Annotated in this window: 46 protein-coding genes and 1 pseudogene (2 of these 47 only partly in view); 33 read left to right on the top strand and 14 right to left on the bottom strand. The window is 67.8% G+C overall.

Going from position 1 to position 57671, the window contains the following annotated elements:
- Together J8F10_RS06010 and J8F10_RS06005 are read right to left on the bottom strand one after the other, a co-directional pair.
- Positions 1-1330, bottom strand: partial view of a DUF1553 domain-containing protein gene (locus J8F10_RS06010; RefSeq protein ID WP_210652947.1) — the 5' portion only. It extends 179 nt beyond the left edge of the window; only the first 1330 of its 1509 coding nucleotides appear in the window; the start codon lies at positions 1328-1330; the stop codon falls past the left edge of the window.
- A gap of 196 nt (positions 1331-1526) precedes the next feature.
- A complete protein-coding gene (locus tag J8F10_RS06005) occupies positions 1527-5051 on the bottom strand; it encodes a sigma-70 family RNA polymerase sigma factor (RefSeq protein ID WP_210652946.1) in 3525 nt (1174 codons plus the stop codon).
- Positions 5052-5446: 395 nt separating this feature from the next.
- Between J8F10_RS06005 and J8F10_RS06000 the strand changes: the two genes are divergently transcribed.
- The 6 genes from J8F10_RS06000 to J8F10_RS05975 are packed head-to-tail and all read left to right on the top strand — an operon-like array spanning position 5447 to position 8212.
- A complete protein-coding gene (locus tag J8F10_RS06000; RefSeq protein ID WP_210652945.1) occupies positions 5447-6631 on the top strand; it encodes a DNA modification methylase in 1185 nt (394 codons plus the stop codon).
- Positions 6632-6671: 40 nt separating this feature from the next.
- Positions 6672-6947: a hypothetical protein gene (locus J8F10_RS05995; RefSeq protein WP_210652944.1), complete on the top strand. Its 276-nt coding sequence runs from the start codon at positions 6672-6674 to the stop codon at positions 6945-6947.
- Positions 6948-6958: 11 nt separating this feature from the next.
- Positions 6959-7348: a hypothetical protein gene (locus tag J8F10_RS05990; RefSeq protein WP_210652943.1), complete on the top strand. Its 390-nt coding sequence runs from the start codon at positions 6959-6961 to the stop codon at positions 7346-7348.
- Positions 7345-7671, top strand: coding sequence for a hypothetical protein (locus J8F10_RS05985; protein ID WP_210652942.1), 327 nt, complete (start codon positions 7345-7347; stop codon positions 7669-7671). Before J8F10_RS05990 ends, J8F10_RS05985 begins: the two co-directional genes overlap by 4 nt.
- 14 nt (positions 7672-7685) lie before the next feature.
- Positions 7686-7889: a hypothetical protein gene (locus tag J8F10_RS05980; protein WP_210652941.1), complete on the top strand. Its 204-nt coding sequence runs from the start codon at positions 7686-7688 to the stop codon at positions 7887-7889.
- An 11-nt stretch (positions 7890-7900) separates the two neighbouring features.
- Entirely contained in the window at positions 7901-8212 is a 312-nt protein-coding gene (locus J8F10_RS05975) for a hypothetical protein (RefSeq protein ID WP_210652940.1), read from the top strand.
- A 42-nt stretch (positions 8213-8254) separates the two neighbouring features.
- Here J8F10_RS05975 and J8F10_RS05970 read toward each other — a convergent pair whose 3' ends face one another.
- Complete coding sequence (locus tag J8F10_RS05970) at positions 8255-8512, bottom strand: hypothetical protein (RefSeq protein ID WP_210652939.1); 258 nt, start codon at positions 8510-8512, stop codon at positions 8255-8257.
- Positions 8513-8717: 205 nt separating this feature from the next.
- The gene (locus J8F10_RS05965; protein ID WP_210652938.1) at positions 8718-9326 is read right to left on the bottom strand and encodes a hypothetical protein; all 609 of its coding nucleotides are present in this window, start codon (positions 9324-9326) and stop codon (positions 8718-8720) included.
- A gap of 186 nt (positions 9327-9512) precedes the next feature.
- Here J8F10_RS05965 and J8F10_RS05960 point away from each other — a divergent pair, with 186 nt between their 5' ends.
- Positions 9513-9797, top strand: coding sequence for a hypothetical protein (locus tag J8F10_RS05960; RefSeq protein WP_210652937.1), 285 nt, complete (start codon positions 9513-9515; stop codon positions 9795-9797).
- 47 nt (positions 9798-9844) lie between these two features.
- Here J8F10_RS05960 and J8F10_RS05955 read toward each other — a convergent pair whose 3' ends face one another.
- The 4 genes from J8F10_RS05955 to J8F10_RS05940 form a co-directional block, all read right to left on the bottom strand.
- Complete coding sequence (locus J8F10_RS05955; RefSeq protein ID WP_210652936.1) at positions 9845-11602, bottom strand: CRTAC1 family protein; 1758 nt, start codon at positions 11600-11602, stop codon at positions 9845-9847.
- Between the two features lie 65 nt (positions 11603-11667).
- Positions 11668-13017 carry a tetratricopeptide repeat protein gene (locus J8F10_RS05950; protein WP_210652935.1) on the bottom strand — a complete coding sequence of 450 codons (1350 nt, stop codon included), beginning with the start codon at positions 13015-13017 and terminating at the stop codon, positions 11668-11670.
- A 152-nt stretch (positions 13018-13169) separates the two neighbouring features.
- Positions 13170-13547: a hypothetical protein gene (locus tag J8F10_RS05945; RefSeq protein ID WP_210652934.1), complete on the bottom strand. Its 378-nt coding sequence runs from the start codon at positions 13545-13547 to the stop codon at positions 13170-13172.
- A gap of 204 nt (positions 13548-13751) precedes the next feature.
- Complete coding sequence (locus J8F10_RS05940) at positions 13752-14840, bottom strand: DUF1559 family PulG-like putative transporter (protein WP_210652933.1); 1089 nt, start codon at positions 14838-14840, stop codon at positions 13752-13754.
- 645 nt (positions 14841-15485) lie between these two features.
- On the opposite strand from J8F10_RS05940, the gene J8F10_RS05935 reads away from it, so the two are divergent.
- From J8F10_RS05935 to J8F10_RS05910, 6 genes are all read left to right on the top strand, one after another.
- Positions 15486-18119: a hypothetical protein gene (locus J8F10_RS05935; protein WP_210652932.1), complete on the top strand. Its 2634-nt coding sequence runs from the start codon at positions 15486-15488 to the stop codon at positions 18117-18119.
- Positions 18120-18171: 52 nt separating this feature from the next.
- A complete protein-coding gene (locus J8F10_RS05930) occupies positions 18172-18462 on the top strand; it encodes a hypothetical protein (protein WP_210662336.1) in 291 nt (96 codons plus the stop codon).
- Positions 18401-18679 carry a transposase gene (locus tag J8F10_RS40645; RefSeq protein ID WP_210652931.1) on the top strand — a complete coding sequence of 93 codons (279 nt, stop codon included), beginning with the start codon at positions 18401-18403 and terminating at the stop codon, positions 18677-18679. The genes J8F10_RS05930 and J8F10_RS40645 overlap by 62 nt, the downstream gene beginning before the upstream one ends.
- Positions 18680-19088: 409 nt before the next feature.
- Entirely contained in the window at positions 19089-21971 is a 2883-nt protein-coding gene (locus tag J8F10_RS05920) for a sigma-70 family RNA polymerase sigma factor (RefSeq protein WP_210652930.1), read from the top strand.
- A 145-nt stretch (positions 21972-22116) separates the two neighbouring features.
- Positions 22117-23028 carry a DUF1559 domain-containing protein gene (locus J8F10_RS05915; RefSeq protein WP_210652929.1) on the top strand — a complete coding sequence of 304 codons (912 nt, stop codon included), beginning with the start codon at positions 22117-22119 and terminating at the stop codon, positions 23026-23028.
- Between the two features lie 69 nt (positions 23029-23097).
- On the top strand, positions 23098-23553 hold the full coding sequence (locus tag J8F10_RS05910) for a hypothetical protein (protein WP_210652928.1): 456 nt from the start codon (positions 23098-23100) through the stop codon (positions 23551-23553).
- 666 nt (positions 23554-24219) lie between these two features.
- Here J8F10_RS05910 and J8F10_RS05905 read toward each other — a convergent pair.
- The 4 genes from J8F10_RS05905 to J8F10_RS05890 all read right to left on the bottom strand — a co-directional run bounded on the left by J8F10_RS05905 (position 24220) and on the right by J8F10_RS05890 (position 35448).
- Positions 24220-28671, bottom strand: coding sequence for a beta strand repeat-containing protein (locus J8F10_RS05905; RefSeq protein WP_210652927.1), 4452 nt, complete (start codon positions 28669-28671; stop codon positions 24220-24222).
- Positions 28672-29408: 737 nt separating this feature from the next.
- Positions 29409-31187 carry an outer membrane protein assembly factor BamB family protein gene (locus J8F10_RS05900; RefSeq protein WP_210652926.1) on the bottom strand — a complete coding sequence of 593 codons (1779 nt, stop codon included), beginning with the start codon at positions 31185-31187 and terminating at the stop codon, positions 29409-29411.
- 801 nt (positions 31188-31988) lie between these two features.
- The gene (locus tag J8F10_RS05895; protein WP_210652925.1) at positions 31989-35051 is read right to left on the bottom strand and encodes a hybrid sensor histidine kinase/response regulator; all 3063 of its coding nucleotides are present in this window, start codon (positions 35049-35051) and stop codon (positions 31989-31991) included.
- A gap of 190 nt (positions 35052-35241) precedes the next feature.
- On the bottom strand, positions 35242-35448 hold the full coding sequence (locus J8F10_RS05890) for a hypothetical protein (RefSeq protein WP_210652924.1): 207 nt from the start codon (positions 35446-35448) through the stop codon (positions 35242-35244).
- A gap of 288 nt (positions 35449-35736) precedes the next feature.
- Between J8F10_RS05890 and J8F10_RS40640 the strand changes: the two genes are divergently transcribed.
- From J8F10_RS40640 to J8F10_RS05790, 20 genes and pseudogenes are all read left to right on the top strand, one after another.
- Positions 35737-36021, top strand: a complete 285-nt coding sequence (locus tag J8F10_RS40640) for a UBP-type zinc finger domain-containing protein (RefSeq protein ID WP_210652923.1) — start codon at positions 35737-35739, stop codon at positions 36019-36021.
- A 51-nt stretch (positions 36022-36072) separates the two neighbouring features.
- Positions 36073-36485: pseudogene (locus J8F10_RS40635) on the top strand (thioredoxin family protein).
- Between the two features lie 27 nt (positions 36486-36512).
- Positions 36513-38162: an FAD-dependent oxidoreductase gene (locus J8F10_RS05875; RefSeq protein WP_210652921.1), complete on the top strand. Its 1650-nt coding sequence runs from the start codon at positions 36513-36515 to the stop codon at positions 38160-38162.
- Between the two features lie 884 nt (positions 38163-39046).
- Entirely contained in the window at positions 39047-39538 is a 492-nt protein-coding gene (locus J8F10_RS05870) for a DUF2924 domain-containing protein (protein ID WP_210652920.1), read from the top strand.
- The gene (locus tag J8F10_RS05865; RefSeq protein ID WP_210652919.1) at positions 39535-41157 is read left to right on the top strand and encodes a recombinase family protein; all 1623 of its coding nucleotides are present in this window, start codon (positions 39535-39537) and stop codon (positions 41155-41157) included. The genes J8F10_RS05870 and J8F10_RS05865 overlap by 4 nt, the downstream gene beginning before the upstream one ends.
- Entirely contained in the window at positions 41154-41588 is a 435-nt protein-coding gene (locus J8F10_RS05860) for a hypothetical protein (protein ID WP_210652918.1), read from the top strand. The genes J8F10_RS05865 and J8F10_RS05860 overlap by 4 nt, the downstream gene beginning before the upstream one ends.
- Positions 41589-41685: 97 nt before the next feature.
- Positions 41686-42465 carry a hypothetical protein gene (locus J8F10_RS05855; RefSeq protein ID WP_210652917.1) on the top strand — a complete coding sequence of 260 codons (780 nt, stop codon included), beginning with the start codon at positions 41686-41688 and terminating at the stop codon, positions 42463-42465.
- Complete coding sequence (locus J8F10_RS05850; protein ID WP_210652916.1) at positions 42458-44248, top strand: winged helix-turn-helix domain-containing protein; 1791 nt, start codon at positions 42458-42460, stop codon at positions 44246-44248. The genes J8F10_RS05855 and J8F10_RS05850 overlap by 8 nt, the downstream gene beginning before the upstream one ends.
- A gap of 112 nt (positions 44249-44360) precedes the next feature.
- On the top strand, positions 44361-44705 hold the full coding sequence (locus J8F10_RS05845) for a hypothetical protein (RefSeq protein WP_210652915.1): 345 nt from the start codon (positions 44361-44363) through the stop codon (positions 44703-44705).
- A 173-nt stretch (positions 44706-44878) separates the two neighbouring features.
- Positions 44879-45400 (top strand): sigma-70 family RNA polymerase sigma factor, encoded by a 522-nt coding sequence (locus tag J8F10_RS05840; RefSeq protein ID WP_210652914.1) that lies wholly within the window; start codon positions 44879-44881, stop codon positions 45398-45400.
- Between the two features lie 82 nt (positions 45401-45482).
- Positions 45483-45794 carry a hypothetical protein gene (locus tag J8F10_RS05835; protein ID WP_210652913.1) on the top strand — a complete coding sequence of 104 codons (312 nt, stop codon included), beginning with the start codon at positions 45483-45485 and terminating at the stop codon, positions 45792-45794.
- Positions 45795-45874: 80 nt separating this feature from the next.
- A complete protein-coding gene (locus J8F10_RS05830) occupies positions 45875-46045 on the top strand; it encodes a hypothetical protein (RefSeq protein ID WP_210652912.1) in 171 nt (56 codons plus the stop codon).
- On the top strand, positions 46042-50400 hold the full coding sequence (locus tag J8F10_RS05825) for a DNA polymerase (protein WP_210652911.1): 4359 nt from the start codon (positions 46042-46044) through the stop codon (positions 50398-50400). The genes J8F10_RS05830 and J8F10_RS05825 overlap by 4 nt, the downstream gene beginning before the upstream one ends.
- Before the next feature lie 227 nt (positions 50401-50627).
- A complete protein-coding gene (locus J8F10_RS05820; RefSeq protein WP_246522952.1) occupies positions 50628-51815 on the top strand; it encodes a DNA modification methylase in 1188 nt (395 codons plus the stop codon).
- A 47-nt stretch (positions 51816-51862) separates the two neighbouring features.
- The gene (locus tag J8F10_RS05815; RefSeq protein ID WP_210652910.1) at positions 51863-52129 is read left to right on the top strand and encodes a hypothetical protein; all 267 of its coding nucleotides are present in this window, start codon (positions 51863-51865) and stop codon (positions 52127-52129) included.
- Positions 52130-52131: 2 nt separating this feature from the next.
- Positions 52132-52521: a hypothetical protein gene (locus J8F10_RS05810; protein ID WP_210652909.1), complete on the top strand. Its 390-nt coding sequence runs from the start codon at positions 52132-52134 to the stop codon at positions 52519-52521.
- Positions 52518-52844, top strand: a complete 327-nt coding sequence (locus J8F10_RS05805) for a hypothetical protein (RefSeq protein ID WP_210652908.1) — start codon at positions 52518-52520, stop codon at positions 52842-52844. The genes J8F10_RS05810 and J8F10_RS05805 overlap by 4 nt, the downstream gene beginning before the upstream one ends.
- Positions 52845-52855: 11 nt before the next feature.
- Positions 52856-53059 carry a hypothetical protein gene (locus J8F10_RS05800; protein ID WP_210652907.1) on the top strand — a complete coding sequence of 68 codons (204 nt, stop codon included), beginning with the start codon at positions 52856-52858 and terminating at the stop codon, positions 53057-53059.
- Positions 53056-53370: a hypothetical protein gene (locus J8F10_RS05795; protein ID WP_210652906.1), complete on the top strand. Its 315-nt coding sequence runs from the start codon at positions 53056-53058 to the stop codon at positions 53368-53370. The genes J8F10_RS05800 and J8F10_RS05795 overlap by 4 nt, the downstream gene beginning before the upstream one ends.
- Positions 53371-53444: 74 nt before the next feature.
- Positions 53445-53777, top strand: a complete 333-nt coding sequence (locus tag J8F10_RS05790; protein ID WP_210652905.1) for a hypothetical protein — start codon at positions 53445-53447, stop codon at positions 53775-53777.
- 310 nt (positions 53778-54087) lie between these two features.
- Here the strand turns inward: J8F10_RS05790 and J8F10_RS05785 are convergent, their stop codons facing one another.
- A complete protein-coding gene (locus J8F10_RS05785) occupies positions 54088-54774 on the bottom strand; it encodes a hypothetical protein (protein ID WP_210652904.1) in 687 nt (228 codons plus the stop codon).
- Between the two features lie 98 nt (positions 54775-54872).
- Positions 54873-57671, bottom strand: the end of a protein-coding gene (locus J8F10_RS40265; RefSeq protein WP_210652903.1) for an Ig-like domain-containing protein. Its footprint extends 4623 nt past the window's final position; 2799 of the gene's 7422 nt are visible here — the last part of the coding sequence; the start codon falls outside the window, past its right edge; it ends in the stop codon at positions 54873-54875.

The raw sequence follows: 57671 nt of genomic DNA, 5'->3' as shown, positions 1-57671 counted from the left end.
CCGACCCGGGACCGGTGGCGATCACGCGGAGGGTCGGGCTTTTCTCCAGGCTCGTGGCCGTGGTGGTGTACTTGCCGTTCATGAGGTAGAGCGCCTGTTGAATGGACGTGGCCGCGTCGATGGGCTGGTCGGGCTGTGTCTGAAACTTCGCGAGGAACTTGGCCCGGGGCGTTGCCGCAATGAGCAGGGCGTCACTCGTGTTCTCGGTCGGCGGCGCGTACCCGGTGGCCTCGGTCAAGCTGTCGTAGAGCTGCTCGCCGCTCAGCCCGCGCACCGGCATCCGGGCGAACAACCGCGGGTCGGCCTGCGCCGCGTGCGTCTGCCGGCTCGTGCGCTGGTACGCCTTCGTTCCGGTGATGGCGCGGGCGAGGAACTTCAGATCGAATTTGTGTTCGGCAAACGCACGGCTCAGCTCGTCCAGTAGTTCGGGGTGGCTCGGGAGGTTGTCGGCCACGCCCAATCCGTCGACAGGGTCGACGAGCCCGGTACCGAAGAAGTAACCCCACATGCGGTTGACCGCGGCCCGCGCGAACCACTTATTGTCCACCCGCGTGGTCCACTCCGCGAGCACCGTGCGCGGGTCCGCGCCCTCCTTCCAGTTCAGTGCGCGGCCGTCGAGGAACTCGGCGGTGATGTACTCCTCTTTCTCAGGCAGCTTGATTTGCGGTGGGCCTTTGGGCGCGGGCTGGTCGGCGCGCGCACCGGGCAGGCGCGAGAAGAACGCCGCGAACTGCCAGAACTGTTCGCGGCTCCAGGTTCCGCCGCTGCGGTCGGCGTGGCACTGGGCGCACTCCAGCCGCACCCCCAGGAACACGCGCGAGGTGCTCCCGGCGACGTTCTCGGGCTTGTTCTCGTAGGCCGAGAAGTAGTCGGATGCGTCCGCGCTCGTGAGCAGGTCGCGAACGAGCTTGTCGTAAGGGGCGTTCGCCCGGAACTGCTTGCGGAGGTAGTCTTCGAGCCGCCCGGGGCGTGCGACCTGTGCGTTCGCTTGCGCGAGCAACACGGCGCGCCAGTAGTTCGCGAAGTGCGCCGCGTAGCGGTCGCCGAAATCGCCCTCAATCAGTTCCTGCGCCCAGAGCTGGCGCTTGTCGGGGCGGTCGTCGTCGAGGAAGTCGCGCACGAGCGACAGCGGCGGGATGCGCCCGTTGAGATCGAGACACAGCCGGCGGAAGAACTCCGCGTCGCCCGCGGCCGGCGCCGGCTCGACTTTCGCCTTCGCCAGCTTCTCGTCGATCCGGGCGTCGATGCGTTCGGAGGTGCGTGCCGCGTCGTCGGCCCCGAGGGCACAGTAGCCGAACGGGAGCAGCAGTAGGGTCAGTACGTATCGCATAGGAATGATCTCGTCGCGTCGCGCCCCAAGGTTGGGGCGCGACCGGTGAACCGATTGGATGTGGGTTACTGTGTTGAAAGCTTGTGTCTTGTGTTCGTGGCACGGGCCTCTGGCCTGTGTGAGTGCCTCCACAGGCCAGAGGCCCGTGCCACCAAACAAAAGGCCAAATGCACCAATCCAACACCACATTGCTGTGTTACTTCGTGGCGGTCAGGCGCGCGAGAGCCGCGGACGCTTCGAGCGTGAGCCGGGCACCTTTGGCCCCTTTAGCGAGCCCCTCCAGGACGCGCTTCGCTTCGGGCGTCGCGGCCAGTTCGAGTAGCTCGACCGTGCGCAGGTCCCGGAGTTGGTCGTCGCTGAGCTTGCTCACGGTGGCCTTTTGCAGAAGGGCCTCGACCCGCTGTTTCAGGTCCAGGGGCGGGGTTCCTTCGAGCGCTTTGCGCAGGTGCGGGGCCGCGACCGCGCCGAGGCGCTCCAGTTCGGCGGTCGCCTTGCGCCGGGCGTTGAAGTTGCCGCCGAGGTCGGCCACCAGTTCCGCGATCCGGGCGCCTTCGACCGCCGGCACCGGGCGGAGCCGCTCGCTCAGGTAGGTCACCGCCTGTTTGCGGTCGGTCAGGAACTTGCGCGCCGCGGTGAGCGCGACCGCCGGGTCGGGTTTCGCGAGATCGGCCCAGAGTTGGTCCAGATCGGCCGCCGGGAGTGAGGTGTCGCGGGTGAGTTCGACACGAGTTAACCTCGACAGGTCCCACGTCAGCGCCGTCGTGTCCACGCTCCCGGTGACGAGCACGTTCCCGCCCGTAACGCACAGGTGCGACACGCTCCCCCTGTGGCCCTTCAGGTGCCCGATTTCCTGGCCGGTGAGCGTATCCCAGGCGCGGAGCGCGGAGGTGCCCGCGGCGGAGAGCAGGAACCGCCCGTCCGCGGTGAACCCGATCGCGCCGGCGTTCGCGAACCCGCGCCCCAGCGCGCTGATCGCCGCCGCACCCCCGGCGATGTCGCGCGAGTGGTTTGCCGCGGGGCCGTCGACCGCGCCCCGCGTCTCGAACCGCTTCTCGCCGGTAGCGATCTCGTACCCGGTCACCGTCCCGTCTTGCGTCAGGAGCGCGAGCACGTGGCCGTTCGCGGAGAACTCGAACGCGACGCCCAGCGACTTGGGGGCCGCGACGTCGCACACCGCCGTTCCGGTGGCCGCGTCCCACACGCGGAGCTGCTTCTTGTCGCCCGCGGACGCAATCAGGCGCCCGTCGTGTGAGAACCGTATTACGGGTGTCTGCATACCGGAGATGTCGAGGGTGACGCGCCCGCCACTGAACACCGGCTCGCCGTCCTGACCGATGGTGCGGACGTGTGTGCCGGCGGTCGCGTCCCAGAGGTTCACCGCGGAATTCAGTTCGGCCTTCGTCGCGAGTAGCTTGCCGTCGGGCGAGAACCCGATCCCCGCGACGTCCGCGCGCTTCGTGTCGATCTCGCGGACCTGCTCGCCCCGCGCGGCGTCCCACATCCGAACGACCCCGTTCCCGGACGCGGTCGCGACGAACTTCGCATCGGGCGAGACGGCGACCGAAACCGCGGGCGGCGTCAGCGCCCAGTGCCGGACCGCACCGCCGGCCAGATCCCACACGCGAACCGATTCACGGCTCACGGTGACGACGGTGCGCCCGTCCGAACCGACCGCCATGATTCCCGAGAGGTGACCGGGGGTCGCTGCGATTTCTTTCCCCGTTTCGACATCGAACTGTCGCACGGCCGCGCTGCCGAGGCTGACCGCGACCGTTTTCCCGTCCGAGGTGAGTGCGAGGTCCGTGTGGGTCATTCGGCTCACCCCGCCGCGCACGATGCGCACGGCCACGCGGCCCGACTGCTCGACCTTGTAGCCACCGATGGTTTGCTTCAGCTTGCCCTCGGCGATGTCCCACAGTTCGATCGCGTCGTTCGAGAGGGTGACAGCGACCGTCTTGTTGTCGGCCGCGATGCGCAGCGATTTCCCGAAGAACCGCGGCTTCATGGCCGTCCCGCTGCCGAAGCGCTTCACCTCCTTGTGTGCCCCGACGTCCCAGACCGTGATGCCGTCGGTGAACGACGCCCAGGCGAGGTACTTACCGTCCGGCGAGAACGTGATGTTCTGGGCGCCGCCCACCGAGAGCTTGATGTCCGGGAGCACGGTCCCCGTTGCGAGTTCGGTGACGCGGAGCAAGCCGCTCGTGGTCTCGGGCTCGATGAGTTGCTGAACGACGTGCGTCCCCGCGGGCGAGACGGCGGTTCCGGTCTTCGTCGTCCCTTTCATTTCGGCCTTCGGCTCGAACGTCTTCCGGGCCTTTCCTTCGACCGAATCCCAGAGCACGACGGTGTCATTCGCGTCGGCGGAAACGAGCGACTGGCCGTCCGGCGTGAATTCCAGTTCCGTTACATCGGCCGACGCGGTCAAGGCGTGGAGCTTCTTTCCGGTCGCGGCTTCCCAAACGGTAATGGTCCGGTTCTTCCCGGCGGCGAGCGTCTTCCCGTCGGGCGCCAGTGCCACCGGGAAGTCGTCCGGTGTCGTGGCTTGCATCATTTTGCCCGGCATCGCGGGCATTGCGGGTTTCTGCGCGAGTGGTTCCTTCTTCCCCTCCGCGCGCTCGAACTGGCGCACGACCTGCCCCGTGGTACGGTCCCACAGCCGGACGGTGTTGTCGCGCCCCGCGGTCACGATTCCTTTGCCGTCGGCCGTGTACGCGATGAAGAACACCACGTCGCCGTGCCGGAACTGCGCCGTGCCCATTCGGGCGGTCGCGCCTTCGGGCAGCTCGTTGGACTTTACGGGCTTTGGGGCAAGGACGGGTTGGTCCGCGGCCGCTCGCGGCGATTCGCTCACCGCCATCGAGCGCGCCATCCACGCGGTTCCGCCACACAGCCCGATCGCCAGCAGCACCGCGGCCGCGGCCCATTTACTCGTTGTCATGGTTCCCATTGTTCCCCGTGCGAGTTCGAGCACCTGCGCCGAAGGCGCGGCGTGTACGGTTCCGTCGGCCGAGCGCCACGCGAACCACAGCCCGGCTCGCACCGTGGTATCGAAGAGTGACACCGGCGCGGCTGTTCCGCCCCCGGCGGACGCGATCAGAGTTGCGATCCCGGCGGCCGGGCACACGATACCGCGGTTCGTGAGGCGCGCCCGGAGCGCGTCCCGGGCGCGGGTGAGGCGCCAACCGACCGACCCGACCGGGCACCCGATCGCTCGTGCCACCTGCTCGTAGGTGCGCCCCTCCAGGTACGACAACACGAGCGGGACGCGGTACTGTTCCGGCAGTCGGTTCAGTTCTTCGTGCAGAACCGCGTGCCCGTCTTCGGGCGCGCCGGGCTCGGCACTCACGGGCCGGCACTGCGCCCCGGCCGCTTCGAGCCGCTGGCGCCGGGCGGCGTTCGCCCGCGCCCGGCACGCGAGCCGGAACGCGACCGTGTAGAGCCAGTCCGAAACCGGGCGGTTCCGGTCGATCGACGCCGCCCGGTGAACGAGGACGAGAAACGTGGCCTGAAACACGTCGTCGGCCGCGTTCGGATCGACCAGGACGCGCCGGCAGACGCCGAACACGAGCCGGCTGTACCGGCGCACGAGGCACTCGAACGCGAGCTCGTCGCGCTGGTCCACGAACCGCGCGACGAGCTCGCCGTCCGGGACGTCCTCGCGGGCGTCGCCGATCAGGTTCCGGACCTCGCGCAGGAGTCGGCCGGTTTCGGGTGTTGGCATAGCGTGGATCTCATCCGGGATCGCTCGAACACAGAGTAATTGCCCCGCCGGAACCCGGCGCATAGGAAATTTTCGCGCGACTTTTCACGGGTCACCGGATCAACGCATGTGGGTGGGCGCGGAGCTGTACGTAACCGCCTGTTCCGAAAGCGATTCGGACTCGTGCGAGAGCGCCTCGCGGCTCGATTTGAGGCGATTTATCTCCCGGTCCCGTTGCGTTAGTAGCGGCTCCCCTTAAGTTCCGAGCGATCGGATTCGTCTGTCCGTTTTTCCCACGACGAACAGTACCGCATCACTGGATTGCAGAAAAATCTGCGCTCGGGTCCGGACACTTCTCGCGCGGGCGGGGTAGTTCCCTTCATAGAGGGGCACCGTGACACGTGCGGAGGGGCAGAATGGACGTCGAAATGCGGCCGGTCGGGTCGATCCGGCCCTACGAGAACAACCCACGCGCCAACGACCGCGCGGTTGACGCGGTTGCGGCTTCGATCCGCGAGTTCGGCATGAGGCAGCCATTGGTTGTGGACGAGTGCGACGTGATTATTGTGGGCCACACCCGGTACAAGGCCGCGCTCCAGCTCGGGCTCACCGAGGTACCGGTGCACGTGGCCCGCGGGCTCACCCCCGAGCAGGCCCGCGCGTACCGCCTCGCCGACAACCAGACCGCCACGCTCGCGACCTGGGACGACGACCGGCTCGCCCAAGAGCTCGTGGCGTTACAGAACGCCGATTACGACGTGTCGCTCACCGGGTTCCCCGAGGACGAGCTGCTCCGGCTCCTCACCGCGCCGCCCGCCGAACCCGCCGGTGATCCCGACGACGTGCCCGAGCCGCCCGCCGAGCCCGTCACCCGGCCCGGGGACCTGTGGCTCCTCGGGCGCCACCGCCTGCTGTGCGGCGACGCCACCAAACCCGAGGATCTGGCCCGGCTCTTGCCCGACGGTCCCGCCGACACGCTGCTCACGGACCCGCCGTACAACGTCGCGTACTCGGGCAAGACGGCCGACGCGCTCATCATCGCCAACGACGACATGACTCCCGAGCAGTACCGCACGTTCCTGGCGTCCGCGCTGGGTAGTGCGCTCCGGCACCTGAGCCCGGGCGGTGCGTTCTACGTGTGGCACGCGGACCTGGCCGGGCTCGACGTGCGCCTCGCGTGCGCGTCCGCCGGGCTCACCGTGCGCCAGTGCCTCGTGTGGGTCAAGTCCGCGCTCGTGCTCGGGCGCCAGGACTACCACTGGAAGCACGAGCCGTGCATCTATGGTTGGAACGACGGGGCACCACACACGTGGCTCGCCGACCGCGCCCAAACGACTGTGTTGGAGTTCGACAAGCCCGCGAAGAACGCGGACCACCCGACCCCCAAGCCCGTGGCCCTGTTCGAGTACCTGCTCAACAACTCGTGCCCTACCGGGGGCGTGGTGCTGGACCCGTTCGCGGGCAGCGGGACCACGCTCGTCGCGGCCGAGCAGACCGGGCGCACCGCGGCGCTCATGGAATTGGACCCGCGGTACTGTGACGTCGTGGTAGCCCGGTTCGAGTCGCTGACCGGGACGGCGGCCGAGCGCGTGGCGGCGTAAACCCTGACGGAACGCGGAATAATGGTGACGGGGGCGCGGGATGAGCCTGACGAACCGACTCGGCAAGGTGGCGAAAGCGCTGGCCCACCGCCTGCCCCCGGACCAGTTCCACGTGATCGAGGCGATCCCGGTTGATCGAGCCGAGGGCCGGGCACCGGGCTTGTACAAGGACGGACCCGAGGGTTCGCTCGCGGGGCTCCTCGTGTACGACCCGGCGAAGGGCGAACCCGTGGTGCCCGACGGGAAGCTCGCGCCGTTCGGGCTCCTGATCGTGTGCGGACCCGAGTACATCGAGCCGCCGGTGGACGTGCTGTAAGGAGGTGGGGCATGGCCGCGGGCCGGGTGAAGAAGAACGAGGACCAGTTGCTCCTGGCGCTGGCGTGCGGGGCCACCGTGGACGCGGCCGCGAAGCAGTGCGGGCTCACGGACCGCACGATCTACCGGTGCCTCGCCGAGCCCGCGTTCCGGGGACGGTTGCAAGCGCTCCGGGCCGACATGGTGCGCCGGGCCGCGGGATTGCTCACGGCGGCCGCGGGCGAGGCCGTGCGAACCCTACTGTCGCTCCAGAAGGACTCGGCACCACCGGCCGTGCGGTTGGGCGCGGCCCGGGCCATACTCGAGTTGGGGATCAAGGTGCGCAAGTTGTCGGACCTGGAGACCCGGATCGCGGAGTTGGAGCACCGGGCCGGACTCCCCGAAGGAGGTAACCGCATATGAACCTCGGAAACCGCGTGGGCAAACTCGAGTTCGAGATCCCGGTACGGCGGGCGAGTACGGCTGTGCCGAACGAGCCGGTGGCGTTCGCACGCGGGCTCCTGGCCGGGGCGTTCGGGGTGGACGATCTCGACCGCACGAATCCGAACCACACGGTATGGCTCGCGCAGATGAGTGCGTTCCTCCAAACACTCAAGCCCGAGCACCAGGCATGGCTCCGACTCGTCCACGAGCGGCACCCGGGCGCGTACCCAGATCAACTCCTGCTCCCGGCGTCCGACGAGCAGATCTTGGAAGCGCTCGACGCGGTGATGCGCCGGGGTTGACCGGCGGGGACCGTATGCGATTGTCAGCGCGGGTGCAGAAGTTGGAGGGTGTCGAGCTCGGGTGCGACGCGCGCGTGCTGCGCCTCGCACCCGAGGGTCACGTGCCGTGCGGGGTGGACCGGTGCCCGCGGTGCGGCGGGTACCACGTGCTCGTCATCGTCGAAGAGATCGTCGAGGCCGGGGAACCGCGGGAGTACGGGCCGGAGGTGCGGTCCTGAGCCAGAGCCGGGTGGCCGAGCTCGAGCGACACGCCCGCAAATGCCCGTACCCAGGGTGCGGGCATGTCGAGCGTCCGGACCCGGCCGGCGCGGAGGAGTTCGACCTGGCGCGACTCAGCGCCCAGGAGCAGGGCGAACTGGCACGGCTCGTCGAGCTCGTTGCGCTCCCGCCGTGCGAGCGGTGCGGGCGCGGCGGCTACGACCTGACCCAGCTGACCGATGGCCAGGTAGATCGCGCCCTACACCTGCTGAGGGCGCTGTTCGGGCACCAAGAGCTCAAGCGCCCGGGCGCGTCGGATGAGATCCAAGGGCGGCCGGTGTGAGGGCACCGCGGAACACGTTGTGCGCGGCCGGGGAGGCGACGACTACGACCCCACCGGAACGGTCACGTGGCGTGCCAGGGCGGTCGAGAAGGTGGTCACGAGGTTCGGGGCCGCCCCCAAATCCGCGCCCGGAACGGTGACGAACGCGTCGATCTTCGGGGCCACCGCCTCGAGTAACGCGATCAGGGCCCGCGGGGGCAACTGGAACCGGGTCTGGGCCACCGCGAGGAACCGGTCGAACTCGCCCGGCTCGTTCGCGATCGGGTCCAGCCGGGTCAGGCACTCAACGAAGTTCCGCAAGGGCCAACGGTTTTCCATTCTCCGCAGTCTGCACCGCCAACAAGAACTCGTCGGAATAAAGGCCTGAGTGATTCTGGAGCGCTGGGACGGGTTGGGGGCGGTCATCGGACGCAGGCTCCTTCCGTGGAGGCGATTGCTCGACACAACTCCTCTACCGAACGGAGTCTGCGTTCTCCAGTTCAATTGGAAAGTACTGGGAGTAATATTACTTGTCGAGTTCCTGAAAGAGGAGGCCGTCGAATGTCCCCGCGAGCGGCTCCCCAGTCGCCCACACCCGGTTCCCGTTCCGCCCGAACACCGCCTGGTGCGGGGCCTTGCCGGTGAACCCGTACCGGTCGGCGGTCGGGCCGTCCTTCCAGGCGAGGTTCGTGACGTGCCGAGCGTCGCGGTCCTTGAGAAACTTGAGCACCTCGCCTCTCTTTTCCGGGCCGTCCACGTTCACCAAGATCACCCGTAGGAAGTGCCCGCCGTACTTCGCCCCCAGGTACTCGGCCTTTCGCACCCCGTGCCAGGCGACCTTGTCCTTTCCCACCGGCGCCGCCCGGGCCTGGTTGTCGCCGGCTCGAGAGTTGGCGGCGAGCGCGAAGTCGGGCGGCGGCTCGGACGCCATGGTCCAGAACTCGACCAGGAAAACCGCGTCCTTAGTGTCCTTAGCCGCCCGGTCGATGTCGGCGACGCCCCCGTCGGTCAGGGTCGCCTCCGTCGGCGGCGTGGGGCCGGCCGGGGCTGTCGGGGCCATCGGCGCCGACCGGCCGCACCCGGCCGCGAACACCAGGGACGTGGCGAACACGACCGTGAACAACAACCCGCGCATCGGACGACCTCCCGGAGAGGATGGAGATGACTACCCGGCCACCAGCCCCGCACCACCGCCCGGACCTTCGCCGCCAGGTCGGTGTCCTTGGTCGCATGCGACTCACGGCCCAGACCCGCCGGCCCCCATCGAAGACCGCGGGCATAGGGATTGCCGCGGACCGGCGACGCAACCGAGTTGTTGAGTGTGACCGACGACCGCCACGTGATCTGCAGCCCGGGTGACGAGGCGACGGCAGAGTTCGACGTAGCCTCGGTGCCGCCGCTGCACGAGGGCTGGCAGCGGTCCTTCGTGCTGTGGATGTGGGGTTACGTCAACGGCACCGCGCCGATGACGCTCACTGGCGGATATCTCGGGCCGCACCCGCATCGCGCGATGCCAAACTTCCCCTACGACCCGGCGAAGAACCCGCCGGCCCGCGTGAGCGAGTACGACCGCGTTTGGACCACGCGCCTGGTAGGAAGGCGGTGACGTGAGGTCGGTTCTGGCGAGCAATTCCCTCGCTCGTCGCAACGCCGCTAGCGGCATTGCCATATGCCCAACTCCTTCTTTCCTTGTGTCACGACGTGGTATCGATCGGTCGGCACGTCGGCCCACTCTTGACGCGAGCCGTCCGGCCAGTTGACCGCGAGTTTCGCAATCTTCGTCTCGGTGCCCAGGCCGACGACGTGCCGGCGGTCCGGCGCGGATGCGTAGCTCCCGCCGCCCTTGGCGAAGCGGGTCTGGGTGCGGCCACCGGCCTCAACCGTGATCCGCGCGCCGACCACGTCCCGGTTGCCGGCGCCGACCAGTTCCACTCCGACCCAGTGCCGGCCGGGTAGCACGTTACGGAGGATCGTCGCCGGCGCGTTCGTGTGGCTCACCGCCAAGTCGAGCCGCCCGTCGTTGTCTAGGTCCGCGAGCACCGCGCCGCGGCTGAGGTGCGGTTGCTTGAAGTACGTGCCGCCACGCGTGGTGATGTCCTTGAACTTCCCAGCGCCCTTGTTCAGGAAGAGGACCGGCTTCTGACTGCGGGTGGTCCCGGTCGGAAAGCGGACCGCGTGACCGTTGGCGATGAAGATGTCCTCCCAGCCGTCGAGGTCGAAGTCGCCGAACCCCGTCCCCCAGCCGACGAATTTCTGGCCGATCACGCCGACGCCGGACGACTGGGTGGCGAAGACGAACGCGACCCTGTCGCCGGCCGAGTGGTTCCGGTACAGAGCGTGGAACTCATTCTCGTAATTGGTCACCCACAGAGCCGGCTTGCCCATCCCCTCGGGGTCGCCCGCGTCCACGCCCATGCTTCCGTTCGGATTTCCGCCGCCGTCCAGCGCGACCCCGGCCGCCAGGCCCTTCTCCTCGAACCGAATCTTCCCCGGGGCCGACTTGTTCACGTAGAGGAAGTTCGCCACCGTGTCGTTGGCGACGTACACGTCCGGCTTGCCGTCCAGGTTCACGTCAACGGCCACAACGCCGAGCGCCTTGCTCGCGTGCTCGCCCCCTTTGAGAATCCCGGCCTCCTCGCTGACGTCGGGGAACTTGCCGGCGCCCGTGTTCCGGTACACTTTGCTCCCCAGACCCTTGAACCTCTTCGGCGGGCAGACGTCGGACGTCTTGCCGTCGTAGTTGCACGCCGGGTGGTTGGCGAACGACCAATCGACGTACTGGCAGACGAACAGGTCGGGCCAGCCGTCGCCGTCGAAGTCAGCCCAGGCGGCGCTCGTCGCCCAGGTGATGTCTTTATCCAGCCCGGCGGCGGCGCTCACGTCGGTGAAGCGGCGGCCGCCCTTCCCGTCCGATTCGTTGTGGAACAGTGCGATCCGCCCCCAGCCGGTGACGAGCAAGTCGGGCCAGCCGTCGCGGTCGTAATCGCCGACAGTGGCGGCGTGTGTGTAGAACCACGGGGCGCCGCCGGCCAGTTTGTCTAGACCCGCGGGCGCGGTCGCGTCCTTGAATTTCCAGTTCCCCTCGTTGTGGTAGAGCCGGCAGGGGTGGCCGAGGATCTGCTTATTATCCGCTCCGCCGTAGTGCCCGCCACCGGGAAGGAACAGGTCGGGCAGTCCGTCGCGGTCGAAGTCGATGACGACCACGCCGCCGCCAAGCGATTCTAGGATCGCCAGGTGCGGGGCTTCCTCGCCATTGCGGTAGGCGAAGTCGATGCCCGCCGATGCGGTCATGTCGTCGAAGAAGTCTGGGCCTGTGAGGTCTGGGTCGGGTGCCTCGGGCGTTGGTGCCTCGGGCGCCTGGTCCTTGCTTCCGCACCCCAGCGATGCCAGCCCGACAGCGAGGCACGTCATCACGACCGCTGCGCCTGCTCTGCACCTGCTCGTGGGTGGTTCCCGGCGCCTCAGCGTTGAATCGGTCATGGTCCCTTGCCCTCGGGGTTAGAGCCGCTCGGGGGTAATACAGGAACGGCGGTGCGGAGATGTCGGCGGTGGGGGGCTGCGGCGCTCGCATCCCCCTTCCGCTCGTAATGCACGGCCAAGGCGTGGTGGACCACCTGATTCGTCGCGTCTCGCTCCAGGGCCCGCTCCAGCCAGTACGTGCCGAATTTCTCACGACCGATTTGAAGGAACAACTGGCCGATCTCCGCGTAGTCCCCCGCCGTGGCCGTCGGGCTGTCCGCTTTGTCCTTGAGGAGCTCGTTGATCCGATCGACCAACACGCGTTTCTTTTTGTAATCGTCCAGCACGACGGCGGCCTCCGCACTTCGGCCCTGCAGGTGGAGCGCCGAGGCGAGGACGAAGAGCGTTTCGGTGTCGGACGGGTCCACCTTCAGTACGGCACGCAGTCGGTGCTCTGCATCCGCCGGTTTGTTCTCCTGGAGGTCGAGGTTGGCCAGAGAGACGAGCAGGGCCGGATCGAACGGGAGGTGGGGGACGGCCGCCTCCATCAGTCGGCGGGCCTCGTCGTTGCGGCCCTGCAGGAACCAACACATCCCCATCCGCGCCTGCACGAAAGCGTTGTTCGGCGCCTGCCGGCACAGCAATTCCAGGTGCGGCAGTGCCTCCGGCGCCTGTTTGTCCTCAAGGAACATTTCGGCGACGCGGAGCCGAACGGGCATTAGGTCTGGGTTGAGTTCCAGAGCGCGGTGGTAGTCCGCCTTCGCCCCCTTCTCGTTACTCAACCGCTCCAGCGCCCACCCCCGCCACTGGTAAGGCTTGGCACCGTCGGGGTACTTCTCGATCCAGAGGCTCAGGCAGGCGAACGCCGGCTTGTACCGAAGGCGGAGAATGTAAGCGTGAGCGACGGTTTCCAGGATGATTGGGGATTCAGGGTGTCCCTTCTGGACGAGGTCAAACAGCACTGGGGCCAGTTCATCTACCTCTCCTGCCTGGACTCGCAAGAGGAGGAACTCTAACTGTACACCCTCGGTTGCGCCACCCTGGAGTTCGATACAACGGTTCAGACGGGCTTCCGCGGCGTTGAGATCGCCCGTCAGCCGCGCTGCTCTGGCGGCGAAGAGGTGGACCTCGAGGCTCTGCGGCCACACTCGCAGGCAGAAAGCGAGGTATTCTTGGGCCTCCTGGGGTCGGTCGTTCTTGAGCGCGGCCTGCGCCGCCCGCCACTCGCCAAGGGCGTATCGCCACAGCCCGAACCCCGCACCGGTAACGAGCACGACTGCGAACAAAACGGTCAGCCGCGGACGCCTGCGGATCACCTTCCAGGCGCGCCCGGGGAGACGGAGCACTCGACCGGCAAGGCGAAACATCGGCGAATCCCACGGGCGGCGAAGGGGAGGAGGACGACCGAATGAGCGGGTGATGATGGTTCTTCCCCTGGCGGAGGAGAGATCCCTCCGCGGCCGCTCTCCCGAGACCCCACTAGGGCTCGGGGTGCGGATCCCACCCGATCTTCCGCCGATCAATCCAGGTCGAAGTTGTGGACCTGCCGGCCGCTCTGCAGGGTGATCGTCAGCGGCGAGGTTTTCGGGTTGGAGTATTTCTCGGGGATCTTGATGTAGGGTTCGTCGGGCACGACGGCGCTCCCCTGTGGCTGCTGCCTGGACTGCATCATCTTCATCCGCTTCTCTGTGTCCCTGCCGGTTGCGGCCGGCGGTTTCCTGGCGGGGTTGAGGTGCTCGGTGTTGACCGTAACAACCAGTTCTCCCTCGGGCAGATCCGCGGCACTGTACGTCCCGTCCGTGCTAATCTGGGCGGCGTAAGTGGTCCCTTCGGGGGTGTGGAAGGCCATCGTCCCCGCTTTAATCGGCTGGCCCTTGTACGTTAGACTTCCGGACACTTTCGCCGGCGCCAACGAGTTCTTCGAGCAGCCCAACAGTCCGCCGGCTAATAGAAGGAATAGGAGTAGAAGAAGGCCAGGCCGATTCATGAGTGTGCCCTGATGACGTTTGGTGGCCACCCGAAGGGAGTGGGGAAGATGAAATTGACGGGAGGGTTACCGGGCAGTCCCTCCCACCGGTCGAACCGCGATCGTCGCGATGATTTACCAGTTGCTGCCGAGAACGAACCCGTCGTTCGGTAGGAGAGCCCGAACCCACGTTGTGGCGTCGGTGTTGACTCCCACGGAGCGGACGCTCCCGTCCATCAGAAGAACCTGAATCCCACTAGCACCAAACGACTGGAGCCGCATCGGGTCACAGTTCCTGACGGGCGGCGCGGCCTGCGGAATTTGGAAGTAGGCCGAAACCCCGGTCACGCGGTCGATGGGGTAGTTCGCGGGGATGCTGGCGAAATTTTGGAAGCCGCCGCGACCGTTCCCGCCGCCGGTGGTGTTACCGGGAATCCAGTAGGTCGGCGAGCACCAAGCGCTCCCCGGGTTATGGTACTGGGTGATCGGACCCGGCAGTGCACCGTCTTCCTGCCAGCTACGCTCGGCATAAAGCCAGGACTGGTTCCAGGGCGACGAGGGCTTGCCAAGATTGCCGTCCCCGCAGATCGCGTACCGTTCCATGAACCCGATGGTCTGTGACGTGCCGTCGGGGAACGAGCTCGGGATGCGGGCCTTGCCGCCGACCTGCCAGTCCTCGTCCCACCCGCCGCCGAACGCGTGCCAATTCGAGTGGTAGCTCGCCGCCCCGGCGCGTTCGCCCCCATTGTTGTTCCACGCCTCGGCCGCCGCAGTCACGCCCGGGTCGTTCGGGGCGTGGAAGGTCTTGACAACGCCATTCAATCCGTTCCCCTTCGTCCGCCAAGACTGTGTCCCGCTCCCACCGTTCCCGTCGTTGGGGGAGATCTGCGGTGCCTTGTGCAGGTTGTCCTGTTCCAAGTAGGGGAGCAGGTGGTAGTGCATCGTGCCGAACCGCGACGGGACGCTGTCGAGTTCCCACACGGTGCCCTCCCCAGTACCGGGGAAGGCACCGGTGGTGGTGGGCAGTTTGCCGTGCGCGTCGTGGCAGGAGTGGAGGGCTATGCCGATCTGCTTGAGATTGTTGCCGCTCTTCATGCGCGCGGCAGCCTCGCGCACCTTCTGAACCGCCGGCAACAACAATCCGATCAAGATCGCGATGATCGCGATGACGACGAGCAGCTCGATCAGCGTGAACGCTGACCGGCGACGAGGGAGAGGTGTCATAGAAATCACCCGCGCGAGTGGAGAAAAGCGGGGCCACTAAACAATAACAGTCTTCTTATAATCCACCGTTTCAAATAGTGTCAACACCAAACTCACCACTTCCTCACGATTTTTCTCGACTTTCTATCTCGGCACATCCCTCTGGCGACTGTTCGGGCGAGATTGACGTCAACGAATCCTCAACTTAGAGTGATTAGGCCGCAATCATCTCAATCCACTCCCGGCTCACTTATGGCACCCGACAGAGCCTCGGAATCCCCCCCTGTCCCCCTTCCCAGCGGACAGGCCAAAGGGGCGCCCGTCGCGGCCCCGCTCCCCACAGGCGAGCCGGCGCGGGGTCCGGCTGTTTCACTCCTGTTCGTTGGGCTCTTGGGCGTTCTCCTCGCCTCGTTTCCGGCCCGGAACGTCGATGTCTGGAAGCACCTCGCTCACGGCCGCGCCCTCGTCCACTTTTCAGGCGAGGTCAGCCCCACTTGGCTTTACGATCTGCTGACCTATACGACTTTCTCGCTCGGAGGCGGGATGGTATTGGCAGCAGTGAAATCGCTCCTATGTGGCGCGGTTGCCGTGCTAATGTTCCACCTCAGCGCGCGGAAAGGCGGTTGGCGGACTCCGCTCGTTGCTGCCGGTCTCGCGGTTCTCGCGATGGGTAGCCGGTTGTTGCTCCAGCCGCCGACAGTCTCCATCCTGTTTCTGGCGATCGTTCTGTACTTCATCGTTCGGGAGGAGACACGAATCCCCGGCGCGAACGGCCCCTGGCCCGACTGGCGGTTGGTCGTGTTGTTCGCAATTTGGGCCAATGTCGATGGGCGGTTCGTTCTGGGTCTGGGAGCCGTCGCGCTATTTTGGCTTGGCCGCGTGTGCGACGCCCCTCAAGACGGGGTCCGGGCGGGCCTCCGCCGGTGGGCCGTCACGGTCGGCGTTCTGGTCGTCGCATCGTGTTTCAGCCCGTCGCACGTCAACGGCCTGCGCTGGCCGCCCGAACTCCGAACGGCGGCGGTCGAACTGTGGAAGAGAACAGGCGAGGCGCGAGCGGTGAACTCGGCCTTCGATCGGGCTTACCTGGACGCCTTTCGGGACAGCCCCGCGGCTCTCTCCTACTACCCGTTGCTGGCGCTGGGGCTGCTGTCGTTCCTGCTGAATCGGCGTGGGTGGCGGTGGGCTCGGTTCTTGCCGTGGGTCGCCTTTGCGGTCGCGAGCGGGATCCAGGTTCGGTTGGTGCCCTTCTTCGCGATCGTCGCCGGCCCCGTGGCCGCGTGGAACCTCCAGGAGTTCTTCGCGCGCCGGGCATCGGCACCGGTGCGGCGAGGGGTCCGATACGTGGGCTTCGGTTCCGCATCCGTTCTGGCGCTGGCGTTCTTGGTGTGCGCGTGGCCGGGGTGGCTCCAGGGGCCGCCGTTCGAGCCGCGGCAGTGGGTGGTGGAGCCGCCGCCATCGCTGTCGCAGGGGGCGGACTTCCTCCGGCGGGCGCACGCGGGCGGCCTGTGGCCCGCGGAGACGGGAACGCTTCACGTCTCGCCGGACACAGCCGCGGCGTTCGCGTGGTACTGCCCCGAGGATCGCGTCGTCCGCGACGAGGCGGCCGTTGGGCACCTGTTGAACTTCGAGGACATTGACAACGCACGCCAGCGGCTCCGGGCGCTCGGCGTGACCCGGGTCGTCGTTCACGCCGCCGACCCGAGCGCGCCCTCGGACCAGATGCTCGACCGACTGCTCGTCGACCCGGGCGAGTGGCCCGTGCTGCACCTGACCGGCGGCCTGGTCGTCTTCGGGTGGCGCGATCCGGGCCGGCGTGGCGCCACGGACCCGTACGCGGACTGGGAGGTGGATTTCGCGCGTCTGGCGTTCCGGCCGACCGCGTCAGAGGTCGCGCCACCAAGTCGCCCGCTGAAAGGCCAGCGATGGTGGGACGCGTTCTGGAAGCCAGCTCCGCCCCCGCGCCCGCCCGGCCGGGACGAGGCGGCCGTCCTCCTGCGGAAGGCCGCGGCGGAGGTTCGCCTGGCCCCGCGGCGACACGTCGCGGCGTGGGAAGCGTCACAGGCAGTCGGCCTTGTCGGTGCCGCGAGCGGTTGGAGCGACCCGGTCGATGCCGCCTTGCGGCTGACGTTATTCCAGCCGCCGATCCCCCAGAACGCTCCACTGCCGGCGATCACGCGACTCACGTTCGTGTTCCAACAGCAGTTCGCGCTCGATCGCGGCCACGCCCCGGTGGGGATCCTTTACGCGGCCATTCGCGCGGCGCGGCGGGCGGTCGCCGAGAACGCGGCGGACGCGAATGCCCACCTCGCCCTCGGCCGCGCCTACCTCGCGCTGCTGGACAGCACGGCCGAACAGAGCTGGGCGAACCGGGTCCCGCAATTGCTCAAGATTCGCCAGCTCCAGGCCAGCGCCGCGCTGAACCGAGCGGTCGCCCTGAACCCCCGACTGGCGCAGGCCCACCTGGAACTCGGGCGGCTCTACCTGACACTCAGTTGCGCGGACCTCGCGGCCGCTCACCTCCGGACTTTCCGCAACACTCCGGTCCTCTGGGGCGGTCCCAAGCCGGGAGACCGCGCGACAGAATCGCTCGACGCCGAAATCGCCCGGCTGACCAAAGCGCTGGAACATGAGCGGGGCGAATTCTCCAAAGAGTCGGCCAAGTCGTCGGTCAGCGACCGGGCGGAGATGGCCGCTCGCCGAGGGCTAGGAGGGGCGGCCCGCGACCTGCTCTTGAAGTCGGACGTCGCGGCGTTCGGCGCTGTCGGGATGGAACTGGAACTCGACCTGCTCCTGCGAACCGGGCGCCCGGACGATGTACTGGAATGGGTGACATCCGAAGCCCGCGGTTCGCTCAGCGACTTCACTTACCACTCGCTCCGCGCGCAAGCCTTCATCGCGGCCGGAGAGTACGCCAACGCCGACGCGGAACTGACCGCGATGATCGGTCCGGGCGGGCAGCTCCCATCCACCTCGCAGGTCGGAAAGGAGGTCGCGGGCTTGGTCGGCAAGACGCTGCTCGACGAGCAACCCGCCGGGTTCATTCTGCCGCAGCTCCCCTGGCGCACTCTGGGACGTCCAGAGTTCGAGAACCGGATCGCGGAGAGGTCGCGGAAGCTGGCCCGGTCGGCCGACATCCTGATGCTCCGGGGGCTTGTCGCGCTGGAGGCCGGGAACATTGACCGGGCACGGGAGTCGCTCCACGCGGCCCTTGCGTTCTCCCCCAATCGCTGGGGAGGAGGGCAACTCGCATTCAACGGCCAGACGGTCGCGCGGGATTGTCTGGGGTTGATCGATCCGTGATGCTTATGCTTTACACGTTCAGGAGTGACACATTGTCCCAGGTCTGAAAGTTGTGAGCAACTTCGCCTGGACGGCCCTGGCTCCGCTCCGGCTCGGGGCCAACGCCCGGAACCCGAAGGGCGGCGGGCCAGAGACGGTGGCGCGTTACGGCGTGTTGCGGGCGGGCACCGGCGGGATGATGTTGCGGTTCTGCGACGGGCGCCCGGTGAGTGCCACCACCGAGGCGTTCCTGGGGTGGGTGTGCGAGGCGCTCGCCCGAGGGGAAGCGGGTATTCGCCCTGGTGTGGGACAACACCGCGTGGCACGTGAGCGGGCGCGTGCGGCGGTGGATCGCGGCCCATAACCGCCGTGTCCGACGGGCCGGGGTCGGGTGCCGGATCCGGGTGTGCGGGTTGCCGGTCAAGGCCCCGTGGCTCAACCCGATCGAGCCCAAGTGGGTACACGGCAAGCGGGCCATCGTCGAGCCCGACCGAAAACTCACCGCCGACGGGGTACGGAAACGGGCGTGCGACTACTACGGATGCGCGCTACACCCCACGTTGCCAAAACCTCAGCCGTGATCCTGCACTAGGATCCGGAGCTCTGGTGAGTCTGAGCCCGGTAAGGGCATGTTGCCCTTCGCTTTGTACAGTGACCAAGGCGCTTTTGATACAGCGTCTGAACCCAGCGCTCGACCAAGGCGTTCATGTTCTGGGCATGCGAGCCAACACGTTTACCTCTCCTCACCCTCAAGTACCGCGTCAGAGCTCGATCCATACTTCGTGTCGTGGTCGATGAGCGTATGGGGGCGCCCAGCCCGGGCGACTATTTCCATCAGGACGTTCCAATCAGGCTGTGCGCCCGCCCCGTGTCTGGGACACGGGCACCGCGAAATTCCTACACGGAAACAGAACGGCCCGGCGACCTTTGATGTAAATTTTTGAGAAGTGGAGAAATTTCATTGAAAATTTCTCCGCGAGCCGGGGATGTATGGGCGAGCAGGCTGCTGATCCGGGGTGGGTCGAAAAAATGCACGGGACCAGGCAGGACTTGATCGTCCGCTACACCCACGAGTTGGCGGGCGGCGTGCCCGGTGGCGAGTGCGGCCCCGGCGCGCTCCTGGACCGCTTCGTGGCCACACGTGACGACGCGGCCTTTCGCGCCCTCGTCGCACGGTACGCCCCCCTAGTTTGGGGCGTGTGTCGGCGCGCCCTTTCTTGCCACCAGGACGCGGAAGATGCGTTCCAGGCGACCTTCATCGTCCTGGCTCGCAAGGCCGACCGGATCAGCCCTCGGGAGATGTTGCCCGGTTGGCTCCACGGGGTCGCGCGGCGGGCCGCCCAAAAAGTGTTCGAGGTCTCCGGGCGGCGACGGGAGATTCTGGTGGACGCGATTCCCGAGCCGGTGTCCGACGCCCCCGGTTCCTGTCCGGATCTGTCGGGCGTGCTGGACGAGGAGCTGGACCTGCTTCCGTTGAAACTGAAGCAGGCGGTCGTGCTGTGCCACCTTCAAGGGCGGACTTACGCCGAGGCCGGGCGCGAACTGGGCTGTTCGATCGGCGCGGTCGCCGCCCGGTTGGAGAAGGCGATGGCCGCGCTCCGGTCCCGTCTCGGGCGCCGGGGCTACGCTCCGGCCGGGGTACTGGCCATGATCCTGATGGCCGGGCCTGCGAAGGCGCTGCCGCTGGGCTTGTCGGCCCGGGCCATCGAACTGGCTCTCGGGGGCGGATCATCCTCCGTGGGTGCGGTTGTCGCGGCCGACTGTGTGGCCCGGGCGCTCGGTAGTTCAAAGTTTAAGTTGATTGGCGTCGTGCTCGCGGTCGCCTGTGTCGGTGTCGCGGCCGCGGCCGTCGAGCGCCGCTCGGACCCACCGGGCGATCCGCGGCCCGCGTTCCCGGTCCGCTCAGAAATTGTTAGTGCGGCTCCCCGGGTGGATCGATTCGGCGACCCGCTCCCGGACGGGGCGGTCGCTCGGGTCGGGACCGTGCGGTTCCGGCCCGGCCAGTTCCCAAGCAACGGCGACGTCGCGTTCCTACCCGACGGGCGCACGCTCGTGTCCGTTCACGCCACCGGGGTCGTCCGGTTCTGGGATCTGGCGTCTGGAAAGGAAACGTGCCACGTGGACGGCCCACGCCACTGTTCCCGCGTGGCGGTTTCACAGGACGGGGCGCGGGTGATCGCGATGGGCTCAGAAGTGTGGGCCTTGGACCTCACGCCCGCCGGACCGCGGCTCCGGTGGAAAAGTGCTCCGGGCCGGGGCCTGCTGAGTTCGATCGCCCTGGCACCGGACGGTCGGACGCTCGCGTGCGGCACGGCCCTCGGACCGGCGGCGTACCTGCTCGACGCAAGCACCGGCCGAACGGTCCGGGTTTTGGAAGGGCAAAGCGGGAGCCGCGTTGCCTTTTCCCCGGACGGGACGACTCTCGCCACCGGGATGCCGACCGCCGCGGTCGGCCTGTGGGACGTCGGGACCGGCACCCTCGTCCGCCGGTTCGGTGGGGGGAACGCCGCTCCGGTGACACGTTTCGCGTTCTCCCCGGACGGAACGGCGCTCGCCACGACCGGGTTGGACCGGACGGTCCGCGTCTGGGACACGGCGACCGGTAACCTGCGGGCCTCGGCTCCCGGGGTCGAAGCCCCGGACCCGTTCGTGGCGTACTCGCCGGACGGTCGGACGTTACTCGAAGTCGGGGCCGAGCAGATCCGGTACCGGAACCCGGCCAGCGCACGCGACCTCCGACCCGCGGCGGTCGCCCCGCACTTGAACCCGCTCTGGTCGTTCTCGCTCGGGGGCGGGAAATCGCTGTCCGCGGACGGAACCCTGCTCGCGGCCGAGGACGGTGGGGTGCTCGGGGTGTGGCGGGTGGCAACGGGGGAAGAGATCGGCCCGACGGGCGCCCTGCACGGACAAGTGCTCGCACTGGCGTTCTCGCCGGACGGCCGGTCGCTCGCGACCACCGCGCGGTTCTCGCACGTCCAGCTCTGGGAAACCGACACCGGCGCCCCGATCCGGCGCCTGCCGTTCCGCGAGCCGGGGCTGACCGCGTACACCCTGAGCTACCCGTCCGCGGAGCGGGTCGAAACTCTGGAGTGGTGCCCCGAACCGGCGCCGCACTGGGTTCTGACCGGGTGGAACCCGAGAACTGGGGAGGCCACCGAACGACCCGGGATTCCCGCTGGCCTCGCGCGGCCGGCCCCGGACCTGTTCCCGGCGTATGCGGCCTCTGCGGACGGCCGCCAACTCGCCTGGGGGCCGGGGGACGGCATCGTCCTGATCGACCGAACGACAGGCGCGGAAGACCACATCGCCCGCGGCGAACCGGTGAGCTTCGCCGAGTTCTCTGGGGACAGCCGCCGCCTGGTGTGTTACGGAAAGCGCGAAAAAGTTTTGAGCGTATGGGACACCCGGACGAGAGAGTTGCTGGCCCGGTTCCCGGCCAACTTCGATGCGCAGGCCGAGCGACCGCTGGTGGCGCTTTCGCGAGACGGGAGCCGGATCGCGTTCACGCGGAAGGCCCCCGACGGGGGTGACGAAATCCGGGTCGAGGAACTGAGAGGAGAAACGGGCCTGCGGGTTGTGGCCCCACGCCAGACTACACTGGTGCTGGCATTCAGCCCGGACGCCCGGTTCCTCGCGGCGGGCGGGGAGGACGGCGTCGTCCGAGTGTGGGATCTCCACACCGGGAAGGAGTGCCACCGACTCGAAGGGCACACGTCCCGTGTCCAGGTTCTCGCGTTCAGTCCGGACGGCCGGCGCCTCGCCTCCGGTAGCGCCGACAGCACCGCTCTGGTCTGGGACACCGCTCTGTTCGGCCAAAAGGCACTCACCGCACCGAGCCTGTCGGCCTCGCAAACGACGGGCCGACGCAAGTAACGTCTCGACTCACCCGGGACACCCGACCTCTCCCGGAGCGGACCGCTTGGGGACCGCTCGACGTCCGACCCGACTCTCCCTTTATTGCCCCGCTCCGCCGGACGGTCCGGTGGGGTACGCCATTGTCATTTTCGGAACCATCATCATGTGGTCAGGACGGATAACGCCGCGCGGGTTCACATTGATCGAGTTGCTCGTAGTGATCGCGATCATCGCGATCCTGATCGGGCTGTTGTTGCCCGCGGTGCAAAAGGTGCGCGAGGCGGCCGCGCGCGTGAAGTGCAGTAACCACCTCAAACAGGTCGGGCTCGCGGCCCACACGTACCACGATTCGCGGCAGCGGTTCCAGGGCACGAGGCCCAGTGACAACTGGGTCGTTGCAACGTCACCGTACCTGGAGCAGCAGGCCTTTTACAACGCCTGGACCGCGGCCGCGGACCCGAGCACGGGCGGGGCGTCGGCGCCGTCGGCGACGGTCTTCCCGACCCTGCTCTGCCCGTCCGACCCGGCCGTCGCTCAAACGGTCCTCGTCGACTGGGCGAGCCGGCACCGCTCGGTCATTAGTTACTCTCCGAGCGCCTGTGTCGACGTCACCCTGTGGACCGTGCCGGCCAAGGACGAAGGAGTGTTCCCGCCGAACACGCCCGGGGTCACGCTCACCTCGATTACCGACGGGACCAGCTCCACGCTGCTGTTCGGGGAGTTCGACATGAGCGACCCCAATTACACCCCGATGGCCCAGGCGATGTTGGGGGCTCCGTACTTCCCGTTCGACAGCGAACGACTGGCCGGGCTGTGGTCGCTGGAGGGGAGCGCGCGGGGGACTGTGCCGGGGCTTAATTACCGGCTTCCCGGCGCCCCGTACCCGTCCAACCAACTCGTGCTGAACGACCTGCTGTCGAAGCGGAACACGGTGTTCTCCAGCCGGCACCCCGGTGGGGTGGGCTTCGTGTTTGCGGACGGTTCGGTCCGGTTCCTCCGCGACTCCATCGCCCCAACCACCCTGAACGCCCTGTGCACTCGCGCCGGCGGCGAAGTCATCACCGAAGATTACTGACCCCCATCAACGGTTCCCAACTGACCCGTGCCGGGGCATAGCGCCGGCACTTTGCGAGTACAAAATACAATGGTATCCCGATTCGTTTCGCTCCGCGCGGCTGCTCTCATCGCGATCGTTGGCGTCACCGGGTGCGAGCGTGGGACACCATTGGCCGAGGTCGAGGGGGTGATCACCTGCAGCGGGCGGCCGCTTGCCAACGTCGAGGTGGTCTTCCTGCCGGACCCGGAACAGGGCACTTCCGGGCCGCGCTCCAGTGGGTACACCGACGACACCGGCCGCTACCGATTGACCACCCCGGGGGGCGACGGCGCCGCCGCCGGAACGCACCGGGTTACGGTTCGCGACCTGACGACGGTTCGCGGACCGTTCGCGACGGTGGGCAATCCGGCCACCAGCCCGGCCGCTCCAAAGGCCCGATTCGCAGAAACCTACCTGAGCCCGTCCGCGACCCCTCTTAAGAGGGTGAAGGTCCAACCCGGGAGGAACGTGCTGAACTTCGACCTGACCGGTCCGGGCAAATAGGGCGGGCCTCTCAAGAACACCAATACGTTGGGGCCACGAACAAGGCAGGCCTCGGGCAAACAATATTGACAAGCCCACAGTCTCGCGCCTGTTAACCGGAACTGGTGTCAGTTTTTCAGACGCGGCAACCGAGCCGGCTGGTTAACAGTGGCGCGAGCGCGAGAGGTTCGAGGAGTGTCCATCTTGGACATCGAACGAGATCCGAACTCGCGATCGCCTAACAGCGCGCGTTCGCGCTCACTTCGCACGAAATCCTACAATTTCCAGTGCGTCATCAGTGTGGGGCGAAAAATCTCGCGCGTGCAGAGGCGCGGAAGTTCGAGGAGTGTTGGGCTCGGGGAGCTGAGTCAGCAGGTGCGGAATAATCGCACACAGGGGTTAACGCGCACAGCCGGGAGTGAGTGCTCCCGGCTGCCTTCGTTTTCTCCACGTTTTCAAGCATTTTGGTCCACATTCCAGGCGTGGCAAAAGTCTCGGGTTCGAGCGAGACATCTCGGGGTCCGAGCCGAAACGCTAGGGTTCGTCTCGGACCCCGAATTTCTCTTCGGAAAAGTCTCGGAGTCTCGCCGAGAGACCAACACACGGGTTAACACCGGGTTCGCCTCGGACCCCGAACTTTTTTCTCGAACAGGAACCGGTAATTGAACGTTACCGGCACCGTTTCGATCAGACCGGTGAGACGGCGTCTTGCGTTGTGACACCGAGCAGAACGTCGCGTTGGCTCACCGTTCCCGTGGTGCGGGCCAAGTACCAGTCGCTCCCGCCCCCGCCGGTGAGGTAATCGGTCGCGCCGTCGTCGTCCACACGCGGGGCGAGGTACCCACTCAACGCGCTCACGCGGTCCGCGAACGGGGCGGTAGACCCCCAGGTCGTCGCGACGTTCAGGAGCGCGGCCCTCCGGGCCTCTTGGCTCGGCTCGGCGTCCAGGAACAGGCCGCCGACGAGAATGTCGTCGCCGTTCAGACCGAGCAACTGGTCCGACCCGCCCCCACCGATCAGGACGTCGCGCCCGGCCCCACCGAGCAGCGTATCGTTACCGGCGTCACCGACGAGGACACTGTTCCCGCCGCCGACCTTGATCCAGTCGTTCCCGTCCCCACCGAACACGATCGCCGGGAGACTCACCCCGCCGGCCACGGTCACCGTGTCGTCACCGGCCTGGGCGTAAATCTCCAACCGCGACACCGGTTCGGGGGACGTAATCGTGAATAGGCCGATGTGCGCGCCCCCGATGGTCAGGTCGACGTCGTACCCGTTCGTGCGCGGGTTCACGGTCGCGATCGTCAATTCGGAACCGCCCGGACGGGGCGACAACATGGTCACAATGTAACTCCCGGCGCCCGCCCCCGGCGAAACGATGATGGTATCGGCGTCGGTCGTTCCGCCGATCACGAGTGCCCCGTCCCGCACCGCAAGCGCGGACACGGTGACGGTGCGCGTGACCGCGGCACTCGCCCCGCCGTCCTTATCGGTCGCGGTTACCGCGACCGTGTAAGTACCGGCTCGGGTGTAGACGTGCTCCGCGGTTGTCCCACTCGGGCCGGTGACCTGCTGGGTGGTCCCGTCGCCCCAGTTGATCGCGAACGTGAACCCCGCGGCCGCATCGATCGACGAGGCATCGGTCGCCGACAGCACGAACGTCCGGGCCTGCCCGCGAACGCCGGTCGCCGGTCCGCTCACCCCCGCGACCGGGGCCGCGTTCGCCACCACGACGTTGAAAGCCGCGGTCCCGTACTCGTCGCCGTCGAAGACCCGAACGGTGACCGTGAAGGTGCCGTTGTCGAGGTAGCGGTGATCGAGGGCGAAGGACTTGTCCGCGTTCAGTGCCAGTGGCCGAGCGCCGGTCCCGTCGCCGTAATTCACCGTTGCCGTCCACGCATCGGCCCCGGGATCCGTGAACGAGCCGGACGCATCGAACTCGTCGCCCTCGTTCGGTGCCGGTTGCCCCCCAATGAACGCGACCTGTGGCGCCACGTTCAGTGCCGTGACCGTGAACGTTTTCACGTCCACCGGGTTGCCCGGGGCGCTCGGATCGGAGATGGCGACTCGGAACACGTACTCGTTCGGGCCGTTGGGCGCGAAGAACCGGAACGCGCCGGTGCTCGGGTCGATCGTCGCGCCGACCGGAACGTCGCCGACCAGCGAGAACGTGAGCGGCCCGGGCGCTTCTGCGCCGGTCGCGGTGACCGTGAACGCGACCGTTTGCCCCTCGTTCACCGTGACATCGGCGATCGGGTCAATGACGGGCAACGCGCCGACCTCGGTCACGAGGTTTAGCGCCTGTCCGGTCCCGTCGTACTCCGGCACGAGCACGCGGTAACCGCCCGGGTGGTAACCGCCCACCGGGTAGGTGAAATCGCCCGAGCGCGTACCGGCCGTGCGGAACACCTGGAACACGTCCCCGAAGCCCGGGAGGAACCCGCCGTCGGTGAACACGTCGAGCGCGCCCGCCAGTTGCGACGCCCCGTTGACTTGCAGCTTGCCGAACTGCCCGGTGGCCGAGGCGCCGCCCAAACCGATCACCAGCCGACCGTCGGCGATCTGCGTGTAGTTCCCGGTCACGGTAAGTGCGCCGGACGCGAGGCCGGGTCGGACCGTTCCCCGGTTGATGACGTTCCCGTTGACGGTGAGCGTTCCGCCGAGCGTCGCGCCGGGGGCGATCGTCAGGTCCGTCGCGCCGCCGACCTGTCCGGTCCCGGTGAGCGTTCCGGCCGCGAGCGTGTAGGCGGGGGGATTGGGGAACGGCGCGGTGCCCGGCAGAATAATGGCCGCCGCGGACGATGACGCGGTGCCCACCTGAATCGTGCCGGTGTTGGTCAAGAACGGGACGCCGGCCGGTAGCCCGAATACGGGGGCCGAAACCGCGAAATTGCCAGCCCGGACGTCAAATGTGCCGGAGTTCGTGAGCGGGACGTTCCACGTCGTCCGCGGGCCGAACAGTACCGGACCGCTCCCAGCGGACTTCCGCAGCGTGCCCGCGTTGTTGAACGCCGGTACGAGTCCGCCGAACGGGGAGGGCGCGATCGATCCGTCCCCGGTGATGTCGAAGAGCGCGCCGGCAAGGTTATTGAACACCGCCCCGTTGGTGAACTGGAGCGCCCCGTTCCCGGTCCAGGTCAGAGTGCCGGTGTTGTCGACCGTCCGGCCGTCCAGGACGAGTGCGAAACTGCCGCCAATGGTCGAGGTACCGTTCAGCGTGGTGGTCCCGGTGCCGGACATCGTTCCGCCGGTCCAGGTGAACAGCCCGCCAACGGTTACGTGCCCCGCGCCGGTGAGCGTGCCGGACGCGAGCGTCAGGTTCCCGACGTCGAGGGTCGTGTCGACCGTTGCCCCCTGGATGACCAAGTTCGCAGCGCTCAGCGGCCCCGGGCCGGTCACGGTCCCGCTCTCGAGACTCAAGTTGGCGAGCGCCACCGGGCCGGTCACGGTCAGCGCCCCGCCGAACGGCCCGCCCGCGAACTGGACCTGGCCCGTGCCGGTCGCCGTTGCCCCGGCGCTAAGGGCGAAACTACCGCTCAATCGCAGTGCGGTTGCGGGCGCGAGATCGAGCACCCCGGCGCTCGACCCGCCGCCGGTCAGGTTCAACGTGCCCCCGGCCACACGCACGGTGCCCCCGGACTGGTTCACCACTGGTAGCGCGATGGTCGCCGCGCCGGGGCCCGTTTTGAGAATCGTGCCCTGGTTCGTGAATTGAGCCGTCGGGCCGGTAAAGAACGTACCGAGCGACGCGCCGGTGCGCACCTCGAACACGCTGCCGGGCAAGTTGGTCCACGTTCCGCCGTTGGTAAACGTGAACGACGCGCCCGCGTCGAGGAGTGCGGCGCCCGAGTTCTCGATCGACCGGGTATCAACGGTCGTGAAGAACCCGCCGCTGATGCTGCTCGTCCCCCGTGTGACGAGGCGCCCGCCCCCGTTCACGGACCCGTTCGTGAACGTCCAAGTGTCGGTCACGACGGCCGTTCCCGGCCCGGTCACGGTCCCGTTCTGGGTCAGTGTTCCGATCGTCAGCGTGCTGCCCGCGAGCGTGTTCAACGTTCCGCCGGAGATCTGGACCGCGTCCACCGTCACGGTTCCGTTCGCGGCCAGTTGCTCGAACGTATTGAGGACGATCGGTCCGCCCGTAACCGTGGCCCCGTCTTGCAGTGTAAACGGCGGGGTGAACGCGGTGCCGGAGACGACCATGCTGGCGCCACCGGCCAGTTGAATGGCCCCGCTACTGGTGCCCGATCCGGTGGTGAGTGCGCCGCCCGAGACGGCCAGTGTGCCGGAATTGGCGAAGGCCGAACCGGTGTTCAGGTTCCCGCCCGTGACACCGAGCGCCCCCAAGTTCGCAAGACCGGTCAGGTTCAGGTTCGCGCCATTCACGGTGATCGTGCCCGAGTTCTCGGTCGCGACTCCGATGCCCGTGGTTCCCGGGCCGTTGACGACCACCGCCCCTTCATTTACTAACTTGCTCGTGCTGCTGGCGAAAAAGGTGCCGATACCGGCCCCGCTCTCGATCTCGAGCGTGCCGCCCGCCAGGTTGCGGAACAGCGCGTTATCGCGGAACGTGAACGAATTGGCCGCGAGCAGCGTCGCGTGACCCGCGTTCTCGATCACCCGGTTCTCGCGGACCGACCCGAACGTAGTGCCCTCGAGTGTCGACGTGCCGGTCAGTTCCGTGGTCCCGGACCCGGCCATCACCCCGTTGGCCCCCCACGTCACGGCCCCGGAAAGCGTCAAGGTGCCGGTGCCGGTCACGACCCCGCCAAATGTCACCCCGCCGAGCGCGAACGCCCCGCTCACGAGCGCGTCGCCGTCCAGTTGGAGCGTGCCGCTGACGACGCGCAGGTCACTCGAACTCGTCAGCGTTTTGGCGGACGCGGTTCCGAACGTGTCGTTGATCTCGACCCCGCCGGACGCGCCACTAATGGTGACGTCATCGGAGAGCGTGGGGAGCGCGTCGCCGCTCCAGTTGAGCGCGTCGAACCAATTAGAAGTGCCGCCCCCACCGTCCCAAAACACGGCGGCCGGGGTCGCGCGGTCCTCAAGGTGTTCGAGTGCCAGCCTCGGCTTCGGGGACCGTCGCTGTTTCCGAGCAGAATGACCGAGCCAGCTTTGTAACGCCTTCACGACCATAGGAGCGTGTTCCTTCGGTGATGTGTCCGTCGGGATCGGGGCGGACAAAACCCCACGAAACAATAAGTGAACCTTTGAACCCTATCAAGCACCGTTGCGGCAACTTGAACTGACGTGGCCCGGAAGACAGAGTAAACAACAGCGGGCCAGGTTCGGTGCGCGATTGAAATGAGAATGTCGTGATTTTTCGTCCGGGTGGTTCACGAAATGAAGGAGCGCCAAACAGGGGACGGTAGAACAATTGCGCGATCGACTTTCGCGCCACGAACGTCGGAGCGCCGCTGTAACGCAAGAAATGTTCTCGGGTTGTGTGCGAGTCGACTCGGTCGAAGTTGGGAAGTCGCGTGATTGTTGCCGACACTTCGGTCGCGTTCGGTGTAGTTAGCAGATAGCGATTTCTTCTGTTTACCCGCCAGCCCGCTGGTCGCGACGCGAAGGGCGCTGGGGCTCACCCCAAGGTGCCCCGATGCCGTCCACACGCGATCCATCCGCACTCACACCCGCCGAGCCGTGTGCTCGGCGCGACAATCGCTTCGCATTCTCACGCGGGAATAACTCTGTTGCATTCCCCCACAGGCGCATTCTGGCGAGTTCCCGTGCGGACCGGTTCGGCCCGCGGTCAGTGTACCGACTTGGCTGGGTTTCGTTCGCCGTTTTGAAGCTTGAGGTCGAGGTGGCCGAAGCGTGGAAGCAACAGGCTTGTCCGAGACTATCGGTCGTCTTGGGCCGTATCTGTCTCAGGCAAACCTGATCGGGTTCAGCATCAGAAAAAAACAGCCGATCAATATCACGGAAAACAGAAATGCAGCAAGCCATCGTCGCGCGTAACAGAGTCGAATCGTGCCGCTCACGGCAACACTAATTGTCAGAGCAAATATAATCTTGAGGGCAATTGTCCATGAATGGCTAACTCGCCCGTATTCCAGAAGGCCGTATGCGGGGGAGACGGACAACACCAGAAACCAGGCCGCCAAGCCCACCGACGGGGGCGTTTCGTCGTGGGGAACACTAGGCAGAGTTTGTTTCGGGCGCTTCCGCCGCGCGAGCCGTGCCAAGACGAGGACCAATACGCCAGCGACTGGCAGCGCGGCGCAAATGGCCAGCCAGGTAACATACCGTCCTAATTTGTGGAACGGGTCATCGGGGCTGGGGTCGATGACGATCCGCCCGGGGTAATCCGTTTCGGCGCGAAGCTTCGCCCACCTTGTCGAAGCCGGCTGAATATCCGATGGCAATCGGATGCTGCCAGACAGGTTGCCGGTTTGCTCGAGTCCCCTTCGGTATTCGGCCGCCTGCTCGGTCAGGTAGGGTGGCATCCCGTGGCGCGACGAGTAGGACATCGTTTGGCGAATCACGGGGAACGTGTAAAGCCATCGGGAGCGACCCGTCTCGCTGTCCAAGCATTCCAGCTGCCCTTCGCTGCTGCCCAGCAGCAGTTTGCCGTCCGCCTCGGCAACGTGTGAGATCAAGCCGTATTCTCCGAGATACGGCGCGTACGCCACCCATAACCCTTTAGGTTTGATCAGCCGGAGCACTTGACCAACTGCAATGTCTGCGTCCCTGCTTGAAGTGGTTACAAAAATGCCCGACGCCAGTAGCTTCGGAAGATGGTGTCTTCCCCGAAAAGACTCTCTGTCGCCTTCTCGCTCGTCGCGAGACTCATCGCCTTCTTCCCAGAGGTTCGCAAGCGTTGCACGCTCATGCGGGTTTACTTGTTGGACTTGCCCGCCGTTAAAATACTTCTCGCCCCAGATGAATGCCGCATTCTCTCGCGATGCATTTGCAACGACTTTAGGTGACGTGTGATCCGCCTCGGCCACAACCTTGCCCTCAAGATCGAGCATCTTCACACGGAGAGGTCTCCCGGAGGCTCGGTGCGACTCGGCGGAACCGTCCTCCACCAGGTAAATGAGTCGGCCGTCAAAGTAAACCTGATGCCAACGGACGTCGGACGAAGCGTCGTGGCGCAAAATGCGGTCGCCACTCTTGAGGTCGAAGACGAGCAAGGTGGGTGGCCTGTGCGAGTAATCGGGCGTGGCGACCAGCACCTTCCCGTTCGCCGCCGATAGGTGCCAACCGCCTTCCATGTCAATCTTCCAGGAAACCTGGCCGGATTGAACACTTCGACAGGTAACGCTGTGGTTTCCGTCGTGTGAGACAACGTGCTCGCCGTCGAGCACCGCGCCGTAACAATGCTCGGCCCGCCAGACGGGCGCGAAGGTGTTCCTGTCGAGAAAAACGATTCTTCCGTAGGACGTCATCAGAACGCCCTGTCCCGTCAGTTGGAGGTTGCCGGAGTATTCAAAATTGCTGTCTGGTTTCTTGCGAAGCAGTACCTCGCCGGTGTCCAGGTTCAGCACCGTGAGACTGCCCGTGCCCTGTGCGAAGATGACGCGTTTATCATCAACCAGAACGTTGCTGTCGAACGCCACGCGCACGGAGGTGTACGCCGACAAGGAGCCACCACTTGCCAGCCAGAGCAAGGTAACGACCGCAACCCTGAACGCCGGCGACAAAGGCGGATTCCGAGACGGTCGATGGGTTACCGCATACGCAACCAGTATGAGTCGCTTCATTGACGCGCGTCCCAAGGATGACCGACTTCATCTGCTCGTCTTATCGTAGCCGACGTTGCGAGGCAGGACTGCTGCCAGAAGCTGAGAGTCATGAAACGAGTGCACGGAAAAGAGACTTGTTGCTGCCGAACAGGTTTGAAGAATAGGGCGGCCCGTTCTCGATTTGCTAACAGGCTCTGCCAGAACCTCAGCAAATGCCTGTTTTCAAGGGACTTCGGGAGGTTGTGGCAGAGCCTCTAACGAAGTCTTTTCCACTCCAGTCCGACACACCGGATTGAGCATCTCGTCCAACGAGCGTTACCCCCGGCACGGCAGCGTCCGGCAATTTTCTCCCTGCGTCACTCAGGTTCGGTTGACGCTGAGAGTGAGCCACGGTCGTCGGGCGATCGGCACCTCGATCGCACTTCTCTGAACACTTCGGACGCGTTCGGTGTAATTAACAGGTAGAGACTTTTCTGCTGTTCTCCCGCCAGCCCGCCGGTCGCGACGCGAAGGGCGCTGGGGCTCACCCACGAGGTGCCCCGATGGCGTCAACACGCGATCCGTCCACACTCACACCCGCCGAGCCGTGTGCTCGGCGCGACAATCGTTTCGTATTGTCACGCGGAAACATCTCTGTTGCATTCCGCCACGGGCGCATTCGGGCGAGTTGCAGGTGGACGAAGAAACTGCCTTCGGAGATGGGGCGTTCGCGCAAGTCGGGATTCGGAGGGTCCGAGGCTCCGCGTAGCCGGCCCGCCGTCAGGTCGAGGGTTGGTCGAGCACCTCCCGGACCTTCCAGGCCAGCGCGGCCGGGGTGAACGGCTTCTGGAGGAAGTTCACCGACTCGTGCAGCACGCCGTGCCGGACCACCGCGTCGTCGGTGTACCCGGACACGAACAGTACCCGCAGCCCGGGGTGCCGCTCGGCCAGGCGCTCGGCCGCCGCCCGCCCGCCGAGTCCCGGCATCACCACATCGGTGACCAGCAGGTCGATGCGCCCCGCGTGGTCGGCCGCCACCCGAAGCGCCTCGTCACCGCCCGCCGCTTCCAGGACCGCGTACCCGGCACTCTGGAGGATGTGCCGGGTCAGCGCCCGGACCGCGGCGTCGTCCTCCACCACGAGCACCGTCTCGGTGCCCCGCGGCAAGGCCCGGAGGGCCGAGTGAGACTTCGCTCCCCCGCCCGTCGGCTCGGTCCGGGGCAGGTACACCTTGAACGTCGTCCCGACCCCCACCTCGCTGTACACATCGACGTGCCCGCCGGATTGCTTCACGATCCCGTACACGGTCGCCAGGCCCAGCCCCGTCCCCTTACCCGGCCCCTTGGTGGTGAAGAACGGCTCGAAGATCTTGGCCCGCACCTCGGGCGTCATCCCGCACCCGGTGTCCGAAACGGCCAGCAGGACGTGCGGCCCGGGGCGAGCGTCCGGGTGGGACGCAGCGTAGGTTTCGTCCAGCTCGACGTTGCCGGTCTCGATGGTCAGCTTGCCGCCGGTCGGCATGGCGTCCCGGGCATTCACAGCCAAGTTCAACAGGATCTGCTCGACTTGGCCGGGGTCGGCCTTCACCGGCCACAGCCCGCTGGCCGTCGTGGTGGACAGTTTCACGTCCTCGCCGATCACCCGCCGGAGCATGCTGGCGGTGTCGCCGACCACCGCGTTCAGGTCCAGTACCTTCGGGGCCAGCACCTGCTTGCGGCTGAATGCGAGGAGCTGGCGGGTCAGCCCGGCGGACCGCTCCCCGGCCCTGTGGATCTCGGTGACCAACCCCCGGTTCGGGTCACCCGGCGGGAGGCCGCCGAGGACGATGTCCGAGTACCCGTTGATGATGGTCAGCAGGTTGTTGAAGTCGTGCGCCACGCCGCCAGCGAGCTGCCCGAACGCTTCCATCTTCTGGGCCTGCCGGAACTGCTCCTCCAGGAGAAGCCGCGCGGTGAGATCTTGCGCGAGGCAGAGCAGACCGGTGAAACGCCCGCCCTCGTCCAGCAGCGGGGTGTTGAACCACTCGCAGGTGATGGTCCGCCCGTCCTTGGTGAGGTTCAGGTTGACCGAGTGGGCGGCCATGTCCCCGGCCCGGATGCGGGCCAGCAGCGGCTCCGCCTCCGCCCGGAACGACGCGGGCACGATCCTCTCGTACGGCGGCCCCATCCCGAGCACCTCGTCCTTCCGGAAGCCGAAGATGCGCTCGGCGGCCGGGTTCCAGTCGGTGACCCGCAGGTCGGCGCCGAACTGGACGTAGGCCAGAGGCATCCGCTCGAATTGGACCTGCAGCCGTGCCAGCAGGGCGTCTCGCTCGGCTTCGGCCCGCTTGCGGTCGGTCACGTCGTGGAACGTCACGACCCCGAGCTCGACGTCCCCGCCCGGGCCGCGGACCGGCGCCCCGCTGTACCGCATCACCCGCTCGGCCCCGGTGTCCCGCCGCCGCAGGACGTACTTCTCGTCGGTCACCGCCTCGCCCCGGAGCACGCGGGGCATCGGCCAGTCGCGGGGCGGGACGGGGGTCCCGTCGGGGCGGGACAGGGTGAAGGTGTCGGCGAACGAGGACAGGTGGCGTCGGGCCTCGTCGGGTGAGGCGTACCCGTGCAGCCGCAGGGCGGCCGGGTTCCAGTCCAGCAGGTTGCCCTCGGGGTCGGCGTACACCAGCCCGTCGGCCATGGTCTCGACCACCGCGCGCAGCCTGGCCAGCCCGCGCTCGAGCTCCCGCTCGGCCCGCAGGCGGTCGGTCGCGTCGAGCGCCAGAACCAAGCGGGCCAGGCGGCCGCCGAAGGCCAGGGACCGGTCGGCCACCTCGACGTCGCGGACCGACCCGTCCTTCCACCGGTGCCGCCACACGCCGCGGCGCTGGAGGGCGGCGCCCGGCCCTTGGATCGCGGCCAGCAGGGCCGGGACGTCCTCGGGCGGGCGGATGTCGGTCACCCGCATGTCGAGGAACTCGTCCCGGGTGTACCCGTAGCACTCGACCGCGGCGTCGTTGACGGCCAGGAACCGGAGCGTCTCGGCGTCGTACACCCACATCGGGTGGGGGCTGGCATCGAACAGCTCGCGGTACCGGCGCTCGCCCTCCCGGAGTTGCTCCTCGGCCGCCACCCGGTCGCTCACGTCCCGGAAGTTGACGACGACGGCCCGGACGGCCGGGTCGTGCAGGAGGTTGGTGGCCCGGGCCTCCAGCCACAGGTAATGGGCGTCCCGGTGGCGGGCGCGGTGGACGGTGTCGGCCGACCCGCCAGGGGTGGCCAGCAGCCGCTCGAACTCGGCACGGACGCGGACCATGTCGTCCGGGTGCATCAGTTCGAACCCGTTGCGGCCGACGTCCTCGTCCTGGGGGTAGCCGAGGAGCCGGATGCCGGCCGGGCTGGAGTACAGGATGGTCCCGTCCGGGGCGATCAGGTCGACGGCGTCGAAGCTCTTCTCGATGATCGCCCGGAAGCGGCTCTCCGCACCCTTCTGGTCCTCGATGTCGGTACACGTCCCGACCCAGCGGACGACCTCCCCGCGACCGTCGAGCTGGGTGTGGGCGCGCGCCAGGAACCAGCGGTACGCGCCGTCGTGCCGCCGGAGTCGGTACTCGCTCTCGAACGGCTCCCCGGTCCCGACGGAATGCAGCCAGGTGGCCCGGGTCGCCGGCACGTCGTCGGGGTGAACCAGCCGCTCCCACCCGGCACCGAGGGTGACACCCGCGGGCAGCCCGGCGTACTCAAGGATGCGGCGGTTGTGATAAGTGGTCCCCCCGTCGGGGCCGGCGAGCCACACCATATGCGGCATGGCGTCGGCGATGTCCTCGAAAACGAAGCCGTCCGGTGGCGCCTCGCCCGTCAACACGGCCATCGCGTCTCTCCTTGAGTCGCCGGGGCGAGACGGAGTCGTCTCAAACGGATTGTGGATGGTGAACATGGAGTATAACACGGACGGGGCCGGGCGTTACGGTCCCGTCGGCAAGATGACCGCCACAGCCCTGTGAGGATCACGGCCAAGAGCGTCCGATGCGACACGATGGGAAAAATGGAACACGGCACGATCAGGCCGGGGACGGGGACAGCGATTGCCGGACCACGGTCAGGGGCTCGGCGCGCTCGAACGGCTTGTACAGCACGGTGGCAGCACCGGGCCCCTGTGCAAGGGGAGCAGGTTCATCGCCCCCCCGTAATCCGCCGCCGCTCATCGCCACCACGCGAGCGCCTAAGAACTCCCGGGCGAGTTCGCGGAGGACTTCCAGCCCGTCCATATTCGGGCATGAACACGTCGCATAGCACCAGGGCGGCGGGACGGACCCGGAACGCGCGCATGGCGCTCCGCCCGTCCGAGGCTTCCTCGACCTCGAACTTTTCTGGTTCGAGCAACCGCCGGATCGCGGTCCGCTTGGGAAGGCCACGCTCCAACACATGCAACTGGTGATTCCCTCGCTCTTCGACGCGGAGGGCCTTTTCGTCCTGGCGGAACGCTGGCTGGCCCGACGATAATGGTGAGGAGACGCTCACGGCTCAATTTTCAGGAGTTTTCCCGGAGGCTGATCATGAAATGTTCCCATATCCGCGGCGTCACACCGGCCCCGCCTCGCGCTTTGGGTTGCGAGGAATGCATCGGACATGGCACGCGATGGGTTCACCTTCGCCTCTGCCTGTCGTGCGGGCACGTCGGCTGCTGCGATAGTTCCCCCGGCAAACACGCCACCAAGCACCACCAGCACACCGGCCACCCGATCATGGCGTCCTTCGAGCCCGGTGAGCGCTGGACGTGGTGCTATGTCGACGAGATAGAGTTACCCGTGCCGGCGGAGGCCGAAGCTTACCTGCGGTAGCGAGATGAACGATTATGGCGGAACCACTATTACTCAAGTGCTCGTTCTGCGGTGCCACGAACCGTGTGCCGCCGGAGAAGCTTGCCCCGGGGCCTGGCCCCTGTGTGCGGCCGGTGCAAGAAACTGCGGTCACTCGACGCCCGGCCGGTGACAGTGACGGACGCCACCTTCGCAGCCGAGGTCGAGAATTCTCCACTCCCGGTGCGGCTCGATCTCTGGGCTCCGTGGGGCGGCCCATGCCGCATAATTGTCCCGTACTCGACGAACTCGCGGGGAAATTGGCCGGCAAGCTTCGCTTCGCCAAACTCAACGTCGCCGACAACCCGGCCACCGCGTCCCGCTTCCGCGCCAGCAGGATTCCGCTCCTCGTGGTGCTGAAGGCAGGCCGCGAAGTGGACCGCCTTGTCGGCGTTCACCCGAGCGATGAGACCGAACAGCGGCTCCAGCGTGCCATCGGGATTTGAACGAACGCCACTTCAGGAGGCCCGACCGTGCCCAAGAACGATCTGAAAACCGTGGCGTTTCCGAAGCTGAGCGAAGCCCAGTTGGCGTCGCTCGGCGAGTGCTCGCTCACCAAATCCGAACGGTTCCGCGACGGGGAGACGCTTTTTGAATGCGGGCAGCGCGACTGGAAGTTCTTCGTCGTCAAACGCGGCACGGTCGAAATCCTCGACGAGTCCGGCGATCAGCCCCAAAGGATCCACCTCCACCAGCCCGGCGAGTTCACCGGCGACGTGGACCAGCTCACCGGCCGGCCGGCACCCATCAGCGCCGTCGCACGTGGCGACACCGACGTCTTCGAAGTCTGCCCCGAAGCCCTGCGGCAGTTGCTCAACCACCACCCAGACCTCGGCGACATCATTCTCCAGGCGTTCATCGCCCGCCGTCAGTTGCTCCGCGACTCGGGCACCTTCACCGGCCTGAGGGTCATCGGCTCCCAGTATTCGCAGGACACCTTCCGCGTTCGGGACTTCCTCGCGAAGAACTGCGTGCCCTTTACCTGGCTCGATGTCGAAATCGATCCGCTGGTGGGGGAACTGATGAAACGCTTCGGGGTCAGCGAAAACGACACGCCCGTGGTCGCCTGCGGCGACATGCTGCTCCTGCGAAACCCGTCCAACCAGCAACTGGCAGAGACGCTCGGCCTGCTCCGGCCACTGGAGAAGAGCGTGTACGACCTGGTGATCGTCGGAGGCGGCCCGGCGGGGCTAGCGGCGGCGGTGTATGGGGCGTCAGAGGGACTCCGCACGCTGATCCTGGAGCGACTGGCCCCGGGCGGTCAGGCCGGCCGCAGCATGAGGATCGAGAATTACCTTGGCTTCCCCACCGGCATCACGGGGGCCGAACTCACCGAGCGGGCCATTATTCAGGCCAACAAGTTCGGGGCCAACTTCGCCGTCGGCATGGTGGTTCACCGCCTCGCGCTCGAGAGTCAGTACCCGGTACTGCACCTCCGGGCGGGAGAAACGATTTCGACCCGCTGTTTGCTCATCGCCACCGGCGCGGAATACCGCAAGCTCGACGTGAAGGGATGCGATTCCTTCGAGGGCTGCGGCGTCTATTACGCCGCCACGCCGCTGGAAGCGCAAATGTGCCGGGGGTCCGACGTGGTCGTGGTCGGCGGCGGCAACTCGGCGGGCCAGGCGGCGGTGTTCATGGCCTCGCAGGTTCGCCACGTTTACCTCGTGGTCCGGGCGGAAAGCCTTCACAAGGAAATGTCGAGCTACCTCGCCAGCCGGATCGAAGGGACGTCGACCATCACGATATTGCTGAACACCGTGATCACGGCAATGACGGGCGAAGGCCACCTCCGCGAAGTGGCACTCCTCAACCGCAAGACAGGCGAGACGAGATCCCTCTCGACGCCGGCGGTATTCAGCTTCATCGGCGCGGTGCCACGGACGGACTGGCTGCCGCCGGAAATCGAGCGGGACGAAAAGGGTTTCGTGAAGACCGGCCCGCAGCTCACTCCGTCGCCGCACTGGACCCCCAAGCGACAGCCCTTTCTTCTGGAGACGACGCACACCGGGGTCTTCGCCGCCGGCGACGTGCGCTCCGGCTCCGTCAAGCGAGTCGCGTCCGCCGTGGGCGAGGGCTCGATGGCAGTACAATTCGTGCACGAATACATGAGAACGAATTAAACGACTGGGACCGTTCCACGAAGCGCCGTTTACCCGTCCCGGAGCACCCGAATGTTGGCCGCCGGGCTGGCGAACGTCAACTCCCGACAGAGAAAGCCAGCGAGCACGACCACGAGCAGCAGCGTCCGCACCCGCCAGAACGGATCGCTTCCGGCACGGGAGTGTAGCGACTCTCGTGCACATTCCCGGCAACGGATGCGGCATCCCCCAGCAGATCCGGTCTTAATGGTTGCCGGTTGTTGGCCACTCAAGTTCCCTTGTATCGAGGGAGTTTCTTGAGCAAATAAAGCCCACGGCTGTTCATGCCGCTTAACCGAATTCGGATCCTGATGATCTTCTTTTCAGTTCGCCGTTACTGACTTCGTTCCGACACACCGGGTTGAGCATCTCGTCCAACGAGCGCTACCCCGGCGCGGCAGCGTCCGGCAATCTTTTCCCCCGCTCCGCTCGTGTCCGGTTGACGCTGAGAGAGTGAGCCACGGTCGTCGGGCGATCAACACCTCGGTCGCACTTCTCTGAACACTTCGTTCCGGTTCGGTGTAATTAACGGGTAGAGACTTCTCCTGTAAACCCGCCAGCACGCCGGTCGCACCGCGAAGGGCGCTGGGGCTCACCCACGAGGTGCCCCGATGCCGTCCACACGCGATCCGTCCACCCTCACGCCCGACGAACGCACTCGCGAGCTCGCGCGCCTGCTCGCGACCGGGCTCGTGCGCCTCGGCTCGGACCTCCTCGCGTTACCTATCGATCCAACTCGGACGTCAGAAAAACCTTCGGAATCTGCCGCGAATGGACTTGCTGCAGGCCCTCAAAAGAGCGTCACTGGGACCGCCGGTTAACACCGCCGGGACCAGAGATTCCCAGGGATTCTGAGGAGGATACGGGTGGAGATCAACGTCGCCAGGGAACTCGCCGCGCTCGCGCGGCTCACGATCGCCGAACTGCGCACCCGGTACGCGGAGGTGTTCGGGGAACCGACCACGACCGGGAACCGTACGTGGCTCGTGCGCCGGATCGCGTGGCGCCTCCAGGTGCTCGCCGAGGGCGATCTCTCGGCACGGGCCCGAGCCCGAGCCGCGGAACTAGCCCGGGACGCGGACATCCGCCTGATTCCGCCCAAGGGGAGCACCGCCGCGGCCGGACCCGTTCACGCGGGCACCGTGCCCAAAGAAACGGGTGACGCGCGCCTGCCACCGCCCGGGAGTGTCATCACCCGCGCGTACAAGGGCACCACGGTCCGAGTCCAAGTTCTCGCGACCGGGTTCGAGTACGACGGGCGCACGTTCCCCTCGCTCAGCGCCGTGGCCAAGGCGGTCACCGGCTCGCACTGCAACGGGTTCCACTTCTTCAAACTCAACAAACCGGAGTGCGCATGACATCCCACACGACCCGACTCAACCGATCGCAGCCCCAGCCGAAGCCCGCGGACCGGGAACCGGTGAAACGAGTGCGGTGCGCGGTTTACACGCGCAAGTCCACCGAGGAGGGGCTCGAGCAGGAGTTCAACTCCCTCGACGCCCAGCGCGAGGCCGGGGAAGCGTTCGTACGCTCGCAGGCCGGAGAGGGGTGGGCCCTGGTACCCGAGAAGTACGACGACGGGGGGTACACGGGCGGGAACACGGACCGCCCCGGGCTCCACAAGCTCCTCGAACATGTCTCCGACGGGAAGGTGGACTGTATCGTCGTTTATAAGGTCGATCGGCTCAGCCGGAGCCTCCTCGACTTCGCCCAGCTCATGCGCACGTTCGAGGACAAAAAGGTCGCGTTCGTCTCGGTCACCCAGCAGTTCAACACCGCCACCTCGATGGGCCGCCTCGTCCTCAACGTCTTGTTGTCGTTCGCCCAGTTCGAGCGCGAGATCATCTCCGAGCGGACCCGGGACAAGATCGCGGCCACGCGGCGCAAGGGCAAGTGGGCCGGGGGGCACCCGGTCCTCGGGTACGACATCGACCCGGCCGGGTACAAGCTCGCCCTCAACACCGCCGAGGCCGAGCGCGTGCGGCAGATCTTCGCCCTGTACCTCGAGCACGGGGCCCTCGTGCCCGTGGTCGCGGAACTCGAGCGGCGCCAGTGGACGACCAAGCGCTGGGCCACGCGCAAGGGGCCGGAACGCGGGGGCAAACCGTTCGACCGCACGAACCTGTACAACCTGCTCACGAACCCGCTGTACGTGGGGCACGTGCGGTACAAGGACGAGGTCCACGACGGCGAGCACCCGGCCATCGTGGACCCGGGCGTGTTCGCCGCGGTGCAGCACGCCCTGACGCGCAACGGGCGCACCGGGGGCGCGCTGGTGCGGAACCAGTTCGGGGCGCTACTGAAGGGGCTCCTGCGGTGCGGGCCGTGCGGGGCCGCGATGACCCCGAGCCACAGCACCAAGGGGACGAAACGGTACCGGTACTACGTGTGCGGCACGGCCCAGAAGCGCGGGTACCGCGCGTGCCCGTCCAAATCGATCCCGGCCGAACCGATCGAGGGGTTCGTGGTCGAGCGCGTCCGGGCCGTCGGGCGCGACCCCGAGTTGCTCCGTCAGGTGCTCGAACAGGCCCGGGAGAAGGGCGCGGCCCGGATCAAGGAGCTTGAGGCCGAGCACCGGGGATTGGAGAAGGACCTGGGCACGTGGCACGGGGAGGTGCGCCGGCTCTCGGTCCAGCTCAAGCCCGGAGAGGACAACGGGCCGCTCGTCGCGCGCCTGGCCGACCGGCACGCGCGCATCGAGGCGGCCGAGCACCGCGCCGCCAAGGTACGCGAGCACCTCACGGCGGTGACCGATCAGTTGATTTCTGAAGAGGATGCGGCACGGGCTCTGGCCGCGTTCGACCCGATCTGGGGCACGCTCACCCCGCTCGAACGGGTCCGGGTGATCGCACTCCTGGTGGAGAAGGTCGAGTACGACGGGCGCGACGGGAATGTCACCGTGTCGTTCCACCCGACCGGGATCAAGGCCCTCGCCGACGAGTTCGCCGCGCGCCACGACGAACGGGAGGTCGCATGAGCACCACACGCGCACTGACGGTGGCGGGCACGATCCACTTCGCCCGGCGCGGGCGCACCAAGGAGCTGCGTGTCGGTCCCGCGCCGGTACCGCCCGAGCCCGGGCGCGTCCCGCGGGTTTCGCGCCTCATGGCGCTCGCCGTGCGGTTCGAGGACCTGATCCGGGCCGGCGAGGTGACCGACCACGCGGAGCTCGCGCGCCTGGGGCACGTGACCCGGGCCCGGGTGAGCCAGATCATGGCCCTGCTCCACCTCGCGCCCGACATCCAGGAACAGATCTTGTTCCTGCCCAAGCTGAACCGCGGGCGCGACCCGTTGGTGCTCAAGGACGTGCGCCCGATTGCCGCCACACCGGACTGGCGTCAGCAACGGAAAATGTGGCGCAACCTTCTTGAACGGAGCCTGGTCGCGCGAACGGAAGAGGCGAAATAATCGCCCGAATCGCCACTACCGACATTGGCAGCCGGGCTCGCAACTGGAAATATACGCAAGTATATTTCTGAACTGGTGAGCCCAGGAGCCGCGGGCTATGGGAAGCATCCGACTCGGGGCTCTGCCCGATACCAAGCCCTGGCGCGCCGTGATCGGCCGCATCGCCGACGGCGCCAGCGTCGCGGCCGTCGCCGGCGCGACCTCGGCCGCCGCGGTCCGCGGGCTCCGGCTCTCCAAGGCCGACCCCGGCGTGACCCGCGTCCTGTACCTCCTCGCGCACACCGCGCTCGGCGCCCGCCGGGACGATTTCGCCGCCGCCCTCGGGGAGCACCAGATCGCGGTCCCGGACCCGCCCGGGCTGTTCGACCTGACCGCCGGGTACGCGGCCGCGGTGCGCCGCTGGCACCTCGAGACCCGGACCCCACAAACCGACCTCGGGCACATGGCCGCGCTCGCCGCGACCGAGGCCCTGACCCAGTGCGTCGGCGCGCGTTCCGGGACCCTGTTCCCGACCGGACAGGAGGTGCACCGCGCCGCGCGCGAGCTGTCCACCCGGAACGGGTTCGCGCTCCTGGCCCACGAGTTCTACGCCCGGTTCACGCGCCGGTTCCTCTTGTACCACCTGTCCCGCGAACTGTCCCAGCACGTCGGCGGCAACGGGCGGTTCGCCACGCCCGGGGAGCACAACGCGTTCCTCGCGGACCTCGACACGCACTGCCGCGAGGCCGCCGTCATCGTCCGCGAGTACGCCGGCGGGTGGTACTCCAAGGCCAAGTTCGAGGCCGGGATCACCGCGGAGCAGGCGGGCCGGTTCTCGGCGTACTCGCTCACCAAGTTGCGGCGCGAGCTCGAGGTCCGGGGGGCCGCCAATGGCTGACCCCCAACTGGTCCTCTGTGGCGGGACCCGGGCCGCCCACGCGCCGCGCGCCTGGCGCGCCGCGCCCCGGACCCACGCCCTCGCGATCGGCCCCGGGCCCCGGGACGTGCACCTGGAGATCAACCAGCTGTCGCGCGCGATGGGCCGGGCGCTGAGCGACCTCGACGCGGACCTGTTGGAGGTCGCCGCGTACGTGTACACGATCGACCAGGTGGTGACCCGGGGCGGAACCGTTGCGGTCGATTACGGGGCCCGGTGGCGCCGGCACCTGCGGTGCGTGGTGCCCGTCCGGTGCCCGGACCTGTGGAACCAACCGGGGGCCCTCGGGGCCCTGCGCCGGGTGCTCGTGTTCATGACCGACGACGCCGAGTGGGAGTTCGCGTTCGTCCGGGCGCACGCCCCGGTCCCGCGCGCGGCGTACCTGTTCGACCTCGTGGACCCGCCCGACGGGACCGAGTTCGAGGAGGTGGTCCTGTTCTCCGGCGGGCTCGACTCGCTGTGCGGGGCCGTCGAGGAGGTGCTCGTCGGGCAGCGCCCGGTCGTGCTCGTGAGCCACCGCCCGGTGAGCCGCACCCAGGCGCGCCAGGCCGCCCTGCTCGGGGCGCTCCGGGAGCGGCTCCCGCGGCGCGAGGTGAACCCGGTCCACGTCGGCGCGGCGATCAACAAGGGCGAGGACCTGAACAACGAGTTCACCCAGCGCAGCCGCTCGTTCCTGTTCGCGTCGGTCGCCGCGGTCGTCGCGCGCCTGGTGGGCCGGCGCCGGGTCCGGTTCTACGAGAACGGGGTCACCAGTTTGAACCTGCCCGGGAGCCGCGAGCTGGTCGGAGGGCGCGCGTCCCGAACGACCCACCCCCAGGTGCTCCACGGGCTCGGGGACCTGTTCTCCCAACTGTTCGGGGCCCCGTTCGAGGTCCAGAACCCGTTCCAGTGGACCACCAAGGCGGGGATGCTCCGGCGCCTCAAGGCCCAGGGGCACGCGGACCTGTGCGCGCTGACGTGCAGCTGCGGGCACGTGTGGGGGCGCCACGAGCGCACCCCGCACTGCGGGCGGTGCTCCCAGTGCGTGGACCGGCGCCTGACCGCGCTCGGGGCCGGGCTCGGGGACGCCGAGGACCCGCCCCACCGGTACGAGAGCGACGTGCTCACCGGCGCGCGTACCGGGCCCGAGCTCACCCTGAGCGAGCGGTACGTGGGGTCCGCGCTGGACATGGAGGGGGTCGGGGACCCGGTGACGTTCGGGCTCCGGTACGCGGAACTCAACGACGCGCTCCCGTTCACCGGGCTCCCCGCGGAGGGCGCGGCCCGGGCCATTTTCGCGCTGCACCGGGACCACGCGGCCGAGGTGCGCGGCGCGCTACGCGCGATCCTCGCGACCCGGGCCGAGGAGATCCTGCGACAGGAGTACCCGGCCCAATCGCTCCTGGGCGTGATCGTCGGCCGAACCGACCGGGCCCCGGTCGAGGGGCGCGCGGACCCGGGGCCCCGGCCCCCCGGGTGGGTCCTCGAGCGGAGCCAGTTCTCGGCGTTCTTGAACGGGCGCGAGTGCTTCCTGGGGAACACGAACGAGTTCCGGGTCCTGGCGCGCCTCACCGAGTCCCTCGGTCGGTACGTGTCGCTCGAGGACCTCCAGGACGACGTGTGGCGCGGCGCACCGGTGTCCCGGAACGCGGTCCAGCAAACGATGACCAACATCCGGCGCCTGTTCCGGCGCGCCGAGTATACCGCGATCCGCCTCGACGGGTCCCAGGCGGGCCACTACCGGCTCGTTTTGGGGACCAAATAAAGCGCGCCGTTCAGCGCGAACTCAGCGCCGCCCCCAGCGCCGGCTCAGGGGCCCGGTGCACCGTGATTGTGCCGAACTCACACCGGGTTCGGGCGACCACGGAGAACGTCTCATGACCGCGTCCTGTTCACACGATTCCGGCCGAGAACTTACGAAGCGCGCGCTCTCACCGGCGCGGCACCACCTCGTCGAGCTCCTCCAGCGGCTCAACTTCGGTCGGATCGAGGGCCTCGAGGTCCGGGGCGGCGAGCCGGTCCTCGCCCCGATGCCCCGGGTGATCCGGGAGCACAAGTTCGCGGGCGACAATGGCCCCCGGCCCGAGGCCGGGCGCCCGGACTGCCGGCTCAAGAGCCAGGTCGCGGACCTGATGCACCTCCTCGACAACATCGGCGACGGCACCATCGAGGTGCTCAGCGTCAAGCACGGCTTACCGTTCCACGCCGAACTGCCCGGCTGACGGACCCCATCGTCACCGTTTCGATCCACCACCCGACTTTCAGCCGGCCGTACTGCGGAGGCGATCGTGGGCACCGACCCCGGTGTTCGCATCGCCCCCGCACTCGTTGCGGGCCGGCGCCCCGGGACCCGTGCCTACGCCCTCCGCTCCTCCCGGCCGGGAGGAGCTTCCGCGTGTCCGATTCTCACCGCCGTCCCGATCCCGACAACCCGATCGACCCGACCGTCGCCGGTATCATCCGCCGCAAGGCCGCGCGGCTCGTCGGGTCCGCGGGGCCATACGTTTCGGACCGCGAGGACGTGGAACAGGAACTGGTCCTCCACGTCCTCGAGCGGGTTCGACGGTTCGACCCGGACCGGGGCACGTGGCCCGCGTTCGTTCAGTGCCTGGTCGAGCGGTTCGGGCACAACTGGGCCCGCGCCCGGCGCGCCGCCAAGCGCGCCGGTGGGCCCCTCGATCTGCTGCCCCGGGACGTGCCCGAGCACCGGCCCCGCGCGGAACCCGGTGCCGGGCTCGATCTCGCCGAGGCGCTCGCCCGGCTGCCCGAGGAGCTGCGCGACATCGCCGAGCTGCTGACGACCGAAACGGTCGCCGGGGCGGCCCGGACCCGGGGCGTGTCCCGATCCGCGATGTACGTCTGGGTTTACGAGCTCCGGGACCGCCCCGAGCTCCAAAAACTGGTCCCGGAACCGTGAACTTCGCCCGACAGTTTACGCGCGTTTGGTGTAGTTCCCTTATATGCGTGGCGCGCGTGCCCGCGCCGTACCGGAGTACCCGATGACCGACCCGATGTACCGCTACGTGTTCGACCCGTCGGTCCCGGCCGAGGAGCTTGAAGCCACGCTCGTGCTGTCGCGCCTCGCGGTCGAGTCGCTCCACGGCGAGAGTCAAACCCGACTCGACGCGGCCCACGCGTTCGAGGCCCGGACCCGCACCGTGGTCATCGACGCCTCCACCGCCGTGGGGCGCGACTTCAACCGCCTGTTCGTCGGGTTCACGGCCCGCGAGTTCGGGCCCGCCAGCTTCCGCGTCGAACGTGACCCGCTCGAACCGGTCCCGCACCCGCCGTCCGAAACGGCAACCGCCTAACCACTGACACCCCCCGCGCACCCGAAGCGACCTGCCGCAAGGCGGGGCCGGGGACGGTGCGCGCACGGAGGAACACGCTCGTGCCCGACGATTACGTGAGCGAACGCGACCTGAAAGAGCTGGGCGTCGATCCGGCACTCGTGCGGATCCGGTGCCCGTGGGCCACCGAACGGGTCGGCCACGACGGCGTGCGGTGCTGGGCCCGCGCCGATTTGGAGCCCCTGTTCGGTTCGGAAGGGGGTGAACGATGAGCGCCTCGTGTTCCGCCGATTCCGCGCCCGAAACCGCGCGCGACGCGGCCCTGTGGCTCCTGGCCCGCGGGTACGCGCCGCTCCCGCTCCCGCACCGGTCCAAGAGCCCGAACCGGGACAACTGGCCCGCGTTCCGCGTCACGCCCGACGAGGTCCCGCGCGCGTTCCCCGAGCCCTCGAACGTGGGCGTCATCCTCGGGGCCGCGTCCGGGGGGCTCGTCGACATCGACCTGGACTGCCCCGAGGCCCGGGCCGCGGCCCCGGTGCTCCTGCCCGGAACCGGAATGGTGAGCGGGCGCGCCAGTGCCCCGGGCTCGCACTGGTGGTACGTGGTCGGGGACCCGCCCGCGAAGGCCAGTGATTCGTTCCTCGACCCGGCTTCGGGCGCCCGGGCCAAGCTCCTGGAGCTGCGCTCGTCCGGGGGGCAGACCGTGGTACCGCCGAGTACGTACCCGGCGGATCCCGCGAAGGGGCACCCGGAACCCGAGCCGTGCGTGTGGCACCGGCGCGACGAGCCCGCGCGCGTCGACCTCGAAGAATTACGCACCGCGGTCGCGGGCGTGGCCGCCGCGGCCCTTCTGGCCCGGCACTGGCCGGCCGGGGCCCGGCACGACGCGGCCCTGGCACTGGCCGGCGGGCTGCTCCGGGCCGGGTGGGCCGCGGACCGGGTCGAGCGGTTCGTCCGCGCGGTGTGCGCCGGGGCCGGGGACCGGGAGGTGAGCGACCGCGTGGGGGCCGTGCGGGACACCGTCGCACAGGTCGGTGCCGGTGAGCACGCCACCGGGTGGCCCACACTCGAGCGCGTGCTCGGCGCCGCCGGCACGACCGTCGTGGGTGCGGTCCGGATCTGGCTCCGGTGCCGGACCGTTGGGGCGCCCGGGGGGCGCGCGTATGAAACGTCACACGTCACACGCGACCGGGCCCCGGAGTACGCCCCGATCGCGCCGTACGCCCCGTTCCCCACGGACTGCCTCCCGGCCCCGTGGGGCGCGTTCGTGCGCGAGGGCGCGGCCGCGCTCCGGTGCGACCACGCCCTGGTCGCGCTGCCCCTGTTGGCCGTGCTCGCCGGGGCCGTCGGGAACGCGCGCCGGGTGCACCTCGGGGCCGAGTGGTTCGAGCCCGCGGTCCTGTGGACGTGCGTGGTCGCCGAGTCCGGGGGCCGCAAGAGCCCGGCCGCGGACCTCAGCGCCGAGCGCGTCAAGGCCCGCCAGAAGAAGCTCGTCAAGGAGTTCCGCGACGCCACCAAGGAGTACAAGCGCGCGCTCGCCGAGTACAAGACGCGCCGGCGCGAGGACCCCGACGGGGACCCGGGGGACGAGCCCCTCAAGCCGGCCCTCGGGCGCGTGCTCGTGAGCGACATCACCATCGAGAAGCTGGCCGGGCTCCTGGACGACAACCGGCGCGGGCTCCTCGTGTACCGGGACGAGCTCGCCGGGTGGCTCGGGAGCTTCACCCGGTACAAGGGCGCCGCGGGCGGGTCCGACGAGCCCAACTGGCTCTCGGTGCACCGCGGGGACGCGCTCATCTACGATCGCAAGACCGGGGACAAGACGAGCGTGTTCGTGCCCCACGCGTGCGTGTCCGTGTGCGGCGGGATCCAGCCCGGGACCCTCACGCGCCTCGCGTCCCGGGACCTGTTCGACTCCGGGCTCGTGGCCCGGCTCGTGTTCGCCATGCCGCCCCGCGCCCCCAAGACGTGGAGCGACGACCAGATCTCGCCCGAGACCAAGGCCGCCGCGGACCGGTCCCTGGACGCCCTGTACGCGCTGGCCGGCGACGTCGACGAGGACGGGGACCCGCGCCCGCTCGTGGTCGCGCTCGCGGGCCCGGCCCGGGAGCGCCTCAAGGGGTTCGTCAACGCGTGGGGGCTCAAGCAGTTCGAGGCCGAGGGCGAGCGCGCCGCGGCCCTGGCCAAGCTCGAGGCCCTGCCCGGGCGGTTCGCCCTGATCCACCACACGGTCGCGACCGCCGCGGACCCCGGGAACGCGGGCCCGATCGGGCTCGCGAGCCTCGAGGCCGGGATCCGGATCGCCGAGTGGTGCGCCCGCGAGACCGAGCGCGTGTACGCGCTGATCCACGAGTCGGCCGGGGACAAGGAGGTGCGCAAGCTGCTCGAGGTGGTCGCGCGCCTGGCCGGGCGCCACGGCGGGCGCCTGACCGTGGCCCTGCTCCAGCGCGCGAACCAGCGCAAGTACCGGACCAGTGACGCGGCCAAGGCGGACCTGGAGCGCCTGGTCGGGCTCGACCTGGGGCGCTGGGAGGACGGCCCCGAACCGCCCGCGGGCGGGCGCCGGGTCACGTACTTCGTTCCCCTCGAGCACCCGGGTGTGACGTGTGATGATTCATACGCTCGCCCCGGGGACGGTGGCCGTGACGACGCGGCGCCGCCCCCACCACCGTGTGACACGCGCCCGGCCCCGGGACACGACGACGGCCCCCGCGCAGAGGGCGGCCGGGGCGTATCCCCAGATCCCACAAGCAGTTCGGGCGTCCGGCCCGATGGCGCCCCCGAGCGCGCGTATGAAACATCACACGTCACACCCGGGCGGGTCGGGCCAGAGGCGGAACACACTTCGGGATCACGGACGCCTCCCGATGAAACGGCACCGGGCGCCGGGCATCACACAACCCCGGGGACCGCTTCGGGAACGACCGAACGGGTGCCCGGGGCCCGGCTCGTGACCGACCACGACGGACTGACTCACGTCATCGGGGCGTTGCGCCACGGCCGGGTCGGTTTGGATCTGGAGACCACGGGCCTGTTGCACGCCCGGGACCGGGTCCGGCTGCTGTCCCTCGCGACACCCGCGGGCACGTTCCTCATCGACCTGTTCGCGTTCCCCGAACTCGCCGTCGCGCTCGCCCCGGTGTTCGCGGCCCTCGCGACGACCGAAATCGTCGGCCAGAACCTCGGGTTCGATCTCCCGTTCCTGATGCGCCTCGGGTTCGTACCCGGGCGCGTGCGCGACACCATGCTCGCGAGCCAGGTGCTCTACGCCGGGAACCGCGCGATCGGGCACGCGCTCAAGGAGCTGGCCCACCGGCACCTGGGCCTCACCCTCGACAAGGAGCTCCAAACGGCCGACTGGTCCGGTGCGCTCGCGGACGCGCACCGGGAATACGCGGCCCGGGACGCCGAAGTCCCGCTCGCCCTCTGGGACAAGCTCACCGACGAACTCGCGCGGTCGGATCTCACGAACACGGCCGATACCGAAATGAGCGCGCTGCCCGCGGTCGCGTGGGCCGCAACTCACGGGATCGGGTTCGACCGCGCCGCGTGGGAAGCCGCGGCCGACGACGCCGAGGCCCGGGTCCGGGACCTGCGGGTCCGGCTCGACGAACTCGCGCCCAACGCCGGGAACCTGTTCGGGGTCACCAACTGGAACTCGGTCGATGAGGTCACCGGCGCGCTGTCTGGGCTCGGGATCAGTCTGAGTTCCACCGGCGACGACGCGCTCGCGGCCCTGGACCACCCGATCGCTCCGGTCTTGCGCGCGTACCGGGCCGCGGCCAAGTTGTCCGGCACGTACGGGCGCGAGTGGCTCCGGCACGTCGCCGCGAACGGGCGCGTGTACGCCACGTGGAAACAGATCGGGGCCGGGGCCTCGGGGCGCATGAGCTGCAAGGAGCCCAACTTGCAGCAGCTCCCGCGGGACCCGCGGTACCGCCGGTGCTTCGTGGCCCCGCCCGGGCGCGTGCTCGTGAAGGCCGACTACTCGCAGATCGAGCTCCGCATCGCGGCCCGGATCACGGGCGACCCGCGCATGCTGTCGGCGTACCGCGCGGGCGAGGACCTGCACACCACCACGGCCCGGGCCGTGCTCGGCACCACCGACGTCACCAAGGACGACCGGCAGCTCGCGAAATCGTTGAACTTCGGACTCCTCTACGGCATGGGTTCCCGGGCGCTGGCGGCCTACGCGGCCTCGAACTTCGGCGTCATCTTGAGCGAGGCCGAGGCGGCCCGGCACCGGGACACGTTCTTCCGCACGTACCCGGGTCTCCGCGCGTGGCACCGGGGCGTGCCCAACGGGACCGTGGAAACCCGGACCCGGGGCGGGCGCCGGCGGGTCGGGGTGAGCGCGTTCACGGAGAAGCTCAACACCCCCGTGCAGGGGGCCGGCGCCGACGGGCTCAAGCGCGCACTGGCCCTGTTGTGGGACCGCCGCACGTCGTGCCCGGGCGCGTTCCCGGTGCTCCTGGTCCACGACGAGATCGTGATCGAGTGTGACGAGGCCCGGCAGAGCGAAGTCGCGGCGTGGGTGCGGGGCGCGATGGTCGACGGGATGGCCCCGCTCATCGACCCGGTGCCGGTCGAAGTCGAAGTGAAAATCGGGACGACCTGGGCCGGGTGACCGGACCCGCGGGTCCTTCCGGCGGCGGTACGGGGTCGCACCCCAGCGGGAACAATCGGCCCAATACACACAGTTTGTTTCGCCCCGAACGGGGCGCCGGCATTCGCGCCCCGGCCCGCCCCGGACGCGAAGTTGTGCCCGAACATCGCCGCACTTCGCCCGACACATCGGGCGCGTTCGGTGTAGTTCCTTATAAGCGCACGTCGCGCGCGGCTCCGAGGAGGTGAATGATGGACGTGGTGATGCGGCCGGTCGGCTCGATCAAGCCCTACGAGAACAACCCACGCGCCAACGACAGCGCGGTCGGGGCGGTCGCCGCGTCACTGCGCGAGTACGGGTGGCGGCAGCCGTTGGTTGTGGACGAATCCGATGTCATTATCGTGGGCCACACCCGGTACAAGGCCGCGCTCCAGCTCGGGCTCACCGAGGTGCCCGTGCACGTGGCCCGCGGGCTCACCTCCGAGCAGGCCCGCGCGTACCGGCTCGCGGACAATCAAACGGCCACGCTCGCGACCTGGGACGACGACCGGCTCGCCCAAGAGCTCGTCGCGTTACAGAGCGCCGATTACGACGTGTCGCTCACCGGGTTCCCCGAGGACGAACTGCTCCGGCTCCTCACCGCACCGCCCGCCGAATCCACCGGCGATCCCGACGACGTGCCCGAGCCGCCCGCCGAGCCCGTCACCCGGCCCGGGGACCTGTGGCTCCTCGGGCGCCACCGCCTGCTGTGCGGCGACGCCACCAAGCCCGAGGACCTGGCCCGGCTCCTGCCCGACGGACCGGCCGACACGCTGCTCACGGACCCGCCGTACAACGTCGCGTACGCGGGCAAGACCGCCGACGCGCTCACGATCGCCAACGACGACATGACCGCGGAGCAGTACCGCGCGTTCCTGGCGTCCGCGCTGGGTACCGCGCTGCGCCACCTGAGCCCGGGCGGCGCGTTCTACGTGTGGCACGCGGACCTCGCCGGGCTCGACGTGCGACTCGCGTGCTCCACCGCGGGGCTCACCGTGCGCCAGTGCCTCGTGTGGGTGAAGTCCGCCCTCGTGCTCGGGAGACAGGACTACCAGTGGCGCCACGAGCCGTGCCTGTACGGGTGGGCCGATGGGGCGCCGCATACGTGGCTCTCCGACCGCGCCCAGACCACCGTGCTCGAGTTCGACAAGCCGGCGAAGAACGCGGACCACCCGACCTCCAAGCCCGTGGCCCTGTTCGAGTACCTGATCAACAACTCGTGCCCGAGCGGGGGCGTGGTGCTCGACCCGTTCGCCGGCAGCGGGACCACGCTCGTCGCGGCCGAACAAACCGGGCGCACCGCGGCCCTGGTCGAGCTGGACCCGCGGTACTGTGACGTGATCGTCTCTCGGTTCGAGTCCGTGACAGGGAAGGCCGCCGAGCGAGTCGCGGCGTAAACCCTGACGAGCCCCGGAATAACTCTGACACGGGTGAGGGCGACCGGATGCGTCGCGACAAGCGGGTGGTGCGGGCGGCGCTGGCACTCGCGGGCCAGGGGCGGGCGGAACCGTTCCACTCGATCGAGCTCGTCGCCGTGGGTCGGGATCGGGCTCAAGGCCGCCCACCCGGGCTGTACCGGTGGGGTGCGACAAGGCCCGCGGTCGGGTTGCTCGTGTACGACCCGGCCCGCGGGGATCCGGTCGTGCCCGCCGGCCGGCTCGCCCCGTGGGGGCTGGTCATCGAGTGCCACGTGGCCGACGAGGAGAGTTGAGTATGGCCGGGGAACAGCGGAAGAAGAACGAGGACCAGTTGCTGTTGGCCCTGGCGTGCGGGGCCACCGTGGACGCGGCTGCCAAGCAGTGCGGGCTCACGGACCGCACGATCTACCGGCGCCTCGCCGAGCCCGCGTTCCGGGGCCGGTTGCAGGGGCTCCGGGCCGACATGGTGCGCCGGGCCGCGGGGCTCCTCACGGCGGCCGCGGGCGAGGCCGTGCGCACCCTGCTGTCGCTCCAGAAGGATTCGGCGCCGCCCGCGGTACGACTTGGTGCGGCGCGGGCGATACTGGAACTCGGCATCAAAGTGCGCGAGTTGTCGGACCTGGAGACTCGGATCGCGGAGCTCGAGCACCGGGCCGGACTCCCCGAAGGGGGCAACCGAATATGAGACTCGGCAGCCGTGTGGGCAAACTCGAGTTCGAGATCCCGGTGCGGCGCGTATCCGCGACCGTGCCGAATGATCCGGTGGCGTTCGCGCGCGGGCTCCTGGGCGGTGCGTTCGGGGTCGAGGACCTCGACCGCACGAACCCGAACCACACCGGGTGGCTGGCCCAGTTGTGCGCGTTCCTGCAAACGCTCGAGCCCGAGCACCAGGCGTGGCTCCGACTCGTACACGAGCGGCACCCGGGTTCGTACCCCGCCGCCCTATTGCTGCCCGCGACCGACGAGCAGGTGTGGGCGTCGCTCGACGAGGTGATGCGTCGGGGCTGAGCGGGGGAGTTATGCGACTATCGGCGCGGGTGCAGAAGTTGGAGGGTGCCGAGCCCCGGTGCGACCCGAACCGGTTCCGGCTCGCGCCCGAGGGTCACGTGCCAAGCGACGCGGACCGGTGCCCGCGGTGCGGCAGGTGCCACGTGCTCGTGATCGAAGAGGAGATCGTCGAAGCCGCGGAGCCACTCGAAAACGAGCCGGGGGTGCGGTCGTGAACTGGAATCGCGTCGCCAAACTCGAACGGGTCGTGCGGACGCGCCCGTGCCCGAGGTGCGGGCGCGTCGACGCGCCGTTAATTCTACATGGTGCCGAACCCGCCTTCGATCGACTGAGCCGGGCCGAGCAAGCGGGGCTGGGGCTACTTATCCACTCGGTGATGAACCCACCGTGTCCGCGATGTGGTCGGGCCAGCTTCGACCTGGGACAGCAAACCGATGAGCAACTGAATCGGGCGCTCGCGCTGCTGCGTACCGTGTTCGGGCGCGAGGTCCAAGTCCCGGGCCTGTTGGACGGGCCGTCGGAATGATGGGGTACCGGTGACGTGTGTTCCCATGCGGTGACGGCCACCGTGATATCCGACGACGTGTGAGCGCAGATCCCATGAACCGGAGCCGCGTGGCCAAACTCGAGCGCCATGCCCGTAAGCACCCGTGCCCGGAGTGTGGGCGCGTCGAGCGCTCGAGCACGACCGGCGCGGACCCGTTTGTGCGCCTGAGCCCCGAGGAGCGCGCGGAACTGAGGGGGATTCTGCGGTACGGGGTGACGCCCCCGTGTACCCGCTGCGGCCGAGTTGGGCACGACCCCAAGCTCCTAACCGATGACCAGAAGGGCCGCGTGGCGTGGCTGTTCCGCAAGAGCCTCTTCGGTGAGGGGCGAAGCCGGGTTGATATGTGTCCCGGGTCCGCTCTGACCGAAGAATTGAGTCACCGTTAGCGACCCGGGAGGCGATCGTGGGAATCGCGGGGCGATTAAGGAAATTGGAAGCGACGGCGCCCGCCTGTGAACCGGGGCTCATCCGGTTCGTCCGTGGCGAGCAACCCGTGCCGAACGCCGACCGGTGCCCGAGGTGTGGCGGGGGCCACATTCTGGTGGTCCACGAGATCGTCATCGAAACCCGTGCGGATGTCGAGCGCGTGCGAGCACTTAGTGACTGTCCCATGTGCCTCAAAATCGCCGTGTTTTCGCGTTATCACTCCGCGATATTCCAGGCTTTTTCGCACTTATGGGACAGTCACTCTCAGAGTCAACGCGAATTGCTTTTCAAGAACCGACAGTGCCGACGGAACAGCCCGGGCGCACTCAAACAGATTGCGCCAGTCAGAGCGAGTACCAGACCCGGGGGGGCGGGTGTCGGTGTGACCCCGGTGCTACCGATATCCAAGGTTCCCGTCCCGGCGGACGAATCGACGGAATTCAGAGCGGGGTCGAAGAAGAACGTGAACGCGCTCCCGATGACGGAGATCTGGTACTTGTCGCCCGCGACCGCGTAACTCGTATCGAGGTCGAGGACCGCGAGGAGTCGAGGGACCGGGCCGACAGTCGCACCGGTTCCGCTCAGCGTCCCGTCGCCCCCGATGTACGTGTCGTTAGTGCTCGTGTTCGTGGTAATTAGCACGTTACCGAGCGGGGGAGGGGGCGCGGGGTTGGCGTGGTCCGAACCGAATACGTAGTCGGAGCGAGACAATTCTGCGGATGATTGAGGATCGGCGAACCGGAGCGCGCCCATCCCACTCACCCGATTGATTCGGAGTTCGAGTCCGAACAAGTCCAACAGTTCGCCCCCGGGGGTGTCGCTGGTGACGGTCACTTCGAGTTGCGTGGCGGAACCGGTTGCGGCCGTACCACTGGAGATCGAAACGGTAAACGCGGCGTGGGTCTGAGACGCCGAAAACAAGCAAACGAGCAAAGCTGCGATATGTGCGCTGCGCACGGAAGTTCCTCAATGGGGAAATGAATCTGCGTCGTGATAATTCCGGTTCCGGGCGTGGGGCGGGAGGGGGCGCTGGTCCCGCCCCACGCGGGCCGACATCAGTCATCGAGCCTGAGGCCCGCTCCGAGCGCCGCTCCGTTAGCTCGAAGAACATAGGTGCGGTCCAGGGCATTAACGGCCCCGTCCCCATTCACGTCGCCCTCCAGGTTCGGTCCGAGTTGTCCGTAAGCGGCCAGGACGAACGCGCTATCGGCCGCGTCCACTTTCCGGTCCCCGTTGGCGTCCCCGAACAGGCGGTAGAAAGAGCGGGCGGTCCCGAACGTTCCGTCGCCGCTCAGGTCCAGTTCCAACGTGTAGTAGCCGTCGCCAGCGTTCGAGTTACGGTTCCCGCCCAAACCCTGGAGCCCGAAATCGAGCGTCAGGACCGATCCGCTGACGGAGAGGGTGTAGGCGCTGGGAGATACGAGGGTGCCGGTACCGGACCCACTAAGATCGCGCTTGACCAATCTCACCCGGCCGGGGGCCAATAGAACAGTCGCCTCGACGGCGCTCTCGATCGTGGCGCTCACATAGCGGACATAGGAACGCTGGGACGCCCCGTTCTGCACATCGAACTTGGTTACTGTGTTCACATTCGAGAGGTTGATGACCACGAGCGCGGAAGCCGTCGCGTCCGCGGCATCAGTTACAGTCACGGTCAGGTGGAAGGTCGGATTGACCTCGAAGTCCAGTGCCCCCGGCTTCGCGACGGTGATTCGCCCGTTAGAGTCGATCGCAAAGGCGCCCGTTTCGTTCCCGCCCGTGATCGCGTAAATCAGAGCGTCACCGGCATCGACGTCGGCCCCGAAGACCGAACCGACCAGTGTGCCGAGGGGTTGGTTCTCAGCAACGGTATACGTACCGCCGGTGACGGTCGGGCTGTCGTTGACCGGGTTCACGGTGACGGTGACGGTCGCCGTGTCGAACCCGCCATCGCCGTCACTGATGGTGTAAGTGAACGAGTCGGTCCCACTGTAGTTGGGGTTTGGTGCGTAGCTGATCGTGCCGTTCGGGTTCAACGTCGCCGTGCCGTGCGCCGGATTACTCACGGCGATCACGGTTCGTGGATCGAGAGCGCCGGCCGGGTCGCTATCGTTCGAGAGCACATCAATTATCACGCCGGCCACTTGGTCTTCGTCCACGCGGGCCGTGTCACTCACTGCGTCCGGGGCCCGGTTCGCGACAGAGACCGTACCCGAGACAGCGAACCCGCTGCCGCCGTCGTCATCGGAGATCGTAACCGTGACCGTCAGCCCTCCGGGCACATCATCGGCAAACGATCGACTGGTGGTGAACGTGTCGCCCGAAATGACCAATGCAGTGGAGGTACCATCGCTCCACAGGGCCGTTCCAGTGAAGGTTTCAGTTTGGACGCCGAGGGCCGGATCACTAAACGTGCCGGACACGGTCACCGACTGCCCCTCGCTGATGGACTGCGCGCCACTGATCGTTGCGACCCGCGGTGCGACGTTGGTCACCGTCAGGGCCGTTGTTGCCGAGGTCGTCGTCGTTCCGTCGCTCACGCGGACGGTAACGTTGCGGGATAGGGGTCCGTCGCCCAACCCGAGCCCGATGAGTTGCGCGTAAGTGAGCGTCGGGCTCGCCCCGGTCACGTTCTCGTCAAAGTCCCCGTCCCCGTCCACGTCCCATTGAAAACTCAGGGCGTTCCCATCTGGGTCGGTCGCCGTTGCGTTTAGTGCCAGTGACTGCCCTTCGGTGACGGAATACGGCCCCCCGATACTGACCGACGGCGGGCGGTTCGCGACCGCCGAAAACTCAGACGTGTTCCCGTTCGGGTCCGTAGCGGTAGCGGTAACGAGTTCGTCGGCCCCGGTCGGAACCGAGAGGGTGAGATCGAAGCTCCCGTTCCCCTCGGAATCGGTGGTTACTGTTGCGCTCCCGAGGAACCGCTGCCCCTCACCGTACCCGGAAGGGTCGGCGGCGCTGCTGGCGTAGAAGTCGAGTACGAACGTGGTGTTCGGTGCGCTGTTGAGGGTTCCGAACACCCGAGTTGTGGCACCCACTTGAGCGCTCAAGATGGGGAAATTCTGAAGCCCATTCGGGCCGGTGTCGGTGTCTTGGGAGTCGTTCGGAGTGACCCCGAACGCTCCGGGGTACAAATCAATGCCCAGGCTATAGTTGGCGAAAATCGAATTGCCGCGGATCGAGTTCTTCGACCCACCGTAGACGAGCACCCCGACCCCGTTTCGGGAAATGATGTTTCCCTCACCCGGTTCGGTGCCACCGATCTGGTTCCCCGTTGTGTTTAATATCACCCCGAACGAGTTGCTGAACAAAGCCGTTCCGGTCCAATCAGTTCCGATCGCGTTGCCCAGGACTCGGTTACCGTTGGCCCCCGGATCCTGAATGAACACACCCGCGTAACTGTGACCGCCGATCAGGTTGCCGGCCCCGACCCCGCCTACCGTATTGTTGGCCGCGCCCCCACCGATGTATACCCCGGTCCCACCGTTGGCCAGGACCGCGGTACCCGCAGCGTTGGTACCGATCGAGTTACCGAGAATAACGTTTCCGCTCGAATCCGTGTCCTGAATGTGGATACTGTCACCGGTGTTCCCGGCGATCAGATTTCCCGTGCCGGCGCCACCGATGGTGTTATTGGCGGCGCCGTTTCGGATCCAGACTCCGTGCCCGCCGTTTGCAAGTGCCGCGGTTCCGGCCGCGTTCGTCCCGATGTAGTTTCCGACCACGAGGGTGTTCCGGGTGTTCGACCCGAAGAGTTCGATCCCGAGAGTACCGTTGCCCGAGATCACGTTCCCCCGGATCACCCCGTCCGACGACTCTGGTACACGGATCCCATAGAACCGGTTCCCGATCTTAGCGGTACCGGTCACATC

The sequence above is a fragment of the Gemmata palustris genome (assembly GCF_017939745.1).
Lineage (GTDB): Bacteria > Planctomycetota > Planctomycetia > Gemmatales > Gemmataceae > Gemmata > Gemmata palustris.
Note: the sequence above shows the minus strand (reverse complement) of the source record. Positions and strands in the feature narration are given on the sequence as shown.

Coding starts and splice junctions, on each gene's coding strand:
- J8F10_RS06005 (WP_210652946.1), bottom strand. CDS start 5,051: ATGCCAACACCCGAAACCGGCCGACTCCTGCGCGAGGTCCGGAACCTG.
- J8F10_RS06000 (WP_210652945.1), top strand. CDS start 5,447: ATGGACGTCGAAATGCGGCCGGTCGGGTCGATCCGGCCCTACGAGAAC.
- J8F10_RS05995 (WP_210652944.1), top strand. CDS start 6,672: ATGAGCCTGACGAACCGACTCGGCAAGGTGGCGAAAGCGCTGGCCCAC.
- J8F10_RS05990 (WP_210652943.1), top strand. CDS start 6,959: ATGGCCGCGGGCCGGGTGAAGAAGAACGAGGACCAGTTGCTCCTGGCG.
- J8F10_RS05985 (WP_210652942.1), top strand. CDS start 7,345: ATGAACCTCGGAAACCGCGTGGGCAAACTCGAGTTCGAGATCCCGGTA.
- J8F10_RS05980 (WP_210652941.1), top strand. CDS start 7,686: ATGCGATTGTCAGCGCGGGTGCAGAAGTTGGAGGGTGTCGAGCTCGGG.
- J8F10_RS05965 (WP_210652938.1), bottom strand. CDS start 9,326: ATGCGCGGGTTGTTGTTCACGGTCGTGTTCGCCACGTCCCTGGTGTTC.
- J8F10_RS05955 (WP_210652936.1), bottom strand. CDS start 11,602: ATGACGTGCCTCGCTGTCGGGCTGGCATCGCTGGGGTGCGGAAGCAAG.
- J8F10_RS05950 (WP_210652935.1), bottom strand. CDS start 13,017: ATGTTTCGCCTTGCCGGTCGAGTGCTCCGTCTCCCCGGGCGCGCCTGG.
- J8F10_RS05940 (WP_210652933.1), bottom strand. CDS start 14,840: ATGACACCTCTCCCTCGTCGCCGGTCAGCGTTCACGCTGATCGAGCTG.
- J8F10_RS05935 (WP_210652932.1), top strand. CDS start 15,486: ATGGGTAGCCGGTTGTTGCTCCAGCCGCCGACAGTCTCCATCCTGTTT.
- J8F10_RS05920 (WP_210652930.1), top strand. CDS start 19,089: ATGGGCGAGCAGGCTGCTGATCCGGGGTGGGTCGAAAAAATGCACGGG.
- J8F10_RS05915 (WP_210652929.1), top strand. CDS start 22,117: ATGTGGTCAGGACGGATAACGCCGCGCGGGTTCACATTGATCGAGTTG.
- J8F10_RS05910 (WP_210652928.1), top strand. CDS start 23,098: ATGGTATCCCGATTCGTTTCGCTCCGCGCGGCTGCTCTCATCGCGATC.
- J8F10_RS05905 (WP_210652927.1), bottom strand. CDS start 28,671: ATGGTCGTGAAGGCGTTACAAAGCTGGCTCGGTCATTCTGCTCGGAAA.
- J8F10_RS05895 (WP_210652925.1), bottom strand. CDS start 35,051: ATGGCCGTGTTGACGGGCGAGGCGCCACCGGACGGCTTCGTTTTCGAG.
- J8F10_RS05890 (WP_210652924.1), bottom strand. CDS start 35,448: ATGGACGGGCTGGAAGTCCTCCGCGAACTCGCCCGGGAGTTCTTAGGC.
- J8F10_RS40640 (WP_210652923.1), top strand. CDS start 35,737: ATGAAATGTTCCCATATCCGCGGCGTCACACCGGCCCCGCCTCGCGCT.
- J8F10_RS05865 (WP_210652919.1), top strand. CDS start 39,535: ATGACATCCCACACGACCCGACTCAACCGATCGCAGCCCCAGCCGAAG.
- J8F10_RS05860 (WP_210652918.1), top strand. CDS start 41,154: ATGAGCACCACACGCGCACTGACGGTGGCGGGCACGATCCACTTCGCC.
- J8F10_RS05855 (WP_210652917.1), top strand. CDS start 41,686: ATGGGAAGCATCCGACTCGGGGCTCTGCCCGATACCAAGCCCTGGCGC.
- J8F10_RS05850 (WP_210652916.1), top strand. CDS start 42,458: ATGGCTGACCCCCAACTGGTCCTCTGTGGCGGGACCCGGGCCGCCCAC.
- J8F10_RS05845 (WP_210652915.1), top strand. CDS start 44,361: ATGACCGCGTCCTGTTCACACGATTCCGGCCGAGAACTTACGAAGCGC.
- J8F10_RS05835 (WP_210652913.1), top strand. CDS start 45,483: ATGACCGACCCGATGTACCGCTACGTGTTCGACCCGTCGGTCCCGGCC.
- J8F10_RS05825 (WP_210652911.1), top strand. CDS start 46,042: ATGAGCGCCTCGTGTTCCGCCGATTCCGCGCCCGAAACCGCGCGCGAC.
- J8F10_RS05820 (WP_246522952.1), top strand. CDS start 50,628: ATGATGGACGTGGTGATGCGGCCGGTCGGCTCGATCAAGCCCTACGAG.
- J8F10_RS05815 (WP_210652910.1), top strand. CDS start 51,863: ATGCGTCGCGACAAGCGGGTGGTGCGGGCGGCGCTGGCACTCGCGGGC.
- J8F10_RS05810 (WP_210652909.1), top strand. CDS start 52,132: ATGGCCGGGGAACAGCGGAAGAAGAACGAGGACCAGTTGCTGTTGGCC.
- J8F10_RS05805 (WP_210652908.1), top strand. CDS start 52,518: ATGAGACTCGGCAGCCGTGTGGGCAAACTCGAGTTCGAGATCCCGGTG.
- J8F10_RS05800 (WP_210652907.1), top strand. CDS start 52,856: ATGCGACTATCGGCGCGGGTGCAGAAGTTGGAGGGTGCCGAGCCCCGG.
- J8F10_RS05790 (WP_210652905.1), top strand. CDS start 53,445: ATGAACCGGAGCCGCGTGGCCAAACTCGAGCGCCATGCCCGTAAGCAC.